Origin of the sequence: Pseudomonas sp. 1912-s, assembly GCF_029269205.1 — a bacterium.
In the GTDB taxonomy this organism is placed as follows: Bacteria; Pseudomonadota; Gammaproteobacteria; order Pseudomonadales; family Pseudomonadaceae; genus Aquipseudomonas.
Window position 1 is genome coordinate 57,672 of sequence record NZ_JARIXR010000008.1, and the last position, 55,118, is coordinate 112,789.

At 60.9% G+C, this 55,118-nt stretch carries 58 protein-coding genes and 1 riboswitch (2 of these 59 cut by a window edge); of the genes, 21 read left to right on the top strand and 37 right to left on the bottom strand.

What is annotated here, in order from left to right; genetic code table 11:
* Positions 1-440: the 3' portion of an outer membrane protein transport protein gene (locus tag P3C29_RS12360; RefSeq protein ID WP_201122148.1), read on the top strand. 850 nt of this gene lie to the left of the window's left edge; 440 of the gene's 1,290 nt are visible here — the last part of the coding sequence; its start codon lies off the left edge, out of view; its stop codon occupies positions 438-440.
* 65 nt (positions 441-505) lie between these two features.
* On the opposite strand, the gene P3C29_RS12365 is transcribed toward P3C29_RS12360, so the two are convergent.
* The 13 genes from P3C29_RS12365 to cobO form a co-directional block, all read right to left on the bottom strand.
* The gene (locus P3C29_RS12365) at positions 506-1,057 is read right to left on the bottom strand and encodes a redoxin domain-containing protein (protein ID WP_010176452.1); all 552 of its coding nucleotides are present in this window, start codon (positions 1,055-1,057) and stop codon (positions 506-508) included.
* 150 nt (positions 1,058-1,207) lie between these two features.
* Complete coding sequence (locus P3C29_RS12370) at positions 1,208-2,407, bottom strand: MFS transporter (RefSeq protein ID WP_169389300.1); 1,200 nt, start codon at positions 2,405-2,407, stop codon at positions 1,208-1,210.
* Between the two features lie 62 nt (positions 2,408-2,469).
* Positions 2,470-2,874 carry a MarR family winged helix-turn-helix transcriptional regulator gene (locus P3C29_RS12375; RefSeq protein ID WP_010176454.1) on the bottom strand — a complete coding sequence of 135 codons (405 nt, stop codon included), beginning with the start codon at positions 2,872-2,874 and terminating at the stop codon, positions 2,470-2,472.
* A 42-nt stretch (positions 2,875-2,916) separates the two neighbouring features.
* The gene (locus P3C29_RS12380) at positions 2,917-3,645 is read right to left on the bottom strand and encodes an adenosylcobinamide-GDP ribazoletransferase (protein WP_275964620.1); all 729 of its coding nucleotides are present in this window, start codon (positions 3,643-3,645) and stop codon (positions 2,917-2,919) included.
* Positions 3,646-3,647: 2 nt separating this feature from the next.
* On the bottom strand, positions 3,648-4,223 hold the full coding sequence (gene cobC, locus P3C29_RS12385; protein ID WP_275964621.1) for an alpha-ribazole phosphatase family protein: 576 nt from the start codon (positions 4,221-4,223) through the stop codon (positions 3,648-3,650).
* Positions 4,220-5,275 carry a nicotinate-nucleotide--dimethylbenzimidazole phosphoribosyltransferase gene (gene cobT / locus P3C29_RS12390; protein WP_275964622.1) on the bottom strand — a complete coding sequence of 352 codons (1,056 nt, stop codon included), beginning with the start codon at positions 5,273-5,275 and terminating at the stop codon, positions 4,220-4,222. Before cobT ends, cobC begins: the two co-directional genes overlap by 4 nt.
* Entirely contained in the window at positions 5,272-5,793 is a 522-nt protein-coding gene (cobU, locus tag P3C29_RS12395; protein WP_010176458.1) for a bifunctional adenosylcobinamide kinase/adenosylcobinamide-phosphate guanylyltransferase, read from the bottom strand. The genes cobT and cobU overlap by 4 nt, the downstream gene beginning before the upstream one ends.
* 413 nt (positions 5,794-6,206) lie before the next feature.
* Positions 6,207-7,658 (bottom strand): cobyric acid synthase, encoded by a 1,452-nt coding sequence (locus tag P3C29_RS12400; RefSeq protein WP_201122139.1) that lies wholly within the window; start codon positions 7,656-7,658, stop codon positions 6,207-6,209.
* Positions 7,655-8,644 carry a threonine-phosphate decarboxylase CobD gene (gene cobD / locus P3C29_RS12405; protein ID WP_169387380.1) on the bottom strand — a complete coding sequence of 330 codons (990 nt, stop codon included), beginning with the start codon at positions 8,642-8,644 and terminating at the stop codon, positions 7,655-7,657. Before cobD ends, P3C29_RS12400 begins: the two co-directional genes overlap by 4 nt.
* On the bottom strand, positions 8,637-9,545 hold the full coding sequence (gene cbiB / locus P3C29_RS12410) for an adenosylcobinamide-phosphate synthase CbiB (protein ID WP_275964623.1): 909 nt from the start codon (positions 9,543-9,545) through the stop codon (positions 8,637-8,639). Before cbiB ends, cobD begins: the two co-directional genes overlap by 8 nt.
* Positions 9,542-10,192, bottom strand: coding sequence for a 5,6-dimethylbenzimidazole synthase (bluB, locus tag P3C29_RS12415; RefSeq protein WP_275964624.1), 651 nt, complete (start codon positions 10,190-10,192; stop codon positions 9,542-9,544). Before bluB ends, cbiB begins: the two co-directional genes overlap by 4 nt.
* Positions 10,189-11,580, bottom strand: a complete 1,392-nt coding sequence (locus tag P3C29_RS12420; RefSeq protein ID WP_169387377.1) for a cobyrinate a,c-diamide synthase — start codon at positions 11,578-11,580, stop codon at positions 10,189-10,191. Before P3C29_RS12420 ends, bluB begins: the two co-directional genes overlap by 4 nt.
* The gene (gene cobO / locus P3C29_RS12425; protein WP_003210751.1) at positions 11,577-12,188 is read right to left on the bottom strand and encodes a cob(I)yrinic acid a,c-diamide adenosyltransferase; all 612 of its coding nucleotides are present in this window, start codon (positions 12,186-12,188) and stop codon (positions 11,577-11,579) included. Before cobO ends, P3C29_RS12420 begins: the two co-directional genes overlap by 4 nt.
* A gap of 79 nt (positions 12,189-12,267) precedes the next feature.
* Positions 12,268-12,505: riboswitch (cobalamin riboswitch) on the bottom strand.
* A gap of 99 nt (positions 12,506-12,604) precedes the next feature.
* Between cobO and P3C29_RS12430 the strand changes: the two genes are divergently transcribed.
* Complete coding sequence (locus P3C29_RS12430) at positions 12,605-13,918, top strand: sorbosone dehydrogenase family protein (RefSeq protein ID WP_275964625.1); 1,314 nt, start codon at positions 12,605-12,607, stop codon at positions 13,916-13,918.
* A 50-nt stretch (positions 13,919-13,968) separates the two neighbouring features.
* Here the strand turns inward: P3C29_RS12430 and P3C29_RS12435 are convergent, their stop codons facing one another.
* The 5 genes from P3C29_RS12435 to P3C29_RS12455 all read right to left on the bottom strand — a co-directional run bounded on the left by P3C29_RS12435 (position 13,969) and on the right by P3C29_RS12455 (position 18,603).
* The gene (locus P3C29_RS12435) at positions 13,969-14,511 is read right to left on the bottom strand and encodes a C40 family peptidase (protein ID WP_003210749.1); all 543 of its coding nucleotides are present in this window, start codon (positions 14,509-14,511) and stop codon (positions 13,969-13,971) included.
* A 144-nt stretch (positions 14,512-14,655) separates the two neighbouring features.
* Entirely contained in the window at positions 14,656-15,300 is a 645-nt protein-coding gene (locus P3C29_RS12440) for an NlpC/P60 family protein (protein WP_275964626.1), read from the bottom strand.
* A gap of 213 nt (positions 15,301-15,513) precedes the next feature.
* Positions 15,514-16,218 (bottom strand): DnaA regulatory inactivator Hda, encoded by a 705-nt coding sequence (gene hda, locus P3C29_RS12445; RefSeq protein ID WP_010176467.1) that lies wholly within the window; start codon positions 16,216-16,218, stop codon positions 15,514-15,516.
* 217 nt (positions 16,219-16,435) lie between these two features.
* Entirely contained in the window at positions 16,436-17,509 is a 1,074-nt protein-coding gene (locus P3C29_RS12450; protein ID WP_010176468.1) for an AI-2E family transporter, read from the bottom strand.
* Between the two features lie 53 nt (positions 17,510-17,562).
* Complete coding sequence (locus tag P3C29_RS12455) at positions 17,563-18,603, bottom strand: DUF2066 domain-containing protein (protein ID WP_010176469.1); 1,041 nt, start codon at positions 18,601-18,603, stop codon at positions 17,563-17,565.
* Between the two features lie 360 nt (positions 18,604-18,963).
* Between P3C29_RS12455 and purM the strand changes: the two genes are divergently transcribed.
* The 4 genes from purM to P3C29_RS12475 all read left to right on the top strand — a co-directional run bounded on the left by purM (position 18,964) and on the right by P3C29_RS12475 (position 21,836).
* On the top strand, positions 18,964-20,022 hold the full coding sequence (gene purM / locus P3C29_RS12460; protein ID WP_063032448.1) for a phosphoribosylformylglycinamidine cyclo-ligase: 1,059 nt from the start codon (positions 18,964-18,966) through the stop codon (positions 20,020-20,022).
* Positions 20,022-20,672 (top strand): phosphoribosylglycinamide formyltransferase, encoded by a 651-nt coding sequence (gene purN / locus P3C29_RS12465; protein ID WP_275964627.1) that lies wholly within the window; start codon positions 20,022-20,024, stop codon positions 20,670-20,672. Before purM ends, purN begins: the two co-directional genes overlap by 1 nt.
* 8 nt (positions 20,673-20,680) lie before the next feature.
* Positions 20,681-21,394, top strand: a complete 714-nt coding sequence (locus tag P3C29_RS12470; protein WP_010176472.1) for a DUF3108 domain-containing protein — start codon at positions 20,681-20,683, stop codon at positions 21,392-21,394.
* Positions 21,395-21,647: 253 nt separating this feature from the next.
* Positions 21,648-21,836 carry a hypothetical protein gene (locus tag P3C29_RS12475; RefSeq protein ID WP_003210741.1) on the top strand — a complete coding sequence of 63 codons (189 nt, stop codon included), beginning with the start codon at positions 21,648-21,650 and terminating at the stop codon, positions 21,834-21,836.
* Between the two features lie 170 nt (positions 21,837-22,006).
* Here the strand turns inward: P3C29_RS12475 and P3C29_RS12480 are convergent, their stop codons facing one another.
* The 7 genes from P3C29_RS12480 to P3C29_RS12510 all read right to left on the bottom strand — a co-directional run bounded on the left by P3C29_RS12480 (position 22,007) and on the right by P3C29_RS12510 (position 29,651).
* Complete coding sequence (locus tag P3C29_RS12480; protein ID WP_010176473.1) at positions 22,007-22,552, bottom strand: DUF2058 domain-containing protein; 546 nt, start codon at positions 22,550-22,552, stop codon at positions 22,007-22,009.
* A 25-nt stretch (positions 22,553-22,577) separates the two neighbouring features.
* Positions 22,578-23,411, bottom strand: coding sequence for a nucleoside triphosphate pyrophosphohydrolase (gene mazG / locus P3C29_RS12485; protein WP_201122124.1), 834 nt, complete (start codon positions 23,409-23,411; stop codon positions 22,578-22,580).
* An 8-nt stretch (positions 23,412-23,419) separates the two neighbouring features.
* A complete protein-coding gene (gene relA, locus P3C29_RS12490; protein WP_010176475.1) occupies positions 23,420-25,663 on the bottom strand; it encodes a GTP diphosphokinase in 2,244 nt (747 codons plus the stop codon).
* A 136-nt stretch (positions 25,664-25,799) separates the two neighbouring features.
* Entirely contained in the window at positions 25,800-27,152 is a 1,353-nt protein-coding gene (rlmD, locus tag P3C29_RS12495) for a 23S rRNA (uracil(1939)-C(5))-methyltransferase RlmD (RefSeq protein WP_275964628.1), read from the bottom strand.
* Positions 27,152-28,054, bottom strand: a complete 903-nt coding sequence (cysM, locus tag P3C29_RS12500; protein ID WP_029616143.1) for a cysteine synthase CysM — start codon at positions 28,052-28,054, stop codon at positions 27,152-27,154. The genes rlmD and cysM overlap by 1 nt, the downstream gene beginning before the upstream one ends.
* A 100-nt stretch (positions 28,055-28,154) precedes the next feature.
* Complete coding sequence (locus P3C29_RS12505; protein WP_010176478.1) at positions 28,155-28,751, bottom strand: DTW domain-containing protein; 597 nt, start codon at positions 28,749-28,751, stop codon at positions 28,155-28,157.
* Between the two features lie 6 nt (positions 28,752-28,757).
* Positions 28,758-29,651 (bottom strand): LysR family transcriptional regulator, encoded by an 894-nt coding sequence (locus P3C29_RS12510; RefSeq protein ID WP_003210734.1) that lies wholly within the window; start codon positions 29,649-29,651, stop codon positions 28,758-28,760.
* Between the two features lie 240 nt (positions 29,652-29,891).
* Between P3C29_RS12510 and speB the strand changes: the two genes are divergently transcribed.
* The 4 genes from speB to P3C29_RS12530 are packed head-to-tail and all read left to right on the top strand — an operon-like array spanning position 29,892 to position 34,218.
* On the top strand, positions 29,892-30,842 hold the full coding sequence (speB, locus tag P3C29_RS12515) for an agmatinase (protein ID WP_003210733.1): 951 nt from the start codon (positions 29,892-29,894) through the stop codon (positions 30,840-30,842).
* Positions 30,842-31,267: a nuclear transport factor 2 family protein gene (locus tag P3C29_RS12520; RefSeq protein ID WP_201122117.1), complete on the top strand. Its 426-nt coding sequence runs from the start codon at positions 30,842-30,844 to the stop codon at positions 31,265-31,267. Before speB ends, P3C29_RS12520 begins: the two co-directional genes overlap by 1 nt.
* Positions 31,268-31,288: 21 nt before the next feature.
* Entirely contained in the window at positions 31,289-32,800 is a 1,512-nt protein-coding gene (locus P3C29_RS12525; RefSeq protein WP_201122115.1) for a cytosine permease, read from the top strand.
* 35 nt (positions 32,801-32,835) lie between these two features.
* A complete protein-coding gene (locus P3C29_RS12530; protein WP_169387369.1) occupies positions 32,836-34,218 on the top strand; it encodes a sodium:solute symporter in 1,383 nt (460 codons plus the stop codon).
* 62 nt (positions 34,219-34,280) lie between these two features.
* Here P3C29_RS12530 and P3C29_RS12535 read toward each other — a convergent pair whose 3' ends face one another.
* From P3C29_RS12535 to P3C29_RS12545, 3 genes are all read right to left on the bottom strand, one after another.
* On the bottom strand, positions 34,281-36,380 hold the full coding sequence (locus tag P3C29_RS12535) for an FAD-dependent oxidoreductase (protein WP_275964629.1): 2,100 nt from the start codon (positions 36,378-36,380) through the stop codon (positions 34,281-34,283).
* 439 nt (positions 36,381-36,819) lie between these two features.
* Positions 36,820-36,942 carry a PA1414 family protein gene (locus P3C29_RS12540; RefSeq protein ID WP_003210728.1) on the bottom strand — a complete coding sequence of 41 codons (123 nt, stop codon included), beginning with the start codon at positions 36,940-36,942 and terminating at the stop codon, positions 36,820-36,822.
* Positions 36,943-37,079: 137 nt separating this feature from the next.
* On the bottom strand, positions 37,080-37,973 hold the full coding sequence (locus tag P3C29_RS12545; protein ID WP_010176483.1) for a LysR family transcriptional regulator: 894 nt from the start codon (positions 37,971-37,973) through the stop codon (positions 37,080-37,082).
* A 104-nt stretch (positions 37,974-38,077) separates the two neighbouring features.
* On the opposite strand from P3C29_RS12545, the gene P3C29_RS12550 reads away from it, so the two are divergent.
* A complete protein-coding gene (locus P3C29_RS12550) occupies positions 38,078-39,286 on the top strand; it encodes an MFS transporter (protein ID WP_275964630.1) in 1,209 nt (402 codons plus the stop codon).
* On the opposite strand, the gene P3C29_RS12555 is transcribed toward P3C29_RS12550, so the two are convergent.
* The 3 genes from P3C29_RS12555 to P3C29_RS12565 form a co-directional block, all read right to left on the bottom strand.
* Positions 39,198-40,640 carry an NCS1 family nucleobase:cation symporter-1 gene (locus P3C29_RS12555; protein WP_201122110.1) on the bottom strand — a complete coding sequence of 481 codons (1,443 nt, stop codon included), beginning with the start codon at positions 40,638-40,640 and terminating at the stop codon, positions 39,198-39,200. The genes P3C29_RS12550 and P3C29_RS12555 overlap by 89 nt on opposite strands.
* 221 nt (positions 40,641-40,861) lie before the next feature.
* Positions 40,862-41,269 (bottom strand): DUF2177 family protein, encoded by a 408-nt coding sequence (locus tag P3C29_RS12560; protein WP_201122108.1) that lies wholly within the window; start codon positions 41,267-41,269, stop codon positions 40,862-40,864.
* 112 nt (positions 41,270-41,381) lie between these two features.
* Positions 41,382-42,218, bottom strand: a complete 837-nt coding sequence (locus P3C29_RS12565) for a S1-like domain-containing RNA-binding protein (protein ID WP_201122106.1) — start codon at positions 42,216-42,218, stop codon at positions 41,382-41,384.
* Positions 42,219-42,541: 323 nt separating this feature from the next.
* On the opposite strand from P3C29_RS12565, the gene P3C29_RS12570 reads away from it, so the two are divergent.
* The 3 genes from P3C29_RS12570 (at position 42,542) to P3C29_RS12580 (ending at position 44,587) form a co-directional block, all read left to right on the top strand.
* A complete protein-coding gene (locus tag P3C29_RS12570) occupies positions 42,542-42,721 on the top strand; it encodes a hypothetical protein (protein ID WP_003210722.1) in 180 nt (59 codons plus the stop codon).
* 207 nt (positions 42,722-42,928) lie between these two features.
* The gene (locus tag P3C29_RS12575) at positions 42,929-43,654 is read left to right on the top strand and encodes a TorF family putative porin (RefSeq protein ID WP_010176488.1); all 726 of its coding nucleotides are present in this window, start codon (positions 42,929-42,931) and stop codon (positions 43,652-43,654) included.
* 66 nt (positions 43,655-43,720) lie between these two features.
* The gene (locus tag P3C29_RS12580) at positions 43,721-44,587 is read left to right on the top strand and encodes a DUF6279 family lipoprotein (RefSeq protein ID WP_201122104.1); all 867 of its coding nucleotides are present in this window, start codon (positions 43,721-43,723) and stop codon (positions 44,585-44,587) included.
* Between the two features lie 3 nt (positions 44,588-44,590).
* Here P3C29_RS12580 and P3C29_RS12585 read toward each other — a convergent pair whose 3' ends face one another.
* The gene (locus tag P3C29_RS12585; protein WP_010176490.1) at positions 44,591-44,980 is read right to left on the bottom strand and encodes a hypothetical protein; all 390 of its coding nucleotides are present in this window, start codon (positions 44,978-44,980) and stop codon (positions 44,591-44,593) included.
* Between the two features lie 154 nt (positions 44,981-45,134).
* On the opposite strand from P3C29_RS12585, the gene P3C29_RS12590 reads away from it, so the two are divergent.
* The gene (locus P3C29_RS12590; protein ID WP_275964631.1) at positions 45,135-45,410 is read left to right on the top strand and encodes a hypothetical protein; all 276 of its coding nucleotides are present in this window, start codon (positions 45,135-45,137) and stop codon (positions 45,408-45,410) included.
* Between the two features lie 46 nt (positions 45,411-45,456).
* Here P3C29_RS12590 and P3C29_RS12595 read toward each other — a convergent pair whose 3' ends face one another.
* Positions 45,457-46,803: a DEAD/DEAH box helicase gene (locus tag P3C29_RS12595; RefSeq protein WP_088422789.1), complete on the bottom strand. Its 1,347-nt coding sequence runs from the start codon at positions 46,801-46,803 to the stop codon at positions 45,457-45,459.
* 193 nt (positions 46,804-46,996) lie between these two features.
* On the opposite strand from P3C29_RS12595, the gene P3C29_RS12600 reads away from it, so the two are divergent.
* Positions 46,997-48,295, top strand: a complete 1,299-nt coding sequence (locus tag P3C29_RS12600) for a mechanosensitive ion channel family protein (protein WP_169387363.1) — start codon at positions 46,997-46,999, stop codon at positions 48,293-48,295.
* A gap of 51 nt (positions 48,296-48,346) precedes the next feature.
* Here P3C29_RS12600 and P3C29_RS12605 read toward each other — a convergent pair whose 3' ends face one another.
* Positions 48,347-48,991 (bottom strand): hydrolase, encoded by a 645-nt coding sequence (locus P3C29_RS12605; RefSeq protein ID WP_010176494.1) that lies wholly within the window; start codon positions 48,989-48,991, stop codon positions 48,347-48,349.
* Between the two features lie 153 nt (positions 48,992-49,144).
* Between P3C29_RS12605 and P3C29_RS12610 the strand changes: the two genes are divergently transcribed.
* Positions 49,145-50,050 carry a LysR family transcriptional regulator gene (locus P3C29_RS12610; protein ID WP_275964632.1) on the top strand — a complete coding sequence of 302 codons (906 nt, stop codon included), beginning with the start codon at positions 49,145-49,147 and terminating at the stop codon, positions 50,048-50,050.
* Here P3C29_RS12610 and P3C29_RS12615 read toward each other — a convergent pair.
* The 3 genes from P3C29_RS12615 to P3C29_RS12625 all read right to left on the bottom strand — a co-directional run bounded on the left by P3C29_RS12615 (position 49,995) and on the right by P3C29_RS12625 (position 52,146).
* Positions 49,995-50,876 (bottom strand): carboxylate/amino acid/amine transporter, encoded by an 882-nt coding sequence (locus P3C29_RS12615; RefSeq protein ID WP_010176496.1) that lies wholly within the window; start codon positions 50,874-50,876, stop codon positions 49,995-49,997. The genes P3C29_RS12610 and P3C29_RS12615 overlap by 56 nt on opposite strands.
* 203 nt (positions 50,877-51,079) lie before the next feature.
* Positions 51,080-51,679, bottom strand: a complete 600-nt coding sequence (locus P3C29_RS12620) for an FMN-dependent NADH-azoreductase (RefSeq protein WP_169387360.1) — start codon at positions 51,677-51,679, stop codon at positions 51,080-51,082.
* A 152-nt stretch (positions 51,680-51,831) separates the two neighbouring features.
* Positions 51,832-52,146 (bottom strand): hypothetical protein, encoded by a 315-nt coding sequence (locus P3C29_RS12625; protein WP_029616145.1) that lies wholly within the window; start codon positions 52,144-52,146, stop codon positions 51,832-51,834.
* Between the two features lie 49 nt (positions 52,147-52,195).
* On the opposite strand from P3C29_RS12625, the gene P3C29_RS12630 reads away from it, so the two are divergent.
* The 4 genes from P3C29_RS12630 to P3C29_RS12645 form a co-directional block, all read left to right on the top strand.
* Entirely contained in the window at positions 52,196-53,119 is a 924-nt protein-coding gene (locus tag P3C29_RS12630) for a LysR family transcriptional regulator (protein WP_201122101.1), read from the top strand.
* A 13-nt stretch (positions 53,120-53,132) separates the two neighbouring features.
* Positions 53,133-53,936, top strand: coding sequence for an alpha/beta hydrolase (locus P3C29_RS12635; RefSeq protein ID WP_201122100.1), 804 nt, complete (start codon positions 53,133-53,135; stop codon positions 53,934-53,936).
* Positions 53,937-53,939: 3 nt separating this feature from the next.
* Positions 53,940-54,503 (top strand): peptidylprolyl isomerase A, encoded by a 564-nt coding sequence (locus P3C29_RS12640; RefSeq protein ID WP_003210708.1) that lies wholly within the window; start codon positions 53,940-53,942, stop codon positions 54,501-54,503.
* 83 nt (positions 54,504-54,586) lie between these two features.
* A protein-coding gene (locus P3C29_RS12645; RefSeq protein ID WP_275964633.1) for an ABC transporter ATP-binding protein crosses the window boundary here: on the top strand, positions 54,587-55,118 show its 5' end (the start). The gene runs 1,301 nt beyond the window's last position; the window shows 532 of its 1,833 coding nt (coding positions 1-532); it begins with the start codon at positions 54,587-54,589; the stop codon falls past the right edge of the window.

The window sequence follows — 55,118 nt, forward strand, 5'->3', positions numbered from 1 at the left end:
CCTGGACGCGCTGGAGCCGACTGAAAGACATCACCGTCAATAACGAAGGCGTCTCGGCCGCCGCGGGCAGCGGTGCCTTGGCTCCGCAAATTGTCGGCAGCATCAAGGAAGAGCAGAACTGGCACGATACCTGGGCCTACGCCCTGGGTACTTCGTACCGTGTGACCAAGCAGGTGGTACTGCGTACCGGCCTGACGTTCGACCAGTCGCCGACCAACAACACTGATCGCTCGCCGCGCATCCCTACCGGTGACCGGACGATCTTCAGCCTCGGCCTGGGCTACGACGTAATGCCGAACATGACCATCGACCTGGCTTACTCCTACCTCAAGGAAGAACCGGTCAAAGTTGCACGCTCTAACGCACTGGGCCAGTCCTACAACGCCAAGTACGAAAACAGCGCCAACGGTTTTGGCCTGGGTGTGACGTACAAGTTCTGATGTAAAGCGACATGAAAAAGCCCCGCTCTCTTGCAAAAGAGGCGGGGCTTTTTAGTGGGCGCTGATCAGGGCTTCGAAGCCAGCGCCTCTTCCACCGCCTTGATCAAATCGGGGCTATCCGGCTTGGTCAGGCTGGAGAAGTTGGCAATTACCTTGCCCTGGCGGTCCACCACGTACTTGTAGAAATTCCACTTCGGCGCGCTGCTCTGCTGCGCCAGGATCTTGAACAGATGCACCGCGTCCGGGCCCTTGACCTTCTGTGGCTCGGTCATGGTGAAGGTCACGCCGTAGTTCACGTAGCAAACCTTGGCGGTTTCCTCGCCGGTCTTGGCTTCCTGCTTGAAGTCGTCGGACGGCACGCCAATCACTTCCAGGCCCTGGCCCTTGTAGCGCTGATACAAGGCTTCGAGCCCTTTGAACTGTGGCGCAAACCCGCAGAAGCTGGCGGTGTTGACGATCACCAGCGGCTTGCCGGCGAAGCGTTGGCACAGGTCGATGGATTCCTTGGCGCGCAGCTTGGGCAACTGGCCTTCAAGCAACGGCGGGCAATCGGCGGCCATGGCGACGCCGCCAAAAGCCACCATCAGAGCGGGTACTGCAAGCCAGCGCATGTGCATGTCACCTGTCCTTGAAAAATCTCAGACACAGAACTTAACAGATCGCCATGCCCAACTGCATCAATGCCAGGCCGCCCTGTTGCCAGCCCCACCACGCCAACAGCAGCAAGACTCCTGCTCCTGCTGCGCCGAGCCAATGCCAGGTCGAATTCATGCCACCCCCATTTGCGCCTGCAAACGTGCCACCGGGCGCTCGCGCACCGGCCAGTTCAAGGCCGCTGCCACCAGGCTCAGGACGATTGCCACTTGCCAGATCAAATCGTAACTACCGGTTCGATCATAGACCACTCCGCCCAGCCAGCCGCCGAGGAACGAGCCGAGTTGGTGGAACAGGAACACGATCCCACCGAGCATGGAAAGATTTCTGACCCCGAACAAGGTCGCGACCGTACCGTTGGTCAGCGGTACCGTGGACAGCCACAAGAAGCCCATCGCCATGCCAAACAGGTAGGCGCTGGTTTGCGTCACGGGCGCCCACAGGAAGATCACAATCACCACCGCCCGCAGCAGGTACAAACCGGTCAGCAAGCGCGGCTTGGACATGCGCCCGCCGAGCCAGCCGGCGGTATAGGTGCCGAAGATATTAAACAGCCCGATCAATGCCAGCACCGTGGTGCCCACGGAAGCCGGCAAGTGCTGGTCCACCAGGTACGACGGCAAGTGCACACCGATAAACACCACTTGGAAACCGCAGACAAAAAAACCGAACGCCAACAACCAGAACCCTGAATGGGAACAGGCCTCACGCAAGGCCTCGCGCAAAGTTTGTTGACCGGCCACCGCTGGCAGCGGGCGGTCCTTGAGCATGGTCACCAACGGCACGATCAACGCCACCATCACTCCCAGCACCAGCAATGCGGCGGACCAGCCAAGCCAGCCGATCAAACCGAGGGTGCCCGGCAACATGGCGAACTGGCCGAACGAACCAGCGGCGCTGGCGATACCCATGGCCATGCTGCGTTTTTCCGGCGCCACGGCACGCCCCACCACCCCGAGGATCACCGAGAACGAGGTGCCCGACAGGCCAATGCCAATCAGCAAGCCGGCGCTCAGGGACAACGACCACGCCGAATCCGACAAGCCCATGAACACTAGGCCCAGCGCGTAAAGCACGCCACCGATCATCACCACCTTGGCGGCGCCGAAGCGGTCGGCCAGGGCGCCGGTAAACGGCTGCGCCAGGCCCCAGATGAGGTTTTGCAGGGCAATGGCAAAGGCAAAGGTTTCTCGGCCCCAGCCGAACTCGGCACTCATGGGCGCCAGGAACAGGCCAAAGCCATGCCGTACGCCGAGGGACAACGCCAGGATCAGCGCACTCCCCACAAGAATCCAGCCGCTGGTGCGCCACATCGAGGTCATTTCTTATTCTCCGTTCGCGGGTATATACCCGCTTGTCATCGAACAAACCCGCGTCAAGCGAGTTCATCCAGCAAGGCCAACAGGGTTTCGCGCTTTTCGGCGCCCAACTGATCAATCAATTTCTGCTGCGCCGCTTCCCAGGCCGGCAATGCCGCGGCAAGCCGTTCGTTGCCCGCCTCGGTCAGCAACACCAGGCGGTTACGCAAGTCATCGCCCTCCACCAACTGCACCAGGCCTTCGCCCTCCAGCACCCGCAGGTTGCGCCCCAGCGTGCTGCGATCCAGGCCCATGGCATCGGCCAGGCTGGAAATGCTCGGTTGATCGAGGCGCTGCAGATTACACAGCAGAGAATACTGGGCAACGTTGATCCCGAAGCCGTCGAGAGCGCCGTCGTAATGCCTGCTGACGCCACGAGCGGCGCGACGCAGGTTGGTGCATAAACATTGGGAGGCAAGCATGGAGCGTGTATATACCCGGGATTAATGAAATGCAAGAAACTGTTACAGCGCCAGACCGATCAACACCGCGACTTCCAGCAGCTCCAGCAACGCGCCAGCGGTGTCGCCGGTGGTGCCGCCGAGGCGATTGACCATCAGTTGGCGCAAGCCGATAAAGCACAGGGCCGCCAGCAACACGGCAATCCCGCCACTGAAGCCGCCGATCAGGATACACGCCAGACCGCTGAGGATCAGCACCTGTTGGCCGACGATGCGTGGCAGATGATCCGCCAACGCCTGCCCCAACCCGCCGGCACGTACGTACCGCGTGGTGAGAAACAGCGCCAGCATCGAAGCGCGGCCAATCAAGGGGGCGAGGATCAGCGCGGCGCCGTTGTGCTGTTCGATCAATGCCACCAATGCGGTGAACTTGAGCAGCAGCACCACGCCCAGGGTGACCACCGCGATCGGCCCGCTGCGCGGGTCTTTCATGATGGTCAGGGTGCGCTCGCGGTCGCCGAAGCCACCGAGCCAGGCGTCAGCGCTGTCGGCCAGGCCGTCCAGGTGCAGGCCGCCGCTGAGCAACACCCACGCGGTCAACAGCAACGCGGCATGCAGCAGCAAGGGTGCGCCCGTCAACACGGCGTTCAAGCCCCACAGCAGTAGCCCGAACAACAGCCCCACCACGGGATAAAACAACAACGAGCGCCCCAACTCCTGCGGTTGCGGCATGCCCGGCAAGCGAATCGGCAGGCTGCTGAGGAACTGCAAGGCGATCCAGAACGGCAGCATGTTTAGATTCCTTCCTTTAATACGCCATCCGCCTCGACCTGCAGGCTGAACAGGCCACCGTGGCCGACTTCGACATTCAACAACTGCTCACGCGGCAAACCGCGCGCCTGGGCGAGCAATAAACGCATGACCCCGCCGTGGCTGATCAGCAGCACGCGCTGGCCGTCATACGCTTGATACAAGCGGGCGACAGCGCCCAGTACTCGCGCGGAAAACTGCGACACCGGCTCGCCCTCGGGCGGTGTGAAGCGGTAGGGATCGGCCCAGAATAGCCCCAACGCGTCAGCGTCAGTCTCCATCAACGCCGCAGCGCTCTGCCCTTCCCAGGCGCCGAAATGCAGCTCCTGCAAATCCTTTTCCAGCGTGACCGGCAGGTTAAGGCGCGCGCCCAGCTCCTCGGCAAATCGCGCACAACGTTGCAACGGCGAACTGACCAGACGGTCCCACGGGCCCTGCTCCACCACCGCCGCACGCATCTGTTCCCAGCCCCTGGCGGTGAGCGCGTCGTCCAGGCTGCCGCGCAAGCCGCCGCCCAGTTCGGTTTCGCCGTGGCGCAGCAGGTCCAGGTGCAGGGTCATGCCGGGCGGTCCGCCACGGCTGCTTCGGCGAAGGTTGCCATCTGCCCGTGCAGCGCACAGGCCAGGCGCAGCAACGGCACGGCCAGCGCAGCGCCACTGCCTTCGCCCAGGCGCAGGCCGAGTTCCAGCAGCGGTTCAGCATTGAGGCTTTGCAGCACATGACGATGGCCAGGCTCGGCACCGCGATGGCCGAACAGCAGCCATGCGCGACAGGCCGGGTTAAGGCGCGTGGCGACCAGTGCGGCAACCGTGCAGATAAAGCCGTCCACCAGCACCACCACGCCCTCTTGGGCACAGGCCAGGTAGGCGCCCACCAGCGCGGCAATTTCGAAGCCGCCGAGGTTGAACAGGGTTTTCAGTGCGTCATCACGGTCGCCAGCGTGCTGGGCCAGGGCGCGTTCGATGACGGCGACTTTGTGGCTGACACCCTGAGCGTTCAGGCCGGTGCCGGGGCCAGTGAGGTCACTGACCTGGCAGTCCAGCAGCGCGCAGGCCAGGGCGCTGGCGGCGGTGGTGTTGCCGATGCCCATTTCGCCGCCAATAAACAGCTGCGCGCCGCTCGCAATAGCGCGGTGCACGCTGTCGCGGCCGGCTTGCAGGGCCAGTCGGCCCTGGGCTTCAGTCATTGCCGGGCCATTGGCGAAGTTGGCGGTGCCGGCACCGATGTTGAGGTGGCGCACGCCGGGCAGGTTCAATGTGGGGGTGATGGTGCCGAGGTCGACCACTTCCAGTTTCGCGTCGAGTTGGCGCGCCAGCACGCTGATGGCGGCGCCGCCGGTGACGAAGTTGTGGAGCATCTGGCCGGTGACTTCCTGGGGGAAGGCGGAGACCCCTTCCGCGACGACGCCGTGGTCGCCGGCGAAGATAGCGATCCACAAGTGGTCGACGCTGGGTTTCACCTGGCCCTGAAGGCCGGCCAGTTGTACCGCGACGGCTTCCAGTTGGCCGAGGGAACCGGCGGGTTTGGTCAGTTGCTGCTGGCGGGCCAGGGCTTGCTCGTGAGCCAGCGGATCGATTGCTTTGCAGGGTTTGAGCCACCAGGTGTCGGTCATAACGCAGTACCTTTTAAAGTCAGGGGCAGGCCGGCGACGGTCAGGACAACGCGCTGACAACGCTCGGCCAAGGCTTGATGCAGCCAACCGGCTTCATCGACATAGCGGCGAGTCAATTCGCCCAGCGGCACGACACCCATTCCGGTCTCGTTGCTGACAAAAATGATTTCTCCTGGCAGGGAGGCCAGGGCTTGCAGCAGGGCTTCGCGCTCTTCCTTCAGACGGTCGGGGTCTTCGAGCATCAGCAGGTTGGTGAGCCATAGGGTCAGGCAGTCGACCAGCAAGCAATGGTTCGGGCTGGCGTTTTCCTTGAGCACGCGGGCCAGTTCGATGGGCTCCTCGATCAGGCCCCATTCGGCTGGGCGACGCTCGCGATGGTGGGCGACACGCGCACTCATTTCGCCATCCAGGGGTTGGCTGGTAGCGATGTAGGTGACGCTCAGGCCGCTGTCGGTGGCGAGTTTTTCAGCCAGGCGGCTTTTGCCGGAGCGGGCGCCGCCGAGAATCATTTGGAGCATGGCTGGAGCCTCTGTTTTTGACGGTGTGTGTATCCGTTATTTTCGTAATGGCGGCTATGGGTTCCGCCCTTACGGCGGGTCACTTTTGAAAAGAGCCGGAATGCCGGCAAAGGTCGTTAACGATGACGTGGGCATCCTGATTCAACGCGGCGTTCTCAGGTTTTTCGCCGGCAAGCCGGCTCCTACAGAAGAGCGGCGTTTGATCTTGATCTGCGGGCCCCGTCAACCACGATGGCCGCAAGCAGGCACGGTGGAGCCTAGGCGAGGCACCGAGTGGTGGGGCAAAGACCTTTTGGTTACTTTTGGCTGGGCCGGCATTCCGGGCGTTTGCCAAAAGTGACCCGCTGTAAGAGCGGAACCATAGGTCGCCGTTACCTAAACAACGGATATGTACACGGTCCAATACCAACAACTCAAACCCCACACAACGAACGCAGCAACCCAGTATCCAAATGCCGCTCTACCAGATCCGCCAACCGCTCAATATCCCGCTCCCGCAACCCGTGATAATCCACCTCTTGCACATCCTCCAACCCAGCCCACCGCAACAATGCACTGCATGCCGCCGGCGTCTCAAACAACCCATGCAAATAGGTCCCGAGAATCTGCCCATCCTCACTCTGCGCACCATCAGTGCGCCCATCGTCCAACTGCACCGCAGGTCTCAATAAACCGGCGCCACTGGTAACGCCCGCGTGGATCTCATACCCACTCACCTCGGCCTCCTCCAGCAACAACCGCCCCCGCACATTGCGCAGCTGCTTCTCTTCTTCCAGCGTCGTACTGAACCCCAACAACCCAAGACCGGCGCTCGAACCGCAAGGCCCTTCCAACCCAAGCGGGTCATGCACCTGCTCGCCGAGCATCTGCAACCCACCACAAATCCCCAACACCTTCCCGCCATAACGCAGGTGCCGCGCCACGGCGGTGTCCCACCCATTGGCCCGCAAATACGCCAGATCACTGCGCACACTCTTCGAGCCCGGCAAAATAATCAGGTCCGCCGCCGGAATCGCCTGCCCCGGCCCGACAAACTGCAAATCCACCTGCGGGTGCAACCGCAGCGGATCAAAGTCCGTGTGATTGCTGATACGCGGCAACACCGGCACCACCACCTTGAGCACCTGCGCCGCCTTGTCGATCTGGCGCTGGTCGATACCGTCCTCCGCCTCCAGGTGCAAGTCCATCACGTACGGCAACACCCCCACCACCGGCTTGCCGGTACGCGCCTCCAGCCAATCCAGCCCCGGCTGCAACAGCGCAATGTCCCCGCGAAACCGGTTGATGATGAAGCCTTTGACCCGCGCCTGTTCGGTCGGCGACAGCAATTCCAGCGTGCCCACCAAATGCGCAAACACCCCGCCTCGATTGATGTCGGCGATCAGCAGCACCGGGCAGTCCACCGCTTCGGCAAAGCCCATATTGGCGATGTCATTCGCCCGCAGATTGATCTCTGCCGGCGAGCCCGCGCCCTCGACCATCACCACCGGATACGCCGCACTCAAACGCGCATGGGAGGCCAGCACGGCCTGCATCGCGATGGCTTTGTAATCGTGATAAGCCACGGCATTCATGGTGGTCACGGCGCGCCCATGGATAATCACCTGGGAGCCTGTGTCGCTGTTGGGCTTGAGCAGCACCGGGTTCATGTCGGTGTGGGGCGCCAGGTTGGCCGCCTGGGCCTGCACCGCCTGGGCGCGGCCGATCTCGCCACCTTCGGCAGTCACGGCACTGTTGAGGGCCATGTTCTGGGGTTTGAAGGGCACCACCGGGATGCCCTGGCGCACCAGCCAGCGGCAGAGTGCGGTCACCAGCGTGCTTTTGCCCGCGTCGGATGTGGTGCCCTGCACCATCAAAGTACTCATGAGGCGTCCTTGTAGGCGCTGAGCGCCTGTTCCAGCCGCAGCCAGTCGGCCTCGGTGTCCGGCAGGCCAAACCGCAGGCTGCTGTTGTCGACAAACAGGCGCAGCAGGATGCCGCGCTGAGCCATGAATTCATGCAGCTGCTCAGCCCGGTCGGTGATCATCCACTGGAACAGCGCGCAGCCGCCCTGAGGCCGCAAGTCGTGGCGCTCAAGCACGTCAAACAGACGCTGGCTGGCCGACTCGCAACGCAGCCGCTGTTGCACATGGCCGGCGGTATCGCGCAGGCACACTTGCCCCAGCACCCGCGTCGGCCCGCTGACGGCCCACGGCCCCACCTGCTCGGCGAGCAGTTTGAGCAGCTTGCGCTCGGCCAATACAAACCCCAGCCGTACCCCGGCCAGACCGAAGAATTTGCCGAACGAGCGCAGCACGATCAGCCCGACTTGATGAGCCTGGCTCGCCAGACTCAACTGCGGAGTGATGTCCATGAAGGCTTCATCCACCACCAGCCAGCCACCGCGCTGGGCCAGGCGTGCATGCCAGTCCAGCAAGCGTTGGGGCGACAGGCTCAGGCCGGTGGGGTTGTTGGGGTTGACCACCACCAGCACGTCGAGGCTGTCGAGGAAGAAGTCGACTTCCTGCTCCAGCACTTCGCGCACGATATAGCCGGCACGACGCCAGGCCTCCGCGTGCTCGGCGTAGCACGGCGACAACACGCCGACCTTGCCCGCCCGGCGCAGGCGCGGCAGTAACTGGATCGCGGCCTGGGAGCCAGCGACCGGCAGCACATGGGGCGCCCCATAATATTCGCAGGCCGCCTGTTCCAGGCCGTCATCGGTTTCTGGCAGGCGCGCCCAGGCCCGCAGCGGGATTTCCGGGATCGGGAACGGCCACGGCGCCAGGCCGCTGGACAGGTCCAGCCATTCGGCCTCGGGAATGCCGTATTGCATCGCCGCCTTGCGCAAGCGGCCACCGTGCTCAAGCATAAAATTCCGCCCCCACACACAGGATCAGCAGCCACAGCCACACGCCGCGTTGCACCAGTTGCCAGCCGCGCTCGATGGAGTCTGCATCGGCGGGCGGGCCTTCGCCCAGTTGCGGGCGCTGGTGCAGTTCGCCGTGATAAATCGCCGCACCGCCCAGCTCTACGCCGAGGGCGCCGGCACCCGCCGCCATCACCGGGCCGGCGTTGGGGCTGTCCCAGGTCGGGCCCTGGGTGCGCCAGCATTTGAGCGCCAGGCGGGTTTTCCCCAGCAGCGCGTAGGTCAACGCCACCAGGCGTGCCGGAATGTAGTTGAGCACGTCGTCGATCTTTGCTGCAGCCCAGCCGAAACGTTCAAAGCGTTCATTGCGATAGCCCCACATGGCATCCAGGGTGTTGCTCAGACGATAGAGCACCACGCCGGGCACGCCTGCAACCACAAACCAGAACAGTGCAGCGAATACCGCGTCGCTGCCGTTTTCCAGCACCGACTCGGTGGCCGCGCGGGCGACTTCGGTGGGGTCCAGTTCGCTGGTCTGGCGGCTGACCAGGTAGCTGACGCGTTGGCGCGCCTCGTCCAGGTCATCACTGCGCAGTGCCTGCGCCACTGGCAGCACGTGTTCGCCGAGACTGCGCATGCCGAGGGCGCAATACAGCGCGAGGATTTCCAATACCCAACCGATGTAGGGCGCCCACGACAGGGCCGTGGCCAGCAGCGTCAGGGGCACCACCGCGATCACCCACGCCGTCACGCCATGGCTGCGCCAGCCACGGCCGCCGGAGTTGAAACGCTGCTCGATGCGCCCGGCAAAATTGCCGAACGCCACCAGCGGATGCCAGCGCCTGGGTTCGCCCAGCAACGCATCCAGCGCCACGGCAGCGACACTCAGCAAGGCCACACTCATTGACTCACTCCCCAAACATTCTCATACAACATGTCACTCAGTGGCCGTGGTTCGGTCCAGCCTTCGAGCTGCAACATCGGTGCCGGGTAGAACTCGGTCACCGGGCCCAGGCACAACACGGCCAGCGGTTTGGCGCCGGGCGGCAGGCCCAGCAGGTCGGCCAGGGCCTGGGGTTCGAACAACGAGACCCAGCCCATGCCCAAGCCTTCGACGCGGGCCGCCAGCCATAGATTCTGGATCGCACAGGACAACGACGCCATGTCCATTTCCGGTAGGGTGCGGCGCCCGAAGATATGCCGCTCGCGGTCGTCCATCAGGGCAGCCACCAGCACTTCGGCGCAGTCGTTGATGCCTTCGACCTTGAGCTTCATGAACTGGTCGGAGCGCTCGCCGAGGGCTTCGGCGGTGCGTATGCGCTCCTCTTCCACCAGTTGCTGGATCTGCCCGCGCAGGTTGCGGTCACTGATGCGGATAAACCGCCAGGGCTGCATCAAGCCGACGCTCGGCGCCTGGTGCGCGGCTTGCAGCAGGCGATGGAGCAATTGCGGCGCAACGCTGCCGCCGCTGAAGTGACGCATGTCGCGGCGTTCGGCGATGGCGCGGTAAACGGCTTCGCGGTCGGCTTCGGGAAAGGCGTTGTCCGTCATGGCCTCTTCGCGAGCAAGCCCGCTCCCACATTGGATTGCGTTTCAACTCGGTCAAGTGTGGGAGCCGGCTTGCCTGCGATGGCGGTCTGATGGTCCGGCGCAAACAAGGCAGCCACCGCCACCGGGTTGGACGGGAAATAAAAGTGTACGTAGGACGCCGTCATCCGGCCCTGACGGTAAACCGCCTCGGCGCCGCGCCCGCCATTCGGGCTAAGGCCCCGGGCAATCGGCTGCCACTCGGTGCTGGTCAGCGAATGATGGTAGGTGTGGCCGCGCAACAGGCCTTCGGGCAGTTCGACGTTTTGCAGTGCCAACGCTGCCAGGCGTTTTTGCATGACGGCATCGCCCTGGAGCAAGCCGACCAGTTCAGCACGGGTACCGTCGACATCGGTGAGCGAGTCCAGCAGATAGAGCATGCCGCCGCATTCGGCCAGCAGTGGCTTGCCGGCGGCGTGGTGGGCACGGATGGCGTCGAGCATCGCGGTATTTTCCGACAACGCCTGGTGATGCAATTCCGGGTAACCGCCGGGCAGGTACAGGCTGTCAGCTTCAGGCAATGCGCGGTCACGAATCGGCGAAAAGAAACGCAGCTCGGCGCCCATCGCCCGCAGCAGGTCGAGGCTGGCGCCGTAGGTAAAGGCAAACGCTTCGTCGCGCGCCACGGCGATACGCACGCCGGCCAGCAACGGTTGGGCCTCGATCACCTCGGGCGCGGCGAATTCCACCGGCGGTGGCAGCGCTACCTCGCAGCTGCTGCCCAGGGCCTGGGCGGCGGCATCGAGGCGCAGATCGAGGTCGTTCAATTCGCTGGCCTGCACCAGGCCAAGGTGGCGGCTGGGCAACTCGATGCCGGTTTCCCGGGACAGCGCGCCGTACCAGCGCAGGCCTTCGGTGAGGCTGCCTTCAAGCAATTGCGCATGACGCAGGGTGCCGACTCGGTTGGCCAGCACGCCGGCAAACGGCAAGTCCGGCTGGTAGCGCGCCAGGCCCAACGCCAGGGCGCCGAAAGTCTGGGCCATGGCCGTACCGTCGATCACCGCCAGCACCGGCACGCCAAAGTGGCGCGCCAGGTCGGCACTGGACGGCGTGCCGTCGAACAGGCCCATCACGCCTTCGATCAGGATCAGGTCGGCTTCCCCCGCCGCTTCCCACAGCAACCGGCGACTTTCCTGCTCGCCCACCATCCACATGTCCAATTGGTAGACCGGCGCACCACTGGCGCGCTCGTGGATCATCGGATCGAGAAAGTCCGGGCCGCATTTGAACACCCGCACCTTGCGCCCCAGGTTGCGGTGCAAGCGGGCGAGCGCGGCGGTGACGGTGGTTTTGCCCTGGCCAGACGCCGGTGCGGCGATCAGGACAGCAGGACAGTGACGGGGCTGATTCAAAGTTCGATGCCTTTCTGTGCCTTGATACCGGCCTGGAAGGCGTGCTTGAGCATGCCCATTTCCGTCACGGTGTCGGCCATTTCGATCAATTCGGGTTTGGCGCCACGGCCGGTTACCAGCACGTGTTGCATGGGCGGGCGGGCCTGCAGGTCGCTGAGCACCTGGTCCAGGTCGAGGTAGCCGTGCTTGAGGGCAATGTTCAGCTCATCCAGCACCACCAGGCCGATGGCCGGGTTCTGCAGCATTTCCCGGGAGACCGCCCAGGCGGCTTCGGCGGCAACGATGTCCCGCGCGCGGTCCTGGGTTTCCCAGGTAAAGCCTTCGCCCATCACGTGGAAGCGCACCTGCTCGGGGAAACGGCGGAAGAACAGTTCTTCGCCGGTGCTGTTGCGGCCCTTGATGAACTGCACCACGCCGCACTGCATGCCGTGGCCCATGGCCCGGGCCAGCATGCCAAAGGCCGAGCTGCTCTTGCCTTTGCCGTTGCCGGTGAGCACCAGCAGCAGCCCGCACTCGTTCGGTGAATTGGCAATGCGCTCGTCAATCACGGCTTTTTTGCGCAGCATGCGCGCCAGGTGGCGTTCGTCACGATCGGGGGATTCAGTCATGGCAGCTCTCCGTTGGGGCTGGACAAAAACGGCGGGCAGGAAAAAGACAGATACAGACAGCCAAGCATCGCCCACCGTGATGCTGTTGGATGGATCAGGCCGGTCTCCGGGCTCATGAGTGACATGCAATGCCGAGGGTGCGCCTTCCCATATCGCGGGCGATACAGTGGCTTAAGGCACCGTCTTGACTCATTTACCGTTGCGGGGGCAGCGCCGGGATCGTGGCTGCACTGTAGAAAAGTACGCTCACTCACCGGCTTCCCTGTTTCACTCAGTCGGCGCGTACGCCACAGAGCACCTGAAACAAGCCGCGAAGGTTAGTGGGTTGGGGGTGGAGCGTCAATTAAAGCCGGACACGCGCGTGAACCATCGGGCCGGCGTGCACCTCTACCACTACAGGTATTAAGGAGAAAACCATGCACAAGACCCGACTTGCCCTACTGATCATGGTCGCCGGCACCCTCGCCGCCTGTGGTGAAAGCTCTACCCTGCAAGTGTCCGACGGCACCGGATCGTCGCCCAAGCTGCCGGAACCGAATAAAACCCTGATTCCCACGGTGAACATCGCGCCGGCGATCGGCTGGCCCGATGGCACCAAGCCGACCCCGGCGGCGGGCACCCAGGTGGCAGCGTTTGCCGAAGGCCTGGATCATCCGCGCTGGCTGTATGTGCTGCCCAATGGCGACGTGCTGGTGGCTGAAACCAATGCGCCACCCAAGCCGGATGATTCCAAGGGCATTCGTGGCTGGGTGATGGAGAAAGTCATGGGCCGCGCCGGCGCCGCCGTCCCCAGCCCGAACCGCATCACCCTGCTGCGGGACGCCGACCACGATGGCGTGGCCGAAACCCGCACGGTGTTCCTGGAGAACCTGAACTCGCCGTTCGGCATGACCCTGGTGGGCAACGACCTGTATGTCGCCGACTCGGACAAATTGCTGCGCTTCCCTTACCAGCCAGGCGAAACCTCGATCAAGGCAGCCGGCACCCCGGTGGTCGACTTGCCGGGTGGCAGCATTAACCACCACTGGACCAAGAACGTGGTCGCCAGCAAGGACGGCAGCAAGCTGTACTTGAGCGTGGGCTCCAACAGCAACGTCGGCGAAAACGGCCTGGAAGCGGAACAGGGGCGCGCCGCGATCTGGGAAGTGGACCGGGCCACCGGCCAGCACCGCATCTTCGCCTCAGGCCTGCGCAACCCCAACGGCATGGCCTGGGAACCACAAAGCGGCAAGCTGTGGACGGCCGTCAACGAGCGCGATGAAATTGGCAGCGACCTGGTGCCGGACTACATCACCTCGGTCAAGGACGGGGCTTTTTACGGGTGGCCGTTCAGTTACTACGGGCAGCACGTGGATGTGCGGGTGACACCACAGAACCCGGACCTGGTGGCCAAGGCGATCGCACCGGACTACGCGGTAGGCCCGCACACGGCGTCCCTGGGGCTGACCTTTGCCGACGGCAACACGTTACCGGCGCAGTTCAGCAATGGCGCATTTATCGGCCAGCATGGTTCGTGGAACCGCAAGCCCCACAGTGGCTACAAGGTGATCTTCGTGCCGTTTGAGGCAGGCAAGCCCAAAGGCCAGCCGGTGGATGTGCTGACCGGGTTCCTCAACAGCGATGAGAAAGCCATGGGCCGTCCAGTCGGTGTGGTGATCGACAAACAAGGGGATTTGCTGGTGGCGGATGATGTGGGGAACAAGGTATGGCGGGTGTCGGCGGCTAAATAGCCCGCCCTGAAAAGCACTGTGGGAGCCTAGGCTCCCACAGTTGTTTTTGCTTATGGATTACGCGCGAGGTGCTCGGCCGGCAACACGCGCTTGGCACTCAGGTAGGCATTCTGCCAATAGGCCTTGGAGAGCGTGTCCAGCTTCACCGTACCGCCGGTTTGCGGCGCATGCACAAAGCGCCCTTCCCCCACGTAGATCCCGGCATGGCTGACCTGCGAACCGCCACCGGTGGCGAAGAAGATCAGGTCACCGGTTTGCAGGTTGTTTTCGCTCACGTCCTGGGCACGCATCACGATCAGCTCGCGGGTGGTGCGTGGCAGGGAGATGCCGGCCGCATCGCGGTAGACGAAACCGATCAGGCCACTGCAGTCAAACCCAGAGTCAGGCGTGTTGCCGCCCCAGCGATAAGGCGTGCCCACCAGGCCCAGCGCACGAAAGAGCACGTCTTCGGCTGCCGGCGAGAAACTTTGGGTGGCGTAGGTGTTGAACACCGGCTTGGGCTTGACGGCCACGGGAGCAGGCGGAGGACGACTTGCGCAGGCGCTGAGCAGCGCGGCGCAAACGAGAAGAATTAGGCGGGCCGAGGTCGACATGGGCAGAACAATCCTGATCTGGATGCGGCTTTCGCTGCCGAACGTTGAAAAACAGAACGCGCAAGCAAAGCTCGCGCGATCGATTTACAACAATGTCCAGGGATTCTAGCGCTTACACGTCAAACTTCAAGTATCACTTTAACTTTACTTGCTGGCGGTAACGGTAGTCGGGGCCATCGCGAGGGCGCGCTTGGCTTCGATGAAGGTTTTGCTCCAGTAGCTGTCACCCAGGTTGTCGACTCGCACACCACCGCTGCGGCGGCTGCTGGAGTGGATAAACTGGTTGTCGCCCAAGTAGATACCGGCGTGACTGACACGACCACGGCCAGCCGTACTGAAGAAAAGCAGATCGCCGGGCTTGAGGTTGTTTCGTGCGACCAACGGTGCATCCACGTTGATCATTTCGCGGGTGGAGCGCGGCAGGTTCATGCCGGCTTCCTCGCGGAACAGGTAGCCGATGAAACCGCTGCAGTCGAAACCGGCTTCAGAGGTACCGCCGAAACGGTAACGGGTACCGATCAGGGACATGCCGCGTTCGAGAATGCTGTCGGCCAGAACGGGAAGCTGGTAAGGCTTGGCGCCGGCGAAGTCGGCGAATTCTTTTTCAGTAGCCTGCTCTTCTTTATAGAAAGCTTCCTGGTAAACCGTGGAAGACTGAGCTGCTACGAACTTTGCCTGGGACTGCTGTGCTGGTTTTTGCTGCTCAGCCACGTTTTGAGTGTGGGTGGCGCAACCAAACAACAGGGTAACGAGTGCGAGAGGCACGAGGGGTGCGAAGCGATTTAGCATGGGCACGACCGTGGCTGATGTGTAAAGAAGACGAGACTATGCCCTCTATCACATCGATTTGCAAATTCAATCGTGATCTATGTGACTTCTTGTTTGGACTATGACATCTAAGCCCTTAACACCCTATGGAACCCATTTGCGTGGCCAAAACGGCCCAAACGCAGCTTTTCTGGCGCCTGGAATTTGCCGAAAGCCCCGACTTTGAAGGGTTGGCTACCAGCCGAGGGTTTCTTTAAGGAAGGGAATGGTGAGCTTGCGCTGAGCCTGTAATGAGGCTTGGTCGAGCTGTTCAAGCAAGTCGAACAGCGCGCTCATGCTGCGGGTGCCACGGGTGAGGATAAAATGCCCGACTTCGTCGGTCAGGTGCAACCCGCGACGGGAAGCACGCAGTTGCAGGGCACGCAATTTGTCTTCGTCGGACAACGGACGCATCTGGAAGATCAGCGCCAGGGTCAGCCGTGACTTCAAGTCCGCCAGCTTCACCGGCAACTCACGGGGCGAGGTCGATGCGGCAATCAACAGGCGTCGGCCGCTGTCACGCAAACGGTTGAACAGATGGAACAGCGCCTCTTCCCAATCCGCCCGCCCCGCGACCGCCTGCAAATCGTCCAGGCAGACCAGTTCGTATTGTTCAAGGTTGTCGAGGATCTCGATACCGCGGTCCAGCAGCTCCGCCAACGGCAGGTACACCGCCGGTTCACCCATCTGCTCGAAGCGCAGGCAAGCGGCCTGCAACAAGTGGGTACGCCCCACGCCGTCCTTGCCCCAGAGGTAGATCAGGCTTTCGGTCCACCCGGCGTCGGCTTCGCAGAGCCGCTCGACATAGCCGAGTGCAGCGGCATTGGCGCCTGGGTAGTAATTGATAAAGGTGGCGTCGTCACGCAGACGCACACCTAGGGGCAGCTGAATCGGTTTCATGCTGACTGAACGGTTCCAATCGAACCGTTAGTGGCCTCTGTGTAAAGTTTGCAAAGTTTATACCCGTGACGCCGGGCGCACAATGCAGCAGACCACAAGCAAAATCAAAGGTTTGCGTTAACTTGTTGGATTTGGTGAAGATTGTTTGACGCACTGGCGAAACGCCAGAGCCGATAAACGACAAACCCGGCCTTGAGCCGGGTTTGTGATGCTGCGGTTATAACTCCGGTTCGTCTGTTCCGGCGTACATGTCCGAGTCCTTGTACAAGTCGTGCACATGGCGCACCAGCACCATGATCACCGCCGCCACCGGCAGCGCCAGCAGAATGCCGGTAAAGCCGAACAACTCGCCGCCCGCCAGGATCGCAAAGATCACTGCCACCGGGTGCAGGCCGATCCGGTCGCCCACCAGCAACGGCGTCAGCACCATGCCTTCCAGGGCCTGACCCACCATGAACACCGCGACAATCCCGAGCATCGGGTACAGGTCGCCGTGAAACTGGAACAGCCCGGCCACCAGCGCCGCACCAATCCCGATCACAAAGCCCATGTACGGCACGATGGCCGCCAAGCCGGCGATCAGGCCGATCAACAGGCCCAATTCCAGGCCGATAGCCATCAGGCCCGCCGCATAGATGACCCCCAACGCCAGCATCACCAACAACTGGCCACGGACAAAGGCGCCGAGCACCTCATGACATTCCTCGGCCAGGGAGACCACGCGCTCTTCGCGGTCGCGCGGCAGCAGGCTGCGGATCTTGGCCATCATGATGTCCCAGTCCCGCAGCAGGTAGAACGCTACCACCGGGATCAGCACCAGGTTGGTCAGCCAGCCGATCAGCGCCAGGCTCGACGCCGTCGCCTGGCTCAGCACCACGCCGACGATGTCGGTGGTCTGGCCCATGTGCTCGCTGATGGCCGCCTTGACCTTGTCGAACTTCCAGAAGCCGTCTGCCAGCCCCAGCTTGGCCTGCGCCCACGGCATGGCCGTGTGTTGCAGCCAGTCGAGCATCTGCGGCGCCAGCTCATAGAGCTTGAACAATTGCTTGGCCAGCATCGGCACCAGCACCAGCACCAACGCCGTGATGATCAACGTAAACAAGGCAAACACCGCCACCACGCCCCAGGTACGCGAGAGGCCGATCTTTTCCAGACGATCCACCACAGGATCGAACAGGTAGGCCAACAGCAACGCGACCAGGAACGGTGTCAGGATCGAATGCAGCAGGAACACAAAAACGCACAGCAGGACAATCCCGCCAAGCCACACCCAACGACGCGTATCCGCCATATACCACTCCGTCTGTTATTTGCTTCCTGCTTCTATATAAGGAGGAAGAACGCTTACCAATGAAAACGTAACTGCGGCGTCGGCTCGACCGGCGCCGGTTGTGCACCTTCCACCACCGGCTGCGGAGCCGGAGCTTCGCCTGCCGGGACTTCCTGCAACTTGGCCAGGCTCAACTGGCTGCGCAACTGCTCCGCACTGCCGTTCACCCGATACACGATGCGAGTGCCGTCCACACGCACCGGCTGGGCACCAAACGGCTCCAGCAGATGACCGAGGGCCGCGTAATGCTCCAGGTTCATGCCCTGCACTTCCAGCAACTGATCGCTGGTGGCAGCGCCGGCCTTGACCGCAAAACGTGGCGCCAGGCGTTCGCTGACGGCCAGCAGCACGGCATCGGCCAACGCGGCGGTGTCAGCGCCGGTGGCAGTGCCCTGCTCGCTTTTATCGCCGAGCCACAGGCGCCATTTGGCCGACCATTGGCCGCCGTCTTCACGGGCATGCACCGCCAGCAAGGCGTCGGCCCCGTAACGTTCGGAGGCGGCCCGCAATGGCGTGGCGTCAGGGCTTTCAAGATTTGGCGCGGTGGCGACGATTTGCTCGTCCAGGTCACCCAACGGCAGGCGCAACGGCAAACCACGGTGCTGGGCCGCACGGCGCAGTGGCTGGGCGACGGTCTGGCCATCGCCGACCAAACTGCTGCCTTCAACGGAATCGTTCAACCACCAACCGAGGATCGACGGCCGATTGCTGCCCCACAGCGCCAGGCCCGCGCCACGCAAGGCGCGATCGGTGCTGACCGGGTCGAAATCCACTTGCAGGCTTTCCGGAGGGCCGGCGTCGTAGCCGTATTGGCTGATGATCTGTTGCGGGTCCTTGCGAATCGCTGCCAGGGCCGGGCCATCGGCTGCCTTCGCGTCGCCGGTCAGGCGGATCACCAGGGTTTGCACGGCGCGCTGGGTAGCCTGGTCACGCTCCTGAGGAGACTGACTGCTGACCGGCTCAAGTACTTGATAGAGGCCATTGAGGGTTTCGGCATGACTCGCCAGGCTGACCAACGACAAACAGCCCACAAAAAAATATTTACTCAGACCCATGAAAGAAGATTCCCGAACGGCAAAATAAGCGGTTGGAACAGACCGCGTGAACAGTGTTGAGCAAGGCTGTGACCACAGCGACCGGCAAAACATTCACAAGGCCTCGGCAAGTTTTTGTACTGTCATAACGATAGCGAGTTAAAGGCTATACCTTAATACGGCCCGTGACCGACTCGATTAGCGATTTTTTTAACAGCTATTGCCCCTGCCCGTCGGCCCGAGGATGGCCGCTGCCCCTCAAGCCTGATAAAATCGCGCGCCTTCGCAGACCGTCAATGGCAGGCCATGCTGAAACTTCAGGTTTCGGTATACCCGCCGCATTCGGTCGTTACCCCTGAATCCCCCCTAAAGGCCTGGATCATGAGCAAGCAACCCTCCCTGAGCTACAAGGACGCCGGTGTAGACATCGACGCCGGTGAAGCATTGGTCGAACGCATCAAGAGCGTCGCCAAGCGCACTGCGCGCCCCGAAGTCATGGGCGGCCTGGGCGGTTTTGGCGCCCTCTGCGAAATCCCGGCCGGCTACAAGCAGCCTGTATTGGTCTCCGGCACCGACGGTGTGGGCACCAAGCTGCGCCTGGCACTGAACCTGAACAAGCACGACAGCATCGGCATCGACCTGGTTGCCATGTGCGTGAACGACCTGGTGGTGTGCGGCGCCGAGCCGCTGTTCTTCCTTGACTACTACGCCACCGGCAAGCTCAACGTCGAGACCGCGACCCAAGTGGTTACCGGCATCGGCGCGGGCTGCGAACTGTCCGGCTGCTCTCTGGTCGGCGGCGAAACCGCTGAAATGCCAGGCATGTACGAAGGCGAAGACTACGACCTGGCCGGCTTCTGCGTCGGCGTTGTAGAAAAATCCGAAATCATCGACGGCTCCAAAGTCGCAGCCGGTGACGCCCTGCTGGCTCTGCCATCCTCCGGCCCGCACTCCAACGGCTACTCGCTGATCCGCAAGATCATCGAAGTGTCCGGTGCCGACATCGAAACCATCCAGCTCGACGGCAAGCCTCTGACCGACCTGCTGATGGCCCCGACCCGCATCTACGTGAAGCCGTTGCTCAAGCTGATCAAGGACACCGGCGCCGTCAAGGCCATGGCCCACATCACCGGTGGCGGCCTGCTGGACAACATCCCGCGCGTGCTGCCTAAAGGCGCCCAGGCGATTGTCGACGTGGCCAGCTGGCAGCGCCCGGCAGTCTTCGACTGGCTGCAAGAGAAAGGCAACGTCAACGAAACCGAAATGCACCGCGTGCTGAACTGCGGCGTGGGCATGGTGATCTGCGTGGCTCAAGAGCACGTTGAAACCGCACTGAACGTACTGCGTGAAGCCGGCGAGCAGCCTTGGGTCATCGGCCAGATCGCCACCGCCCCTGAAGGCGCTGCCCAGGTTGAACTGAAGAACCTCAAGGCTCATTGATGTCCCAGACCTGTGATGTCGTGGTGCTGCTCTCCGGCACCGGCAGTAACTTGCAGGCCCTGATCGACAGCACGCGCACCGGCGACAGCCCGGTGCGCATCGCTGCGGTGATCTCCAACCGCAGCGACGCCTACGGCCTGCAACGCGCCAGGGACGCAGGTATCGACACCCGCTCCCTGGATCACAAGGCTTTCGAAGGCCGCGAGGCCTTCGACCGCGCCTTGATCGAACTGATCGACGCCTTCAATCCCAAACTCGTGGTACTGGCCGGCTTCATGCGCATTCTCAGCGCTGACTTCGTACGCCACTACAACGGGCGCCTGCTGAATATCCACCCGTCCCTGCTGCCAAAATACAAAGGGTTACACACTCACCAGCGCGCCCTTGAGGCTGGCGACACCGAGCACGGCTGCAGCGTGCACTTTGTTACCGAGGAACTCGATGGCGGGCCTCTGGTCGTACAGGCAGTAGTTCCGGTAGAGTCTGCGGACTCTGCGCAGACGCTTGCGCAACGGGTTCACACCCAGGAACACAGGATTTACCCGCTGGCTGTTCGCTGGTTCGCTGAGGGGCGGTTGATTCTTGGCGACCACGGTGCATTATTGAACGGTCAGTTACTTGCGGCCAGCGGCCACTTGATTCGAACCTAGGAGACTTTATGCGTCGCGCCCTGCTCTTCGCTTTTGCGCTGTTCGCCTTGCCTGCCGTGCAAGCGGCAGACCTTCACCCTTTCTCCGCCAGCTACACCGCCGACTGGAAACAGTTGCCCATGAGTGGTTCGGCAGAACGCAGCCTGACCAAGAATGACAACGGCACCTGGACCTTGAATTTCAAGGCCTCCATGATGATCGCCAGCCTGACTGAAACCAGTGTGATCCGCTTCGACAAAGATGCCCTGCAGCCGGTGAGCTACACCTTCGAACGCGGCGGCCTGGGCAAGACGAAGAAGATCAACCTCGACTTCGATCAAACGGCCAAGAAAGTCACCGGCTTTGAAAACAAGGACGCGGTCAACGTTGCCCTTCAAAGCGGCATGCTCGACAAGTCGACCTACCAGTTGGCACTGCAGCGCGATGTTGCAGCCGGCAAGAAAAGCATGAGCTACAACGTCGTCGAAGGTACTGATGTCGATACCTACGACTTCCGCGTGATCGGCCCGGAAAAGGTCCAGACCAAAGCCGGCTCGATCGATGCGATCAAGGTCGAACGCGTACGTGACCCGACTCAAAGCAAGCGCATTACCCAAATGTGGTTTGCCAAGGACTGGGGCGGCATCCTGGTTGCCCTGCGCCAGGTCGAGACCGACGGCAAGGAATACAACATCATGCTGCAAGACGGCACCGTTGACGGCAAGGCTGTCAAAGGCAGCTGATCTGCCATGCAGTGAAAGAGCCTCGCGTATGCGGGGCTTTTTTTCGCCTGTCGCCTGACGCCAACATGAAACTTTTGTCATATAACTCAGCGCCCTGCGACGCAATGTCGCGGTTTCCGTGGGCTCGCGGGATTACGCCAGTTTCTGTAAAGGTGTGTTGCAATTCCTGGTTATTTACTTAGCAAGCTAACAAATCATATAACAAAGGCCTGCGACGCCTTGCCGCAGATCAACCAGAGATTGGAGCAAGCAGATGACTGTAAAAGTAACTGAACGCGACGATGAACATATGTCCCACGAAGCAGTAGCCCACGGGATTCACATCTGGGATGTACACCAGCAAGACCTGCTGGTCGGCATGTTTCACGACGAGGCCGAAGCTCATAATTATAAAAACGAGCTCGAGACCCTTGAGATGAAACGCCAGGCGCAAAGCTCCTGAAACTCTGAAATCCGATAGACACCCAGCCCCACGCAGCTGGAGTGTCTATAAACACAAACCCCGCCTTTTGAGCGGGGTTTGTGTTTATAGGGAGTGGGGTTTGGGATTTTGGGGGCGCTTCGCGCCCCAGCGGGAGCAAGCTCCCTCGCCACAGTGTTGTTTCTAAAGCCTTACCACATCAGGTCATCAGGGATCTGGTAGGCGGCGTACGGATCATCCTCGTCCGGCACCTGGCTTTCGGTCAGCACGTTCATCTGCACGATACGCTCCGGCGCCCGCTCCTGGATCTTCAGAGCGGCTTCGCGCGGGATCACCTCGTAACCGCCACCGTGATGGACGATCGCCAGGGAGCCGTTGCTCAGCTTGTTACGCATCAGCGTGTTGACCGACAGGCGCTTGACCTTCTTGTCATCCACGAAGTTGTAGTAGTCCTCGGTGGTCAGCTTGGGCAGGCGCGAGGTTTCGATCAGTTGCTTGACCTGGGCAACACGGGCCTTGGCCTCGGCTTTTTCCTGCTGCTGGCGGTTCAATTCCTGGTCACGCTTGACCTTCTCGGCGTGGGCTTCAATGGCCAGGCGCGCCTGGCTGTCGTCGGCCTCGGCCTGGCCTTTATGCACCAGACGCTGCTGTTTCTGTTTCTCTTTGCCGACCTGCTTGGCCTGCTTTTGGTTGACCAGGCCTGCTTTGAGCAACTGGTCGCGAAGGGAAATGCTCATGGTGCTTACTCACTTGGGCAACGGCTCAGCCGCAGCTGGACAGGTTCTTTTCCTGGCGTTTGGCTTCGCCCCACAGGGCGTCCAACTCTTCGAGGGTGCAATCTTCTATGGGACGGTGGGTCTCGCGCAATGCCTGTTCGATAAATCGGAAACGTCGTTCGAATTTTGCGTTGGCTAAACGCAAGGCGGCTTCCGGGTCGACTTCCAGATGACGGGCCAGGTTGACCGCCGCAAACAGCAGGTCACCCACCTCATCGGCGATGGCGGCCGGGTCGTTGTCAGCCATGGCTTCGAGCACTTCATCCAGCTCTTCGCGCACGTTGTCCACCACCGGCAACGCATCGGGCCAGTCGAAACCCACCTGCCCGGCGCGCTTTTGCAACTTCGCAGCACGGGAAAGCGCCGGCAAGGCCGTGGGCACGTCATCCAGCAGGGATAATTGCTGTGGCGCGTCGGACTTTTCCGCACGCTCCTCGGCTTTGATCTCTTCCCAGCGCAGCTTGACCTGCTCCTCGCTCAATGGCGGGATATCCAGCGGCGCATACAAGTCGCCGGTAGGAAAAACGTGGGGATGACGACGAATCAGCTTGCGGGTGATGCTGTCGATCACCCCGGCAAATTCGAAACGCCCTTCTTCCCGCGCCAGCTGGCTGTAATACACCACCTGGAACAACAGGTCGCCCAACTCACCCTGCAGGTGATCGAAATCCCCGCGCTCGATGGCGTCGGCGACTTCGTAGGCTTCTTCCAGGGTGTGGGGAACGATGGTGGCGTAGGTTTGCTTGATGTCCCACGGGCACCCGTATTGCGGGTCCCGCAGGCGGTTCATCAAATACAGCAGATCTTCAAGCGAATACATCGGGCTACTCATGGTGTCCGGTTGCGCCGGGTCTCAATGATGTTCGGCAACTGGGAAATACGCCCCAGCAACCGACCCAACGCGTCCAGCCCCGGAATCTCGATGGTCAGGGACATCAACGCCGTGTTGTCCTCTTTATTCGAGCGGGTGTTGACCGCCAGTACGTTGATCCGCTCGTTGAGCAGCACTTGCGATACGTCACGCAACAGCCCCGAACGGTCGTAGGCACGGATGACGATGTCCACCGGGTAGGTCAACACCGGCACCGGGCCCCAGCTGACCTGGATGATCCGCTCCGGCTCGCGCCCGCCCAGCTGCAACACCGAGGCACAGTCCTGGCGGTGAATGCTCACCCCGCGGCCCTGGGTGATGTAGCCGACGATGGCGTCGCCCGGCAATGGCTGGCAGCAGCCGGCCATTTGCGTCATCAGGTTGCCGACGCCCTGGATCTGGATATCGCCACGCTTGCCCGGCTTGTAGCCCGTGGCCTTGCGCGGGATCAGTTCCAGCTGCTCGCTGCCGCGCTCCGGCTCAACCAGTTGCTGGGCCAGATTAACCAACTGCGCCAGGCGCAGATCGCCGGCACCGAGGGCGGCAAACATGTCTTCGGCGATCTTCATGTTGGCCTTTTCGGCCAGCTTGTCGAAGTCCACCTGCGGCAGGCCAAGGCGCGCCAATTCGCGTTCGAGCAAGGTCTTGCCGGCGGCGACGTTCTGGTCGCGCGCCTGCAACTTGAACCAGTGGACGATCTTCGCCCGGGCCCGGGACGTGGTGATGTAGCCCAGGTTCGGGTTCAACCAGTCGCGGCTCGGCGTACCGTGCTTGCTGGTGATGATCTCGACCTGCTCACCGGTCTGCAGGCTGTAGTTGAGCGGTACGATGCGCCCGTTGATCTTCGCGCCACGGCAGTTGTGGCCGATCTCGGTGTGCACGCGGTAGGCAAAATCCAGCGGCGTGGCGCCCTTGGGCAAGTCGATCGCGTGGCCGTCAGGGGTGAAGATGTAGACCCGGTCGGGTTCGATATCCACCCGCAACTGATCGGCCAAACCGCCGATATCGCCCAGCTCTTCGTGCCATTCCAGCACCTGGCGCAACCAGGAGATTTTCTCCTCGTACTGGTTGGACCCGGCCTTGACGTCGGTGCCCTTGTAGCGCCAGTGGGCGCATACGCCCAGCTCCGCTTCCTCGTGCATCGCGTGGGTGCGGATCTGTACTTCCAGCACCTTGCCCTCGGGGCCGATCACCGCCGTGTGCAACGAGCGGTAACCGTTTTCCTTGGGGTTGGCGATGTAGTCGTCGAATTCCTTGGGGATGTGCCGCCACAGCGTGTGGACAATACCCAGCGCGGTGTAGCAGTCGCGCATTTCCGGCACCAGCACGCGCACGGCGCGCACGTCGTAGATCTGGCTGAAGGCCAGGCCCTTGCGCTGCATTTTGCGCCAGATGGAATAGATGTGCTTGGCCCGGCCACTGATGTCGGCTTCGACCCCGGTGGCCTGCAATTCCGTGCGCAATTGGCTCATCACGTCAGCGATGAAGCGCTCACGGTCCAGCCGCCGCTCATGGAGCAGCGTGGCAATCTGTTTGTACTGATCGGGTTCGAGGTAACGGAAGGACAAGTCCTCCAGCTCCCACTTGATATGGCCGATGCCCAGGCGGTGGGCCAGCGGCGCGTAGATGTCGAACACCTCGCGGGCGACGCGGTTGCGCTTTTCGTCGTCGGCGGTTTTCACCGCACGAATCGCGCAGGTGCGCTCGGCCAGCTTGATCAGCGCGACGCGAACGTCGTCGACCATCGCCACCAGCATCTTGCGCAGGTTTTCCACCTGGCCCTGGGTGCCCAGCACCATGGACTGGCGCGGGCTGAGGCTGGCGCTGATGGCCGCCATGCGCAGCACGCCGTCGATCAGCTTGGCCACCACGGTGCCGAAACGCTGGCTGACGGTGGGCAGCTGAATATGCCCTTCGCGCACGCCGCGATACAGTACCGCCGCGATCAGTGAATCCTGATCGAGCTTGAGATCGGCGAGGATCTCGGCGATTTCCAACCCGGTGCGAAAGCTTGAAGTGCCTTCGGCCCACAGGTTCTTGGCCGCATTGTCTTGCTGCTCAGACTCACGAGCGAACTCGCAGGCTGCTTTCAAGGCTTCACGGTCCAGTGCCGGGTCGACACTGATGGCATGATCCAGCCATGCCTCGAGATTGATACTGCCGTCGGTGTTGATCGGCTGGTGTGCTCTCACCTGTACCATCTTGCTTACCTTCCCTACGACGCACCTTTTAGTGCGTCAAAATCATCGCTGACCTGCTTTACAAAAAAAGCTTATGCACGCTCCCTGGCAGGTCACAGGCCCAGGAGATGCAGGCCAGTCGGATTAAACGGGCATCCTAGCCCGCTTCAAATAACGCCATGGCCTCGACATGGGCCGTCTGGGGAAACATGTCGAGGATCCCGGCACGTTTTAGCCGGTAGCCTTGCTTGACCAACTCGACCGTGTCCCGCGCCAGCGTTGCCGGATTGCAGGACACATACACCAGGCGATCAGCCCCCAGAGTGGCGAGCTTGCGCACAACCTCCAGGGCACCATCGCGGGGTGGGTCCAAGAGTACCGCAGAAAAGCCCTCTTTGGCCCATTCCGCGTCGGTCAAAGGCTGGGACAAATCGGCCTGAAAAAACTGCGCATTATGCAAATTATTGCTGACGGCATTCTGTGCCGCCCGGTCCACCATGGCTTGCACACCTTCCACCGCGATCACTTCCCGTACCTGACGGGCCAGCGGCAAGGCAAAGTTGCCCAAGCCACAAAACAAATCCAGCACCCGCTCGTCGGGCTTTGGCGCCAGCCATTCCAGGGCCTGGGCAACCATCGCCTCGTTGACCCCGGCGTTGACCTGCACGAAGTCTCCCGGGCGGTACGCCAACTGCAAATCCCACTGTTCCAGACGATAGCCCAGGGCCTGGTCCGGTTCGAAGGGTTGCGGCTGGCCCTCGCCATGCAGCCACAGCTGGGCTTCATGGAAGGTACAAAATTCCTGCAGGATCGTCAGGTCCGCTTCGGACAAGGGCGCCATGTGTCGCAACAACACGGCAATCGACGAGCCGCTGAACAATTCCACATGCCCCAACGCCTGAGGCTTGCTCAGACGCCGCAACATGTTCGGCAAACGCTGCATGATCGGTTGCAAGGCCTGTACCAGCACCGGGCAATCATCGATCCCGACGATGTCCTGGCTGGCCACGGCGCGAAAACCCACCTCGAGTTTCTTCGCCTTGGCATCCCAGCGCACAGCCACGCGGGCGCGACGGCGATAGCCGAATTCCGGCCCGCTCAACGGCGCGGCCCACTCCTGGGGTTCGACACCTGCCACACGGGATAATTGCTCGGCGAGCATGCGCTGTTTCAGGGCGAGCTGTTCGTCATGGGGCAAGTGTTGCAGGCTGCAACCGCCACAGCGGCCGGCGTGCACACAGGGTGCCGGGCGGCGCAGTTCACTGGCGGTAAATACGCGCTCGGTGCGTGCCTCGACCACTTTGCCATGGGCGCCCAGCACCCGCGCTTCAACCTCTTCGCCGGCCAGGGCACCCACTACAAACCAGGTGCGGCCTTCAAAGAACACAATGCCGCGGCCGTCGTTGGCCAGGCGCTCGATGGTCAGGCGTTGCTTCTTGCCTACAGGAATCTGTGGGGCCCGGCTGCCGCCCGTGGGTTGGAAGCGCAGGCCTCTCTCGTGCTTGGCCATCAGTTGGGCGCGTCGAAAATGCCGGTCGACAAGTAACGGTCGCCACGGTCACAGATGATCGCGACGATCACTGCGTTTTCCAACTCCTGGGACAAGCGCAACATCCCGGCAACGGCGCCACCGGACGACACGCCGCAGAAGATGCCTTCTTCACGGGCCAACCGGCGGGTGGTGTCTTCGGCTTCACGCTGGGCCATGTCGATGATGCGATCGACGCGGGCCGAGTTATAAATTTTCGGCAAGTACTCTTCGGGCCAACGACGGATCCCCGGGATCGCCGCGCCTTCCATCGGTTGCAGGCCGACGATCTGGATCTCGGGGTTCTGCTCCTTGAGGTAACGCGAGTTGCCCATGATGGTGCCGGTGGTGCCCATCGAACTCACGAAGTGGGTGATGGTGCCCTGGGTCTGGCGCCAGATTTCCGGGCCGGTGGTGGTGTAGTGCGCCTCGGGGTTGTCGCCGTTGGCGAACTGGTCCAGCACCAGGCCACGGCCTTCGGCGGCCATACGCTCGGCGAGATCGCGGGCGCCTTCCATGCCTTCTTCCTGGGTGACCAGGATCAACTCGGCGCCATAGGCCGTCATCGCCGCCTTGCGCTCGGCGCTGCCGTTGTCGGGCATGATCAGAATCATCCTGTAGCCCTTGATGGCGGCGGCCATGGCCAGGGCAATCCCGGTGTTACCGGAGGTGGCTTCGATCAGGGTGTCGCCGGGCTTGATCTGCCCACGCAGCTCGGCGCGGGTGATCATCGACAGCGCCGGGCGGTCCTTGACCGAGCCGGCCGGGTTGTTCCCTTCGAGCTTGAGCAACAAGGTATTGCTGGTGTTGCCCGGCAGGCGCTGCAAGCGGACCAGCGGGGTGTTGCCGACGCAATCGGCGATGGTGGGGTACTGCAAGGTCATGGCGTATTCGCAATCCAGACTGCGGGGGCGACTATCATACCGGGAAAGACTGGCGGGCCATATCACGCAAAGTGTGGTGCTTATCGCTTAATAGAATAAGTCAGGCCGGGCCGTGGTTTCTCTGGAACACTTCGTCGCCCATCGCGGCAATTTGCCCTTCGATCAACGCCTCGAATGGTTTCAACAGCGGCTCAAATGAAGTGGGCGCTTCGAGCACCTGCAATGCCTGCACGATGGCTTCCACCGTCGACAAAGCCCCGGGCCCCGGCGCCTTGCGCAGTCGATACCGGGACACGGCACCTTCTGCCAGCGTCACCCGAGGCAACGCCGCCAACAAGGGATTGAGGTGCAGCAGCTTGCGCGCCTTGCGCCAGGTCCCGTCCGGCACTACCAGCAGCAACGGTTCGTCGGATGGCGTGTAGGCCTGCAGCGGTTGCGCATCCTCGGCGGGGAATAACAGCCGCGCCTGATAACCCGGTGGATTCAACAGCACCTGCAAATCCTCAAATACCTCTCCCACTATTAACTGCGCATTCACCAGTCCCAGCGCCGCCAAGCGCGCGGTGTTCAATGCATGATTGACCTCACTCGGATGCTGCAACAGCAACACGCGGGTGCGGCTCTCCAGGCTCGGGATCAGCGCGCACAGGCAATGGGTGGTGGGCCGCAGGCAGCGGGAACATTGGGGTCTGGACATGGGTTTTCAGGCCTGGTTGAGCTGGGCTTTGAGTAAATCGCGGAACGTCTGGATCAACGGCTCGCGGCTGCGGCCCCGACGCATGATCATCGAGAACGGCGCCTGGTAACCAAAGGTCGCCGGCAGAAGCACCCGCAAATCGCCTTTGTCGGCCCAGGCCTGGGCGTAGTGTTCCGGCAAGTAGCCGATGTAGGCGCCGGACAGCACCAGGATCAACTGCGCTTCCATACTTTCTACCGTGGCGGCGCTGTGCTTGAAGCCGTGGCGCGCCAGTTCGGCCTGGCTCCAGTAGCCGCGGCCGACCATGCGCTGCTGGGTGATGACTTGTTCAGGGATACGCCGCTCGTTGAACAACGGGTGGCGGGTGCTGCAATACAGCCAGTGCTGTTCGCGGTAGAGCGGCATATAGATCAGCCCGCTCATTCGGTTGGAGAAGGCGCCGATGGCCAGGTCCAGGCGATTGTCCTGTACCCCGAGCTGCAATTCGTACGGGCTCATCACCGACAGATGCAAATGCACCGCCGGGTGCTCCTGGCTATAGGCGCCGATGACTTCGGCAAACGGCAGGGCCTTGTCGCTGACGGTGGAGTCGAGCACACCGAGCTTCAGGGTGCCGCGCAACTCACCTTTGAGTGCGGCGGCATATTGCTCGAAGCCTTCCAGCTCGCCCAATAGACGCAGGGTTTCCTGATGGAACAGCTCGCCCTTGCTGGTCAGGCTGAACCCGCCCCGGCCGCGATGGCACAGCACCAGGCCCAACGCGGCTTCCAGCTGGCTCATATAGGTGCTGATGGCCGAGGTCGACAGGTTGAGTTCGTGCTGGGCGTTGGCGAACCCCTGGTGCCGCACGACGCTGACGAAGATGCGCAGGAGTTTCAGGTCGGGCAAGGCGTTGGCCATAAGATCTCCAAGTAACACAAAACCTGTAGGAGCTGGCTTGCCAGCGATGGAATCCACTCGGTGCGCCTGTTACACCGAGGCGCCTGCATCGCTGGCAAGCCAGCTCCTACAGTTGCAGCCGAGTTTACCTCAGCCATTAGTTTAGAAAAATCTGAACTAAGTATTTGCCCCTGCCGATTCCTCCCCTCCCGTGCATTTCGCAGAATCGGCTTCTAATAAACAAAACGATGAGGCAATCCCGTGGACAAGATTTTCCACCAACCACTGGGCGGCAACGAAATGCCGCGCTTCGCCGGCATCGCCACCATGATGCGTCTTCCCCATTTGCAATCGGCCAAGGGCCTGGATGCCGCCTTCGTCGGCGTGCCCCTGGACATCGGCACCTCCCTGCGTGCCGGCACCCGTTTCGGGCCTCGGGAAATCCGCGCCGAATCGGTGATGATCCGCCCTTACAACATGGCCACCGGTGCTGCACCGTTTGACTCGCTGTCGGTTGCCGACATCGGCGACGTGGCGATCAACACCTTCAACCTGCTGGACGCCGTGCGCATCATCGAAGAAGCCTACGACGAGATCCTCGAACACAACGTAATCCCGATGACCCTGGGCGGTGACCACACCATCACCCTGCCGATCCTGCGGGCGATCCACAAGAAACACGGCAAGGTCGGGCTGGTGCACATCGATGCCCACGCTGACGTCAACGACCATATGTTCGGTGAGAAAATCGCCCACGGCACCACCTTCCGCCGCGCGGTGGAAGAAGGCCTGCTGGATTGCGACCGCGTTGTTCAAATCGGCCTGCGCGCCCAGGGCTATACCGCCGAAGACTTCAACTGGAGCCGCAAGCAGGGTTTCCGTGTGGTCCAGGCCGAAGAATGCTGGCACCACTCGCTGGCACCCTTGATGGCCGAAGTGCGCGAGAAAGTCGGCGGCGGCCCGGTGTACCTGAGCTTCGACATCGACGGCATCGACCCGGCCTGGGCACCTGGCACCGGCACCCCGGAAATCGGTGGCTTGACCACGATCCAGGCGATTGAAATCATCCGCGGCTGCCAAGGCCTGGATCTGATTGGTTGCGATCTGGTAGAAGTTTCGCCGCCGTACGACACCACCGGCAACACCTCGCTGCTGGGCGCCAACCTGCTGTACGAAATGCTCTGCGTACTGCCGGGCGTGGCGCACCGCTGATGAGCGACCAGGCCGAGGTATTAAAAGCCGCGGCCGACCTGGTGTCGGCCTTCGCCCGCAATGACCGCGAGGCTTACTTCGGTGCGTTCAGCGCCGACGCCAGCTTCGTGTTCTACACCCTCCCCCAGCCGCTGCTGAGTCGCGACGCCTACCAGGTGTTGTGGGATAGCTGGCGCCGGGACGAGGGATTTGAGGTGCTGTCCTGCACTTCAAGCAACGCATTCGTCAGCCTGCAAGGTGACGTCGCGGTATTTGTGCATGACGTGGCCACCGAGCTGCGCATGAACGGGGAGCAATTCTTTAGCCAGGAACGCGAGACCATTGTCTTCAAACGGCAAGGTGATCGCACACAACAAAAAGAAGGCCTGTGGCTGGCCTGTCACGAACATTTGTCCGCTATGCCGGAAGGGCTGCCGCCCCCTTAGCCAATGTGATCGGAGCTGATCATGAATAATAAAAACAACGAAAATAGTATTCGCAACATAGAAACCAACGGCGTCGAACAGATCCCGGACCACGAACGTACCGCCGGGCCGAAGGATTTGTTTCGCCTGATTTTCGGCGGTGCCAACACCTTCGCCACCGCCGTGCTGGGGAGCTTTCCGGTGCTGTTTGGCTTGTCGTTCCAGGCCGGCGTCTGGGCGATTGTGCTGGGCGTGCTGGTGGGTGCAGTAATCCTCGCGCCCATGGGCCTGTTCGGGCCGCTCAATGGCACCAATAACGCGGTGTCTTCCGGTGCGCATTTTGGTGTGCACGGGCGGATTGTCGGCTCGTTCCTGTCGCTGCTGACCGCGATCGCGTTCTTCTCACTCTCGGTGTGGAGTTCAGGCGATGCGCTGGTGGGCGGTGCGAAACGGCTGGTGGGCCTGCCGGAAACCGACCTGACCCTGGGCCTGGCCTACGGCGTGTTCGCCATTCTCGTGCTGACGGTATGCATTTACGGCTTTCGCTTCATGCTGTGGGTCAACCGTATCGCGGTGTGGGCGGCCAGCCTGCTGTTCCTGCTGGGCATCTTCGCCTTCGCCCCGGCTTTCGACAGCCACTTCGCCGGCACCGTCGCCCTCGGCCAGACCGGCTTCTGGGCCGCGTTTATCGGTGCGGCACTGGTGGCCATGAGCAACCCGATTTCCTTCGGCGCGTTCCTCGGCGACTGGTCGCGCTACATCCCGCGGGAAACCTCGAAGATACGGATCATGCTGGCGGTGGTGTTCGCGCAGATCGCAACCTTGATTCCGTTCCTGTTCGGCCTGGCCACCGCGACCATTGTGGCGATCAAGGCACCGGACTACATCGCCTCCAACAACTATGTTGGCGGCCTGCTGGCCGTGGCGCCGAGCTGGTTCTTCCTGCCGGTGTGCCTGATCGCGGTGATCGGCGGCATGTCCACTGGCACCACCTCGCTGTATGGCACCGGGCTGGACATGTCCAGCGTGTTCCCACGGCTGCTGTCGCGGGTCAAGGCGACGCTGCTGATCGGGGTGATGTCGATTGCCTTCATCTTTATCGGACGTTTCGCCGCCAACCTGGTGCAGAGCGTGTCGACCTTCGCCGTGCTGATCATCACCTGCACCACGCCGTGGATGGTGATGATGATCATCGGCCTGATCGTGCGCCGGGGTTACTACTGCCCGGACGACCTGCAAGTGTTCACGCGTGGTGAAACCGGCGGGCGCTACTGGTTCAGCCACGGCTGGAACTGGCGCGGCCTTGGGGCCTGGATCCCGAGTGCGCTGGTGGGCCTGTGCTTCGTCAACCTGCCGGGGCAGTTTGTCGGGCCGCTGGGCAACCTCGCCGATGGCATCGACATCAGTTTGCCGGTCACCCTGGGCCTGGCCTCGCTGGTGTACCTGACGCTGCTTCGGGTGTTCCCTGAACCGGCTGCCGTCTACGGGCCGAACGATCCTCGCAGCAAGAGCATGGATTCGCTCGCTAAATCAGCGCTGCAAACCGCCGCCTGATCGCCCATAAAAAAGATAATCGGAGACTCGCCGTCATGGCTTTAGATCTATTCGTCGTCCTCATCTACGCCGCCGGCATGCTGGTGCTCGGCTACTACGGCATGCGCCGGGCCAAGACTCATGAAGACTACCTGGTGGCCGGCCGCAACCTGGGCCCGACGCTGTACATGGGCACCATGGCGGCCACCGTGCTGGGCGGTGCGTCCACCGTCGGCACCGTGCGCCTGGGTTATGTGCATGGCATTTCCGGTTTCTGGCTGTGCGCCGCCCTGGGTGCGGGGATCATTGCGCTGAACCTGTTCCTGGCCAAGCCGCTGCTGAAACTGAAAATCTTCACCGTGACCCAGGTCCTGGAAAAGCGCTACAACCCCATGGCCCGCCAGGCCAGTGCGGTGATCATGCTGGCTTACGCGCTGATGATCGGCGTGACCTCGATCCTCGCCATCGGCACCGTACTGCAAGTGCTGTTCGGCCTGCCGTTCTGGATCTCGGTGCTGCTGGGCGGTGGCGTGGTGGTGGTGTACTCGACCATCGGCGGCATGTGGTCGCTGACCCTGACCGACATCGTGCAGTTCGTGATCAAGACCGTCGGCCTGATGTTTATCCTGCTGCCGATCTGCCTGTACCGCGTCGGCGGCTGGGATGAATTGGTGGCCAAGCTGCCCGCGTCGAATTTCAGCTTCACCGAAATTGGCTGGGACACCATCATCACCTACTTCATGATCTACTTCTTCGGCATCCTGATCGGCCAGGACATCTGGCAACGGGTGTTCACCGCCCGTGACGAAAAGGTCGCCAAGTACGCAGGCACTTTCGCCGGTTTCTACTGCATCCTCTACGGCCTGGCCTGTGCGCTGATCGGCATGGCCGCCCACGTACTGATCCCGGACCTGGACAACGTCAACAACGCGTTTGCTGCCATCGTCAAAGTCTCGCTGCCGGACGGTATCCGTGGCCTGGTGATTGCTGCTGCACTGGCCGCGATGATGTCCACCGCCAGCGCCGGCTTGCTTGCCGCGTCCACCGTATTGACCGAAGACCTGCTGCCGCGCCTGCGGGGCGGCAAACAGTCGAGCCTGAAGATCAACCGTCTGTTTACCCTGCTGACGGGGATTGCCGTACTGGGTATCGCGCTGGTGGTGAACGATGTTATCAGCGCACTGACCCTCGCTTACAACCTGCTGGTGGGCGGCATGCTGATCCCGCTGATCGGGGCGATTTTCTGGAAGCGCGCGACGACTTCCGGGGCGATTACCTCCATGACCCTGGGCTTTGTGACGGCGCTGGTGTTCATGATCAAGGACGGTTTGGACGCCAATACCCCGATCTATTACAGCCTGGGCGTGGGCCTGGTGAGTTTTGTGGTGGTGAGCTTGCTGTCCCGTCGTCCGGAGGCTGTTGCGGCTCGGGCGATCTGAACGAATAGTTGAAAGCAGCTTTCTTCAGCGGGTGCGACGTCGGATGTCGCACCCGTTTTTTTTCATTCCCACATTACCGAAACCGCCGGCGCCCTTGCCTGAATGACTTCCTGAACCAAAGAAGCCCATACCAATCCCTGGGTTGTACCCCCGGCATAAGTTGCCCCCGCGACAATTCGGTTGTATGCGGACCAGTAAACGATTGAAAGTCCATCTGCGGTGCCAGGCCTGGCACATTCAATAACCTGCAAGTTGCCACTTTCGATCGCGCTGCGGTAGGACGCTGGAAAGTGCCGAGCCACAGCCGTCAGGCACGCCGCCAGTACCTCTTCCTTATGTTCCTGCACCGAATCGGGCGGAACCCGACCACCGGAGACAAGAATAAAGTCTCCGTCCAAGCGGCAATTCATGACGCCGATGGGCAGGTCGTACTGCAGCTTGAGTCCGCGCATTTCGACACCCTCATTCCCCACCGCACGCAGTTTGAAAAACCAGCCAACGATCGCGAACACCTCGGGTTCCTCTACCCCCATGGCCGTGACGACGAAGTGTTCTCTGCTCAGGTCAGCAATCTGGACCGGACTCAAATTCCGGGGCAGGAACTGCACCCCGGAGCGCTGCAAAAGCGCCACTAATTCATCCATTAGATGAGCAAACTCCAGATCGTAGCCCGATACCTCAATAGCCCGGCTGATCCCTGGAATTCCATAACTTGCCTGGAATTGCGGCTGGCTGGTCTCTGCAAGCTCATTGCCCGGCTTGCCACTGGGCCACGGCCTGTTTTCGATATCGCACTGTTCGCGGATCGCGGCCTCTACGCCACTGGCGTCGTCCGCGTAGGCTCGTACAATCCGCGACCGCGCGAATGGTGCGAGGGACGGGTTGTCGGCGAGGAGCTTTTCAAACAACTCAATGCCTGCACGATTGCACTCAACGGCCAAATACTGATTTCCGGGCGTCAGATAACCATTGCGTAGCGGCTTTGCCGTCGTCTCCGTTGCTGACAGATGGCGCATGTTCACCCTGTTATGGCTGGCGCCGTCGCGCGCCTGCGTTCCTCCGTAAACGATGACTTGATAATTCGCCAGGCGGAACATCACGGCCTGGAGCAGGCCGTTGATACCCCTGCCGATGATCGACACGCGCGGTGCACCGGCATGTGCCTGCTGAGTGGGGATCATCAATGAATGTGCAAGTTTGCGCCTGACAAGGCTGCGCAAGGCCACCAGGCTCAGTTGAACAGAGACGGCATAGTCAAGGTCGCCATGGCAGGCTTCGGTGGTTGCCGCCTGTGTCGTAAGCGTTGCCGGTTTGCACCAGGCGTAGACACTACAGCCGAGTGCTTCTGTACGCCTGCGAAACGCGTCCAGTGTCCTGGGACCGTAGTCCAATACCAGCTGGATACCTTCTGCCGTAGCCAGGGCCTGCAAAGCATCATCGCTGAAGACATCCGGCTTGGCGACACAGACCAGGCGAGCTTGCCTGTGCATACATTGAATAAGGGCCCGATCAATACGATGAGTAGATTCATCGTTCAGGGACAAGCATAAGGCGACTGCATCGGCACCCTTCAACGCTTCGAACCAGTCCACGACAAATGACACTTTAGTGTCGGAAAAGACTTTGCCGATAGCGTCCGATACTTGACCGGGCCGAACCAACACCTTAATCCGAACAGTCGGATTTCGATCAAGTAATAACTTGACGAGTTCTTTTCCAACATTGCCGTATCCCAGCACACAAATATCATCGGGGAGAGAGCCATCGGCCAGGGTCAGCCAATGTGCAATATAAGCGGCAACATGCGGCGAGTTGACCCCCGGCGTATTGATCACTTGAATGTTGTTAGAGGCGCACAGATCCAATCGAATCTTATCCAGGCTCGTCCCTCTGCGGACCAGACAGAGGTTTCCAAATGGGTGGGATACACGCCATTGGTCAATGACATCTGCATCAATAGGCTGGTCACCGACTATGATCGTTGATGGACGCAACAGTCCGATCTGCATAAGCAGCGCTTGCTTGGTTAATGTCGGCGGGAAAAACACTACATTGCTGGGCGCGTCAGCCTTCCAGCCTCTGGACGCAGGGGCGATATGTAAAATATTTTCGGTGATGGCGATGAGTGACGCAGCGACTGGCGGGACGGAAGAAAGCATCATAGCTTTATCTCCAACAATTCTGACGCGCTCAAGGGGAGTTCAATAAAGTTGGGGTTCTGGAAATGCAAACGATACAAATCTTTTCCTAACGGAACTCAACCTACGCTTATCTTCAGAATTGAATAAGCCAGATACTTCTGACAAACAAGTAGTCTACTTCCGACACTAGAACGCCAAAGCATGACTGACGTGCACAGATTCGGACTACTCAGGTATTTCCGCGAAATGATCAAATAGCTTTTTCGAAAACTTTCCTGACCTCAGCCTTTTTTTGCAAGTGCACAAAACAAATATGGGAGCGGGCTTGCTCGCGAATACGCTGCGTCAGTCAGTGCAAAGTTCACTGATACACCGTATTCGCGAGCAAGCCCGCTCCCACATAAATTTATGCAGCTTCAGACCACGCCCAAACACCGGGGGTTTGGGCGCTTTCCAGGACTTACCTGCGACGCGGCCGACGCTGCTCGTCATCGGTGCGAATTGGCACCGGTTGCAGCGGTGGCTCGATCAAGCCGAGTGCGACGCCGAGGTCGTGCAGCCAGTTTTGCAGTTTCTCTTTCATGGTGCCCCCTTGGGGTAATGCCGAGCGGCTGGAATTCTGTGGCCGCTTCCTACAGATAGTAGTCTTAAGTCCTACGGATTGCTTGAACGAAACCACAACGAACTATTACTGAATTGATCAAAATCCTGACGGATCGTTCAAGCAATCGCTCGGGTTAAGGGTTCCAGTGCCACCTTGCCCTCTTGCTGCAGGTCAATCCACGCATTGAGGTTAGCGCCGAGCATGCCCTTGCGCCACATCAACCAGGTGGTGGCGCTGGCAAAAGGCTCGGCCAGCGGATGAATGGACACACTGTCCTTGCCCGGCAGGCTGTCGAGCATCGATTCAGACATCAACGCCACCCCGGAACCGGCGATCACACAAGCCAGCATGCCCTGGTAGGACTCAATCTCGATGGCTCGGCCCATCGCCACACGGTCGTGGGAAAACCACGCTTCCAGCCGCGCCCGGTAGGAACAACTGCGTCGGAACGTGAACACCGAGCGGCCGGCAACATCCTGCGGACCACGCACGGGCGGGTGGTCCGCTTCGCAAATCAGCAGCAGGCGCTCTTCGCACAGCGGCACGCCATCCAGGGTGGCCAGGGTCAACGGCCCGTCCACCAGCGCGGCGTCGAGGCGCCCGGTAATCAAGCCTTCCAGCAGCTCACCGCTGGGGGCCGATTGCACCTGCAGGTTCACCATCGGATACGCCTTGTGGTAGCGCGCCAACAGCTTGGGCAAGTGAATCGCCGCCGTGCTGTACATGCTGCCCAGCACAAAGTCACCGGCCGGTTGCCCGCCTTGCACCGCGCCATGGGCTTCGTCATGCAGGGCCAGCAGGCGTGCGCTGTAGTCCAACAACACTTTGCCTGCGGGAGAAAGCTGCAAGCGCTGGCGCTCGCGCACGAACAGTTCGACGCCCAGCTGTTCTTCCATCTGTTTAAGCCGGGTCGACAAGTTGGACGGCACCCGGTGCAAACGCTCGGCAGCACGGGTGATGGAGCCCTCCTCGGCCACCGCCTGGAAAATACGCAATTGACTAAACTCCATCACCATTCTCCAAAACTGAACAAGTTACTCACTATTATTCATTTTTAAAGAAAGTCAATCCACTTTAGCCTGAGGGTCACTTGCTGCCCCCAGGAAAAACCACCATGTCACCGCTGATCCGCTTACTCGCCAGTTTTATCGCCTTGATGATGGCCATGGGCATTGGCCGCTTCGCGCTTACCCCGCAAATGCCGCATTTGCTCAGTGAGGGCCAGATCGACTTGACCGGCGCCGGCCTGATTGCGGCAGCCAACTACCTGGGTTACTTCGTCGGCGCGGTGGACTCGATATTTGCCCGTAGCCATCACCATGTACGCGGGCGCCTGTACGGCGGGCTGTGGTTATGTGTGCTGCTGACCCTGGCGTCGTACTGGGCCCATGGGTTCTGGCCGCATTTGTTGTTGCGCTTTGGTACCGGTGTGGCAAGCGCCTGGGCCTTGGTGATGATCACCAGCCTGAGCCAGCCACTGGCCATTGCGGCCGGGCGCCCACGCCTGGGTGCACTGGTATTTGCCGGGCCGGGGCTGGGAATTCTGTTGACCGGGTTACTGGCGCTGGGCTCCAACCTGCTGGGGCAAGACTCTGCAACCTTGTGGCTGGTGTATGGCGCAGTCGCGCTGGTGATGCTGCTGGCCATCCTGCCGTTCCTGCCCAAGCCTTCCGCCGCCAGCTCGCCCGTTGCCAGCCACACCGACGTGGTGAGCAACGGCAGCATCACCCACCTGTGCTGGATCTACGTGTTGTACGGTCTCGGCTACATCATCCCGGCGACATTCCTGTCACAGATGGCCAGCGCGCAATTCAACGGCGCATGGCAAGCGGACCTGTTCTGGCCCTGCTTTGGCCTGGCCGCCGCGATTGGCGTGGTGGTCGCGAGCCTGCGCCGCAAGGACCCGGACACCACCCGCCGCTGGCTGATGACAACCCTGTGGCTGCAAGCGGCCGGGGTGTTCGCCTGCCTGCTGGGCAACGGTTGGGGCCTGGCGCTGGGAGTGTTGCTGTGCGGCGGGCCATTCCTGGCGTGCATGCAGTTGGTGATGGCGCGCTTGCGTGAGGTCGCCCCCCATGGTTACCAGCGCAGCACCGGGTTGCTGACCGCCAGCTTTGCGATCGGCCAATTGAGCGGGCCGTTGCTGGCGTCGGTCAGCAGCCACCTCAGTGGCGGCCTGCAACCGGCGTTGGTGGTCGCTGGCGCCGGTTTGGTAGTGGCAGGATCGGTGCTCGTCAGCCGGCAACCATCGGCGCAGGTGCGCGAACCTGTTCACGCCGCGCCAGCACCAGGAAAAACAGCCCACCCAGGAAGCAGCCGGTAAACCAGGCGAAGTTGGCCATGCCCTGCAAGGCCGGAGTGAAGGTGATCGCGACGCCCACCAGCGTCGCGGGCACCAGCGCCTTGACCGCCGTCCAGTTCACGCCGCCATCAAAGTAGTAGCGCCCGCTCGGGCTGTCGTCGAACAGCGCGTCGACGTCGATCTTCTGCTTCTTCACCAGGTAGTAATCCACCAACAGAATCCCGAACAACGGCCCGATAAACGCCGCGAGGATGTCGAGGGTGTAGTGGATCATCAACGGGTTGTTGAACAGGTTCCACGGGGTGATAAAGATCGAGGCCACCGCCGCAATCATCCCGCCGGCGCGCCAACTGATTTTGCTCGGAGCCACGTTGGCAAAGTCAAAGGCCGGCGAGACAAAGTTGGCGACGATGTTGATGCCGATGGTCGCGGTGACAAAGGCGAACGCCCCCAGCAGTACGGCCATATCGTTGTCGATGCGCGAGACCGTGGCGATCGGGTCGTGGAGCATTTCGCCGAACACCGGCAAGGTGCCCGAAACAATCACCACGGTGACCAGGGAGAACGCCAGGAAATTTACCGGCAAGCCCCAGAAATTTCCGCGACGCACGTCCTTCATCGTCCGGCAGTAACGACTGAAATCACCGAAGTTCAGGGTCGGACCGGAAAAGTACGACACCACCAATGCCGTCGCCACGATGATTTGGCCAAAGGCTTGCCAGCCAGACAGGGACTTTTCCGCCAGGGTGAAGCTGATATTGGCCCAGCCCGCCTTCCACACGATCCAGCCTGCCAGCGCAAACATCACCGCATAGACAATGGGCCCCGCCCAGTCGATAAAACGACGGATGGACTCCATGCCGGCCCAGAAGACCAGCGCCTGGAGCGTCCACAGACTGAGGAAACCAAACCAGCCCAGGTACGACAGGCCGGCAAAATGTGGCTCTGCGTATACCGCCATCTGTGGGAAAAACCGCAGCACCACGATGATCAAGGCGCTGGATGCCAGGTAGGTCTGAATCCCGTACCAGGCCACCGCGATCAAACCGCGAATCACCGCAGGAATATTCGCTCCGAACACCCCAAAGGCCAACCGGCAGATCACCGGGTACGGCACTGCCGCCTGCTGGCTCGGCTTGGCCACCAGATTGGCGATCAATTGCACAATGCAAATCCCGGCGAGCAAGGCGATCAACACCTGCCAACTGGCCAGCCCCAGCGCAAACAGGCTGGCGGCGAACACGTAACCGCCAACGCTGTGCACGTCGCTCATCCAGAAGGCGAAGATGTTGTACCAGTTCCATTTTTGCGGCAGCGGCCCCAGGTCCTGGTTGTACAGGCGCGGGCTGTAGCCTTTGGGCAATTGTTCGGTCATCGCAGGGCTCCTCGTAAATACCGGCCTGCCACCCGCGACGGGAGTGCGTACGGGAGGCGGCATGGTTTGTATACGAGTTGATGAGCAGAATGCGTGCCAAAGAAATAAAACTCGGCACAATCCCTCTGCGGCGTGGGTCTTCAGAGAATTATGCACAGGCACAAAGATGACTAAACGGTGCAGGTTCGCTCAGGGATGGTGCAGATCAATCCTGTACACAATCAATTGTGCACCCTGCGTGCACATTGGTAGCCCACGGTGCAGCAAACCGCGCTGAGGAAAGTGCCCCACGCAATATCCATCACGGCCAACCCGGCGGACCAACCCTGCAAGGTTGCCCAATTGCTCAGGTCATAGGTGCCGTAGGCCACCAGGCCCAGCAATGCGCCAAGCCGAACGGCACGTTGCCAGCCGCCGCTCGTTACAGCGGGAAGGACGACAAACACCACACAACCGAATACATAGAGGAGATAGAACGCCACCGCGGGGAACAGGCGCGGCTGATCGAGCATCAGCGGGCCCAGCAGGGCTTTGTAGGTCGGCCCCATGAAAACGCCAAGCCACAGGCCGTCGAGGACCAGGAAGGCGAGCAAGGTGCCGAGGTAGGCGAAGAGGGTTTTTCTGGACATTCATAGGATCCTTGCAGGAGCTGGCTTGCCGGCGATGGCGTCAGAAGAATCACCGTAAGGCTCACGGGCCTTATCGCCGGCAAGCCGGCTCCTACAGGAGAGCAAACCGCGATCAGCTTAGTTCAATACGATCCGCGTGGATCACGATGTGACCCTGCTTGTAGAGGGCACCGATGGCCTTCTTGAAGTTGCCTTTGCTGACACCGAACAAACTGCTGATCACCGCCGGGTCGCTTTTATCGCTGACGGGCAAGGTGCCGTTGTTCTCGCGCAACTTGGCGAGGATCTTCGAGTTCAGGCTGGACGCAGCTTCTTCACCTACCGGCTGCAGGCTCAGGCTGATATTGCCGTCGGCGCGGATTTCCTTGATGAAGCCTTTCTCTTCCTTGCCCGGGCGCAGGAACTTGAACACTTCGTTCTTGTGGATCAGGCCCCAGTGCTTGTTGTTGATGATGGCCTTGAAGCCCATGTCGGTGGCTTCAGCCACCAGCAAGTCAACTTCCTGGCCTACCTTGTAGTTGGCCGGGGTCTTGTCCAGGTAACGGTCAAGGCGCGCGGTGGCGGTGATGCGCTTGGTGTGCTTGTCGAGGTAGACGTGCACCACGCAATATTCACCGGCGGTCAGTTGGCGCTTTTCTTCGGAGTAAGGCAGCAGCAAATCCTTGGGCAGGCCCCAATCCAGGAAGACACCAATGCTGTTGACTTCAACCACTTTCAGACTGGCAAATTCACCCACCTGTACTTTTGGTTTTTCGGTGGTCGCGATAAGTTTGTCATCGCTGTCCAGATAAATAAAAACGTTGAGCCAGTCTTCATCTTCACTGGGAATATCTTTGGGAATATAACGATTGGGCAAGAGGATTTCGCCCTCTTGATCACCATCCAGGTACAAACCAAAGTTAGTGTGTTTAACCACTTGCAAGCTGTTGTAGCGCCCGACTAAAGCCATTTCCAATACCCTCATTGCGTGGGCGGCATTCTACCCGAGTTGACGGCGGCGGTCCCGTGTACCGGCGCACAGGCCTGAAAAATCATGGATTTGCCGCGGACCGCCCCGCTCGTCAGATGATCAGCCTGATTTATGCAAGCACCCAAGCCATATTTCTCCCATGGGTTTCTAATTAAAACAGCGAGTTAGGTGAGTATTTCACTGATTAATTTCAGGCCATTCATAAAGCCGCCGTATATTCCAGGGGATATTTGCCAAGCAATTGTCAAGCATTTCATGTACGATGCATGGCCAAGTTAATTTTCTACAGGTTAGTGGCCGCCATGCGCGTAAAAGCATCCAACAGCAAAGCAAAGCCAGCTCCCGCCGTTGAAACCAGCGAATCGATCAACAGCCAAATTGCTGCATTCCTCAAGCAGGGCGGCGAAATCCAGCAGATTGCCAAAGGCGTAAGCGGCCAGACTTTCGGCCCGTCCAAGCAGATCACCCTGGGTAAAAAGTAATACGTGCGCATTACACCTGGTCCCTATGCGCTTTGCCTTTCAAGGCGCTAGGACTAGAGCCCGCAACACCCTCTGATACTCCCCCTTTTGCACCAATCGACGAACGGGCTTCATCCGTGAACCATCGCCGGTATGCTTGCACACGTCTAGATCGGGCATTTGCCTGATATTTCCCGTTACTGCTCCTCGCTTTTCACGGAGTGAAGCATGCTCAAATCCTGCATTTTCCTGGCCGGTGCCCTGTTGGCCAGCCCCCTTGCCGAAGCGCAGGTTTTCCAGCGTGAACTGGGTGACTTCGACCTGAAATTGGGCACCACGCCCAGTCGCAGCATGGCCCAAGGCCTGGTCAAACCCACTTCGCCCGGCAGCGACTCGTTCCACGGCGGCCTCGACCTGAGTCACGGCAGCGGCCTGTACCTCGGCCAATTCTCACCGAGCATGGGCATCTCCCCTACCAGCAACCTGGAAGTTGACTCCTACCTGGGCTTCAAGCGTCCCTTTGACCAGACCCTGGGTTATGAACTGGGGATGATTCACTACAGCTACCCCAAGCTGAGCCCACTCGACAGCCAGGAGTTCTACGGCGGCCTGACCTTGCTGGGCAATCGCTTCGGCGCCTCCTTCAGCAACGACCCGGACCGGCAAGACAGCACCCTGTTCGCCGACCTGGGCGGCACCAAGCCCTTCGGCATTGGCGTCAGCATGAAGTACACCACCCACCAGTTGGGCACCCCGGTCTCGGTCGCCGATGGCAGCTCCATCCGCAGCTTCAGCGATTGGTCGGTGCAATTCTCACGACCGTGGATGGGCGTCGACCTGAACCTGATCTACAGCGACTCGAGCCTCAGCGGCGGCGATTGCTCGGCTTACTCCGGACACAACTCGCAATGCGACGGCCTATTGACCTTAAAAGCCGAGCGGGCGTTTTATTGATGGGCTGAACTGTCGCGGCACTGGCGGGTTCAGATGCAATAACCTCGTCTGCGCAAGGACTCGCTCATGCTGCGTCGCTTAAAACTTCTGGTGATGTTGCTGACCCTCAGCCTGGTGCTTGCCGGCTGCAACCGGGTGGGCCTGGCCTATCGCAACCTGGATGTGATCATCCCCTGGACCCTCAGCGACTACCTGGACATGAACGCCGGGCAAAAGAGCTGGTTCAACGACAAACTCAAGGAACACCTGGCCTGGCATTGCACCACACAACTGCCGGGCTACCTGGATTGGCTCGACCGCCTGCAACAGATGGTCGACAACGACCAGGTGACTGACGCCGCCCTGCAAACCCGTACGGCCGAGGCCAAGCAAGCGATTGCCGAGAGCGCCCGTACAATCACGCCGTCCGCGGTCGAATTATTGCAGGGGCTCGATGACCAGCAAGTACAAGACATGGAGCAAGCATTCGCCAAAGACCTGCGCAAGCGTCAGGACGAGTACCTGAAACCGTCCCTCGAACAGCAGATCAAGGAACGCGCGGAGCGCATGAACAAGCGACTGGATGCATGGCTGGGGCCGTTAAGCGCCAGCCAGCAGAATCGCGTCACCGCCTGGTCGATCGCCCTCGGCGAGCAGAACCGGCAATGGATTGGTAACCGTGCCCACTGGCAGGCGCTGTTTATCGCAGCGGTCAAGGACCGCCACAGCAGCGACTTCCCGAGCAAGATCGAGCAACTACTGGTGGACCGTGAAAGCCTGTGGACGCCGGAGTATCGCCAGGCCTACGCCCAGACCGAAACCGCCGCCCGCAGCCTGATCGTCGACCTGATGGCGGAAAGCACCGTGCAGCAGCGCCAGAAGCTGACGCAGAAGATCGACAAGGTGCGCAGCGACTTCAAGGCCCTTAAATGCCTGAAGGCTGGCACCCCATAGTCATCAGGCAATCTGTGCTTTCGACGCCACTTCATCGAACGTCGCCGGATCCAGCGCATCCGCCTGCTCGTCCAGCACCTCACGCGGGTGATTATTGCCAGGGATGCAGCTGTCGATCAGGCTCAGCAGCTGTGAGCCGCGCAGGGTCAATTTGAAATTTTCACCATTGCCGCACTCTTCCTCTGACCGCGACTCAATAAAGCCGCGCGTGAACAACAATCCCTCGTAATCCGCTGCGGTCTTTTTAAACTCATCGAGATTACCGATGGGCTCACCAGCGGCAGCTCTTTTGGCGGCTTCTTCCTCGGCATATTTGCGCGGGGCGAAGCTGGCTCCACCGTTCTGTACCTCATGCAGCAGTCGTTCGATCAAATCCCAATCGTAAGTCGTCATCCTGATTCCTCCTGAAGGCACACGAATATAGGCCCTTCCAAGGTGTGACATGCCGGACCCGTTGCCGTTCAGCCTAGCGGACAGGCGCGATTTCGCTGAACTTTTAAGCCTTCGGGGCCCTCAACCGAACATCATCGCCAAGGAGGTCCGAACCATGAAAACCCTGCTGAATATCGCCATTGCGGCCACGCTGCTCGCCGCCCTGCCCGCCTGGGCCTGCACGCTTGAAGAAGCCACCGCAAAACGTGAGCAACTGGCCAAGGAGGTGACCAAGCTCACCCAACAGAACCCGGAGAAGGCCAAGGAGATCAACGAGGAATTGCAGAACATGAAGCTGGAAACCGCCAGCGCAGACCTGCCCGACAAGTGCCAACTGATCGACCAGCGCCTCAAGGAAATGGACGAGGCGGCCGCCAAAGCCAAAAACTGAGGCGAAAAAAAACCGGACACTGTCCGGTTTTTTTGTGGCGCAAACCTTACTCGGCAGCAGGCGCTTCCGGCTTGCGGCGCTTGAGCGGGGCCATGCCATCCTTGCTGACCAACGACAGGTTGTCGGTCTTTGGACGGTTGGCAATCTTGCGCTTGGTCGGCGACTTGGCGCCGGCTTTCTTCTTCTCGCCCTTGGCGTCGACCTTTTTCTTCTTCACGCCAACAGCTTTACCCGAGGCCTTGACCTTCTTCGGCCCGCCGTAGGTACCTTTGACTTCCTTGATGGTGCGGCGCTCGAACGACTGCTTCAAGTAGCGCTCGATGCTCGACATCAGGTTCCAGTCGCCATGGCAGATCAGCGAGATCGCCAGGCCATCGTTGCCGGCACGCCCGGTACGACCGATACGGTGCACGTATTCGTCGCCGCTGCGAGGCATGTCGAAGTTGATCACCATGTCCAGGCCATCCACGTCCAGGCCGCGGGCAGCAACGTCGGTGGCGACCAGGATCTTCACGCCACCTTGCTTGAGGCGGTCAATGGCCAGCTTGCGGTCCTTCTGGTCTTTCTCACCGTGCAGGACGAACGCCTTGTACTCCTGAGCCACCAGGCGACCGTAGATGCGGTCGGCCATGGCGCGGGTGTTGGTGAACACGATGGCCTTCTGATAGGTCTCGTTGGCCAGCAACCAGTTGAGGATCTGCTCTTTGTGCACGTTATGGTCAGCGGTGATGATCTGCTGACGGGTGGTCGAGTTCAGGTCGCTGACGTTGTTGACCTGCAGGTGCTCAGGGTTGTTCAGGACCTTGGCGACCATGTCGCGCAGGGTCGAACCGCCGGTGGTGGCCGAGAACAGCATGGTCTGCTGGCGGTTTACACACTCTTGCACCAGGCGCTGCACGTCGTCGGCAAAGCCCATGTCGAGCATGCGGTCGGCTTCGTCGAGCACCAGCACTTCAACTTCCTTGAGGTCCAGGTTACCGGCGTTCAGTTGCTCGATCATCCGGCCCGGGGTACCGATCAGGATGTCCGGCACCTTGCGCAGCATGGCGGCCTGGACCTTGAAGTCTTCGCCGCCGGTGATCAGGCCGGACTTGATGAAGGTGAACTGCGAGAAGCGCTCCACTTCCTTCAAGGTCTGCTGGGCCAGCTCGCGGGTCGGCAGCAGGATCAGGGTCTTGATGCTGACACGGACTTTCGCCGGGCCGATCAGACGGTTGAGAATCGGCAGGACGAAAGCGGCGGTTTTGCCACTCCCGGTTTGAGCCGTCACCCGCAGGTCACGCCCTTCGAGCGCGAGCGGGATGGCCGCTGCTTGCACAGGCGTTGGCTCGACAAATTTAAGCTCGGCCACGGCTTTGAGCAGGCGTTCGTGCAGGGCGAATTGGGAAAACACGGGTGCTACCTCGAAGAAATACAAAAAAACAGCTGCATAGGGTAACGGTTTCGGGCGCCAAGGCCGAGTTTCTTTACGCGAACTGCGTTAATCAGGCGCTTTTTTGTCAGGGGATTTGTCTACAAGGACAACTTTGACGCACTTAAATGCTCTAATCGCCCCGTCACGTCTTACAGAAGAATCGCGTTTACCCATGGATATCAAACAGCTCTGGCTCAACGTCCAAGACCTCTGGGGCACCCTCGACGAGCACCCGTTGCTGCATTCCAGCCTGGCGCTGATGGTGCTGCTGGTGGTCGCCCTGCTGCTCGGACGAGTGGCTCGGTACCTCATCCTGCACGCCGTCAAGCTGCTGGGCCGGCAACCCGCACTGCACTGGCTCAACGACCTGCGGCACAACAAAGTCTTCCACCGCCTGGCGCAGATGACGCCCTCGCTGGTGATCCAGTTCGGCCTGTACCTGGTGCCAGACCTGAGCAAGACCGCCACGCTGTTCATCGGCAACGTCGCCCTGGCATTCACCATCCTGTTCATGGTGCTGGCGATAAGCGCGCTGCTCAACGCCTTGCTGGATATATACGCCCGCACCGAACACGCCCGCACCCGCTCGATCAAGGGTTACGTGCAGTTGGCGAAAATGGTGTTGTTCGTGTTTGGCGCAATCATCATCGTCGCCACGCTGATCGACCGCTCGCCGCTGCTGCTGCTTTCCGGTTTGGGTGCGATGTCGGCGGTGATCCTGTTGGTCTACAAGGACACCTTGCTGTCGTTCGTCGCCAGCGTGCAGTTGACCAGCAACGACATGCTGCGGGTCGGCGACTGGATCGAAATGCCCCAGGTGGGCGCCGACGGTGACGTGGTGGACATCACCCTGCACACCGTGAAGGTGCAGAATTTCGACAAGACCATCGTCTCCATCCCGACTTGGCGCCTGATGTCGGAGTCGTTCAAGAACTGGCGCGGCATGCAGGCCTCCGGCGGACGGCGGATCAAGCGCAGCCTGTACATCGACGCCAGCGGCGTACGTTTCATCCGCGACGACGAAGAGCTGAAACTCTCCCAGGTGCACCTGCTGACCGACTACATGAGCCGCAAGAAAGCCGAACTCAAGGCCTGGAACGAAGCCCAGGGCAATGTCGCCGCGATGTCCGCCAACCGCCGGCGCATGACCAATATCGGCACCTTCCGCGCATATGCGCTGGCCTATCTGAAAAGCCACCCGGAGATCCAGCCGAACATGACCTGCATGGTGCGGCAGATGCAGACCACGGCCCAGGGCATTCCGCTGGAGATCTACTGCTTCACCCGCACCACTGCGTGGGCCGATTACGAGCGCATCCAGGGCGATATCTTCGATTACCTGCTGGCAGTGCTGCCGGAATTTGGCTTGAGCCTGTACCAACAGCCGAGCGGCGGTGACTTGCGGGCGGGGATGTTGCCGGCGGTGTTGGGGGCCAGTCACCTGCCGCCGGCAGAAAAGGCAGTGATGTAACAACAAAAAACGGCACAACCTGAGTTGTGCCGTTTTTTGTTGAGGTCAGCTTTATTTGAGCTGACGCTGCGGAGCACCGTGCACCATGGTGTAGGCGTAATCCACGCCCATGCCGTAAGCACCGCTGTGTTCCAGCACCAGGCCCATCACCGCGTCGTAGGTTTCCTTGTGAGCCCAGTCACGCTGGTACTCCAGCAGCACTTGCTGCCAGGTGACCGGTACCGCGCCGGCCTGGATCATTCGCTGCACTGACATGTCGTGCGCTTCTTTGCTGGTGCCGCCCGACGCGTCGGTGACGATGTACACCTCATACCCTTCAGCCAGGGCTTCCAGGGCCGGGAAGTTCAGGCAAACCTCGGTCCACAGGGCCGCCATGATCAGCTTCTTGCGCCCAGTGGCTTTCACCGCTGCCACCAGCGCCTTGTCTTCCCAGGAATTCATCGAGGTGCGCTCGATCGGCTGCTGGTCCGGGAATACGTTCAGCAGTTCCGGCCAGATATAGCCGCTGAAGCTCTTGGTCTCAACCGAGGTCAGGATGGTCGGCACGTTGAAGATCCTGGCCGCCTTGGCCAGTGCCACGGTGTTGTTCTTCAGGGTCTGGCGATCGATCGACTGCACACCAAATGCCATTTGCGGCTGGTGGTCGATCAGGATCAGGGTGGAGTTGGTTGGGTTGAGCAATTCGCGAATAGACATGGTGACTTCCTTTTAATGTTTTCGATTCGGTAAGGGGTGCGTTCAGCGCCGCTGAGAAGCTTGGCTGGCGGCTTGGAAGTAACTTTACGGGCTGGATAAAATCGAGACAATTACCTAAAATCGAGAATCATTGATTCCAAAAAAGGGACAGTCATGGATCGTATCGAATGCATGCGGGCGTTTGTCGTCACGGTCGGCGAGAACGGCTTTGCGGCCGCCGCGCGAGCCATGGACGTACCGCGCTCAAAAGTCAGTAAGCAGATTCAGGCACTGGAAGAGGCCATTGGCGTGCAATTGCTTCAGCGCACCACTCGCAGCCTGCATTTGACGGAGGCCGGGGCCGAGTATTTCGACGCGGCACGGGAAGTATTGGCTGCCCTGGACGAGGCTGAGCAGCGGGCCCGGGACGGCATCGGTGAGTTACGCGGAGTGTTGCGGGTCAATGCGCCGATGTCGTTCGGGCTGCATCGCCTGGGCCGGTTGATTCCGCTGTTCCATGAACAGCATCCCCATATCGAGTTGCAACTGGTGCTCAGCGACCAGCAGGTGGACCCGGTGCGCGGCGGTTTTGACGTGACCCTACGCATCGCCAGCATGCCCGACTCGACGATGATCGCCCGCCAGCTGGCGCCTGCGCCACGGATCATGGTGGCCGCGCCGGCCTACCTGGCACGCGCGGGCACACCGCAAACCCCGCAAGACCTGCGCCAGCACCAATGCCTCAACTATGGGTATCTGCAGAGCGGCGTCAGCCTGCAACTGAGCAAGGGCCAGGAAACCCAGCGGGTGAATGTCACCGGCCCGTTGCACGCCAACAATGGCGACCTGCTGGCCCAGGCGGCAGAAGCCGGAATGGGCATCGCCCTGTTACCAGACTTTATCGTCGAAGACGCCCTGAACGCCGGGCGCCTGGTGCCGGTGCTGTGCGACTGGCAGGCACCGGCAATCACCATCAATGCGGTTTATTCGTCAGCACGACGCGTGCCGCAAAAAACCCGGGCGTTCATTGATTTTTTGGTGACGCAATTGGCGCCGAAGACCGCAGGCCCAGCCGACTGATCCACACCGCCGCCAGAATCACCAACCCACCCAGCAGCAACCTGCCCAACGGCTCGTGTTGATTCCAGATCAGCAGGTTGAGCAATAACCCTACCGGAACATGCAGGTTGTTCATCACCGCCAACGTACCGCCGTTGACCAGGCACGCGCCCTTGTTCCACCAGTACATACCCAGTGCCGTGCTGACCAGCCCCAGGAATACCAGCACACCCCATTGCAACGGCGCTTCCGGCAGGAAGTTGGCCTTGCCGAACATCAGAAACGCCGGCAACGCCACCGCCAAGGCACCGAGGTAGAAGTACCCGAACCGCCGGTAATGCGGCAGATCGCTCGGATGGCGGGCCACCAGATGCTTATAAAGCACCTGCCCCGCGGCGTAGGTGAAGTTGGCCAGTTGCAGCAGCAGGAAGCCCATGAAGAAGTTCGGGGTGATCTGGTCAAAGCGAATCACCGCCGCTCCTGTCACCGCCACCAACGCAGCCACTAGCGCCCACGGATTGAATCGGCGGTTCAAGGCATCTTCGATCAAGGTCACGTGCAACGGCGTCAGGATGGTGAACAGCAGCACCTCCGGCACCGTCAGCACGCGGAAGCTCAGGTACAGGCACACGTAGGTCACGCCAAACTGCAACGCGCCGATCACCAGCATGCCGCGCATGAACGCCGGTTCCACCGAGCGCCAGCGGGTCAGCGGGATAAACACCAGCCCGGCCAGCAGCACACGCACCAGCACCGCGAAATAACTGTCGACGTGACCGGCCAGGTATTCGCCGATCAAGCTGAAGGAAAACGCCTGGATCAGCGTCACAACAAGTAGATAGCCCATGCTCGCCTCATTTTGAATGGGCGCGACATTAGCGGTTTTCGGCCCTTTACGAAACTCAAGGCAAAAAAAACCCGACCTCGCTAAAAGCGTCAGTCGGGCGGGAGCACTCAGGAGCAAAAAGTGCAAAGGGAGGTTCGATACGCGTACTTGAAGGGTTGCGTGGAGCCATCTAAACAGCGGGCGATTATCTGACGATTAACATCTCACGCCACTTGGGCCAGCAACGCCTTGGCCTGGTTCAAGCCCTTTTCCTGGAAATCACCGCCCAGGTTCACCCCTTCGGCATGAATGAACGTGACGTCATGAATGCCAATAAAGCCCATGACCTGACGCAGGTATGGTTCCTGGTGGTCGGTGCTGCCACCGGCGTGAATGCCACCGCGGGCAGTCAGCACAAAGGCGCGCTTGTCCGTCAGCAGGCCCTGTGGACCGGTGGCGGTGTACTTGAAGGTCACACCGGCACGCAGCACATGGTCAAGCCAGGCTTTCAGGGTGCTGGGAATCGCGAAGTTGTACATCGGCGCGGCCATGACCAGTACATCGGCGGCCAGCAGTTCGTCGGTCAATTCGTTGGAACGGTCCAGGGAAGCCTGTTCGATGGCGGTGCGCTGCTCGGCAGGTTTCATCCAGCCGCCCAGCAGGTTGGCGTCCAGGTGAGGCACCGGGTTGACGGCCAGGTCACGCACGGTGATCTGGTCAGCCGGGTGGGCGACCTTCCATTGGCTGATGAATTGTTGGGTCAGGTGGCGGGAGATTGAGTCCTGCTGACGGGCGCTGCTTTCGATGATCAGAACACGGGCCATGATTATGTTAGCTCCATCTGTAAATGCTGTAAGGCGATGGAGTGAAGGTTAATCAGGGCTCGTTCGATTAAAAAGCGTAAAAAACTGCTATAACCCATCTATAAATTTGTTTATAAGCGGAGTATTGCTGTACGCAAAGCTCCGCTTTTGCCTTATTTCGGTGCGCAGGTCAGCTGGATACGCATCTTGATAATGGCCCGGCTGAAATTGACCGTGGTGTTGGTGGTTTTCCCCGCTGCGACCGTGACCTTGCGAGTACGCGGGGCTTCCGGGCCGTTGGTAAAGCGGACCTTGCACTCCGCGTCGTTGGCGCCGTAGTTGGTGAGTTGGATCGAACTGATATTGCTGTCGACGTCCGACGCGCTGTAATCGATCTTCACACCCTGAATGTCTTTCGTCACATCGGTGCTGAATGCAAACGCACTCAACGGCAGCAGCGCCAGCAGCACACAACAGAATTTTCTCATTCGGCAGTCTCCAATTAGGACCGCCAGCTTAGGACAAGAGGAGCTCATCTTGAAAGCGCCCCGCGTTACCCTCGATCAATGGCGTACCTTGCAAGCCGTGGTCGACCATGGCGGCTTCGCCCAGGCCGCCGAAGCATTGCACCGTTCGCAGTCCTCGGTGAGTTACACCGTGGCCCGCATGCAGGATCAGCTCGGCGTGCCGCTGCTGCGCATCGACGGGCGCAAGGCGGTGCTCACCGAAGCCGGCGAAGTGCTGCTGCGCCGCTCCCGGCAACTGGTGAAAAACGCCAGCCAACTGGAAGACCTGGCCCACCATATGGAACAGGGCTGGGAAGCCGAGGTACGGCTGGTGGTCGATGCCGCTTACCCCAACGCCCGCCTGGTGCGCGCCCTCACCGCCTTCATGCCGCAAAGCCGTGGTTGCCGGGTGCGCCTGCGTGAAGAGGTGCTGTCCGGCGTGGAGGAGTTGCTGATGGACGGCATGGCCGACCTCGCCATCAGCGGCTTCATCATTCCGGGCTACCTGGGCACGGAAATGAGCGACGTCGAATTTGTCGCCGTGGCCCATCCCGATCATCCGTTGCATCGCCTGCACCGTGAACTGAGCTTCCAGGACCTGGAAAGCCATATGCAGGTGGTGATCCGCGACTCCGGCCGCCAGCAGCCACGGGACGTCGGCTGGCTCGGTGCCGAACAGCGCTGGACCGTCGGCAGCCTGCCCACCGCCGCCACCTTCGTCAGCAGCGGCCTGGGCTTTGCCTGGTTGCCCCGGCACCTGATCGAACGCGAACTCAAGGAAGGCCTGCTCAAGCTGCTCCCCCTGGAACGGGGGGGCAGCCGCAACCCGACCTTCTATCTTTACTCGAACAAGGACAAACCCCTCGGCCCGGCCACGCAGATTCTCGTCGAGTTGCTACGCACCTTCGACACTGCCCCACTGGACGCGCCTTTCGCCGCACCGCAACAAGCCTGAACAAGGAGTTTCCATGGCTTATTTCGAACATGAAGGTTGCTCCCTGCATTACGAGGAATATGGCCATGGCGCGCCGCTGATCCTGATCCACGGCCTGGGCTCCAGTTGTGTGGATTGGGAACTGCAAGTGCCGGTACTGTCGCAACACTACCGGCTGGTGGTGATCGACGTACGCGGCCACGGCCGCTCCGACAAGCCCCGGGAACGCTACAGCATCCCAGGCTTTACCGCCGACCTGGTGGCCTTGATCGAACACCTGCAACTGCCGCCGGCCCACGTGGTGGGCCTGTCCATGGGGGGCATGATTGCCTTCCAGTTGGCGGTGGATGAGCCGCAGATGCTCAAGAGCCTGTGCATCGTCAACAGCGCGCCCCAGGTCAAGGTCCGCACAGCCGGCGATTACTGGCAGTGGGCCAGGCGCTGGAGCCTGGCGCGTATCCTCAGCCTGAACACCATCGGCAAAGCCCTGGGCAGCCTGCTGTTTCCCAAGCCCGAACAGGCCGAACTGCGGCGCAAGATGACCGAACGCTGGGCAAAAAACGACAAACGTGCTTACCTCGCCAGCTTCGACGCCATTGTTGGCTGGGGCGTACAGGAACAACTGTCGAAAATTGCCTGTCCAACCCTGGTCATCAGCGCCGACCACGACTACACCCCCGTGGCGCAGAAAGAAATCTATGTAAAACTGCTGCCCGATGCGCGACTGGTGGTGATCGAGAATTCCCGCCATGCCACGCCGCTGGACCAACCCGAACACTTCAATAACACCCTGCTCGATTTTCTCAAGACAGTCGAAACCACAACCCAGGATCACTGACCCATGCTGAAAAAAATCGCCTTCTTTGCCGGTTCCGTACTGTTCGCTGCCAACCTGATGGCGGCCGAGCCCGCCAAGGCACCTCACGTATTGATCACCACCACCAATGGCGACATCGAAATCGAGCTGGACCCGGTCAAGGCCCCGATCAGCACCAAGAACTTCCTGGCCTATGTCGACAAGGGCTTCTACACCAACACCATTTTTCACCGGGTGATCCCGGGGTTCATGGTGCAGGGCGGAGGTTTTACCCAGCAAATGTCGCAAAAGCCGACCGAAGCACCGATCAAGAACGAAGCCAGCAACGGCCTGCATAACGTGCGCGGCACCCTGTCGATGGCGCGTACCAACGACCCGAACTCCGCCACCAGTCAATTCTTCATCAACGTTGCAGACAATGCCTTCCTCGACCCGGGCCGTGATGCCGGTTACGCGGTGTTCGCCAAAGTGGTCAAGGGCATGGATGTGGTCGACATCATCGTCAACTCGCAAACCACCACCAAACAAGGCATGCAGAACGTGCCAATCGATCCTGTCCTGATCAAGTCGGCCAAGCGCATCGACTGAAGGCTACAGGGAGTTTCGCGCGGTGCCCGCCAGGCACCGCGCGCATTTGAACAGGAGAGCCCGCCGCGCGGGCGTCAGACCTAATGCTCTATCGTCGTTTTGAACAACTGATCGACATCTTCCGCGACGCTCCCAGCGCGGCCCCTCCCGATAAAGTCCTGCCCTTCTACGTCTATTACCTGCGCCAGGTATGGCCGTGCTTTGCCGCCTTGCTGGTGGTGGGCCTGATCGGCGCGCTGATCGAAGTGGCGCTGTTCAGCTACCTGAGCCGCATCATCGATTTGGCCCAGGGCACGCCGCCCGCCAACTTCTTCCAGATTCACGCCAATGAGCTGATCTGGATGGCCGTGGTCGCCCTGCTGCTGCGCCCGATCTTCGGCGCCCTGCATGACCTGCTGGTGCACCAGACCATCAGCCCGGGCATGACCAGCCTGATCCGCTGGCAGAACCACAGCTATGTGCTCAAGCAGAGCCTGAACTTCTTCCAGAACGACTTCGCCGGGCGCATTGCCCAGCGCATCATGCAAACCGGCAACTCCCTGCGCGACTCCGCGGTGGCCGCCGTGGATGCGATCTGGCACGTGGCGATCTACGCCATCAGCGCCCTGGTGCTGT

What these genes read in the sequence shown, in the direction of transcription:
- P3C29_RS12540 (WP_003210728.1), bottom strand. Translation starts at nt 36,942, where the DNA reads ATGAAAGAGAAACTGCAAAACTGGCTGCACGACCTCGGCGTCGCACTC.
- P3C29_RS12475 (WP_003210741.1), top strand. Translation starts at nt 21,648, where the DNA reads ATGACTGTAAAAGTAACTGAACGCGACGATGAACATATGTCCCACGAA.
- cysM (WP_029616143.1), bottom strand. Translation starts at nt 28,054, where the DNA reads ATGACCTTGCAGTACCCCACCATCGCCGATTGCGTCGGCAACACCCCG.
- cobD (WP_169387380.1), bottom strand. Translation starts at nt 8,644, where the DNA reads ATGCTTGAGCACGGTGGCCGCTTGCGCAAGGCGGCGATGCAATACGGC.
- P3C29_RS12550 (WP_275964630.1), top strand. Translation starts at nt 38,078, where the DNA reads ATGTCACCGCTGATCCGCTTACTCGCCAGTTTTATCGCCTTGATGATG.
- cbiB (WP_275964623.1), bottom strand. Translation starts at nt 9,545, where the DNA reads ATGAGTGTGGCCTTGCTGAGTGTCGCTGCCGTGGCGCTGGATGCGTTG.
- P3C29_RS12640 (WP_003210708.1), top strand. Translation starts at nt 53,940, where the DNA reads ATGCTGAAAAAAATCGCCTTCTTTGCCGGTTCCGTACTGTTCGCTGCC.
- P3C29_RS12400 (WP_201122139.1), bottom strand. Translation starts at nt 7,658, where the DNA reads ATGAGTACTTTGATGGTGCAGGGCACCACATCCGACGCGGGCAAAAGC.
- cobC (WP_275964621.1), bottom strand. Translation starts at nt 4,223, where the DNA reads ATGACCCTGCACCTGGACCTGCTGCGCCACGGCGAAACCGAACTGGGC.
- P3C29_RS12530 (WP_169387369.1), top strand. Translation starts at nt 32,836, where the DNA reads ATGGCTTTAGATCTATTCGTCGTCCTCATCTACGCCGCCGGCATGCTG.
- bluB (WP_275964624.1), bottom strand. Translation starts at nt 10,192, where the DNA reads ATGACGGACAACGCCTTTCCCGAAGCCGACCGCGAAGCCGTTTACCGC.
- P3C29_RS12435 (WP_003210749.1), bottom strand. Translation starts at nt 14,511, where the DNA reads ATGTCGACCTCGGCCCGCCTAATTCTTCTCGTTTGCGCCGCGCTGCTC.
- P3C29_RS12635 (WP_201122100.1), top strand. Translation starts at nt 53,133, where the DNA reads ATGGCTTATTTCGAACATGAAGGTTGCTCCCTGCATTACGAGGAATAT.
- P3C29_RS12565 (WP_201122106.1), bottom strand. Translation starts at nt 42,218, where the DNA reads ATGGCTTTAGTCGGGCGCTACAACAGCTTGCAAGTGGTTAAACACACT.
- hda (WP_010176467.1), bottom strand. Translation starts at nt 16,218, where the DNA reads ATGAAACCGATTCAGCTGCCCCTAGGTGTGCGTCTGCGTGACGACGCC.
- P3C29_RS12585 (WP_010176490.1), bottom strand. Translation starts at nt 44,980, where the DNA reads ATGACGACTTACGATTGGGATTTGATCGAACGACTGCTGCATGAGGTA.
- P3C29_RS12560 (WP_201122108.1), bottom strand. Translation starts at nt 41,269, where the DNA reads ATGTCCAGAAAAACCCTCTTCGCCTACCTCGGCACCTTGCTCGCCTTC.
- P3C29_RS12525 (WP_201122115.1), top strand. Translation starts at nt 31,289, where the DNA reads ATGAATAATAAAAACAACGAAAATAGTATTCGCAACATAGAAACCAAC.
- P3C29_RS12505 (WP_010176478.1), bottom strand. Translation starts at nt 28,751, where the DNA reads ATGTCCAGACCCCAATGTTCCCGCTGCCTGCGGCCCACCACCCATTGC.
- P3C29_RS12470 (WP_010176472.1), top strand. Translation starts at nt 20,681, where the DNA reads ATGCGTCGCGCCCTGCTCTTCGCTTTTGCGCTGTTCGCCTTGCCTGCC.
- P3C29_RS12545 (WP_010176483.1), bottom strand. Translation starts at nt 37,973, where the DNA reads ATGGAGTTTAGTCAATTGCGTATTTTCCAGGCGGTGGCCGAGGAGGGC.
- P3C29_RS12610 (WP_275964632.1), top strand. Translation starts at nt 49,145, where the DNA reads ATGGATCGTATCGAATGCATGCGGGCGTTTGTCGTCACGGTCGGCGAG.
- P3C29_RS12600 (WP_169387363.1), top strand. Translation starts at nt 46,997, where the DNA reads ATGGATATCAAACAGCTCTGGCTCAACGTCCAAGACCTCTGGGGCACC.
- rlmD (WP_275964628.1), bottom strand. Translation starts at nt 27,152, where the DNA reads ATGGCCAAGCACGAGAGAGGCCTGCGCTTCCAACCCACGGGCGGCAGC.
- P3C29_RS12620 (WP_169387360.1), bottom strand. Translation starts at nt 51,679, where the DNA reads ATGGCCCGTGTTCTGATCATCGAAAGCAGCGCCCGTCAGCAGGACTCA.
- P3C29_RS12375 (WP_010176454.1), bottom strand. Translation starts at nt 2,874, where the DNA reads ATGCTTGCCTCCCAATGTTTATGCACCAACCTGCGTCGCGCCGCTCGT.
- cobT (WP_275964622.1), bottom strand. Translation starts at nt 5,275, where the DNA reads ATGACCGACACCTGGTGGCTCAAACCCTGCAAAGCAATCGATCCGCTG.
- P3C29_RS12535 (WP_275964629.1), bottom strand. Translation starts at nt 36,380, where the DNA reads ATGATGCTTTCTTCCGTCCCGCCAGTCGCTGCGTCACTCATCGCCATC.
- P3C29_RS12450 (WP_010176468.1), bottom strand. Translation starts at nt 17,509, where the DNA reads ATGGCGGATACGCGTCGTTGGGTGTGGCTTGGCGGGATTGTCCTGCTG.
- P3C29_RS12615 (WP_010176496.1), bottom strand. Translation starts at nt 50,876, where the DNA reads ATGGGCTATCTACTTGTTGTGACGCTGATCCAGGCGTTTTCCTTCAGC.
- purN (WP_275964627.1), top strand. Translation starts at nt 20,022, where the DNA reads ATGTCCCAGACCTGTGATGTCGTGGTGCTGCTCTCCGGCACCGGCAGT.
- P3C29_RS12365 (WP_010176452.1), bottom strand. Translation starts at nt 1,057, where the DNA reads ATGCACATGCGCTGGCTTGCAGTACCCGCTCTGATGGTGGCTTTTGGC.
- P3C29_RS12520 (WP_201122117.1), top strand. Translation starts at nt 30,842, where the DNA reads ATGAGCGACCAGGCCGAGGTATTAAAAGCCGCGGCCGACCTGGTGTCG.
- P3C29_RS12590 (WP_275964631.1), top strand. Translation starts at nt 45,135, where the DNA reads ATGAAAACCCTGCTGAATATCGCCATTGCGGCCACGCTGCTCGCCGCC.
- P3C29_RS12510 (WP_003210734.1), bottom strand. Translation starts at nt 29,651, where the DNA reads ATGGCCAACGCCTTGCCCGACCTGAAACTCCTGCGCATCTTCGTCAGC.
- P3C29_RS12455 (WP_010176469.1), bottom strand. Translation starts at nt 18,603, where the DNA reads ATGGGTCTGAGTAAATATTTTTTTGTGGGCTGTTTGTCGTTGGTCAGC.
- purM (WP_063032448.1), top strand. Translation starts at nt 18,964, where the DNA reads ATGAGCAAGCAACCCTCCCTGAGCTACAAGGACGCCGGTGTAGACATC.
- P3C29_RS12580 (WP_201122104.1), top strand. Translation starts at nt 43,721, where the DNA reads ATGCTGCGTCGCTTAAAACTTCTGGTGATGTTGCTGACCCTCAGCCTG.
- P3C29_RS12430 (WP_275964625.1), top strand. Translation starts at nt 12,605, where the DNA reads ATGCACAAGACCCGACTTGCCCTACTGATCATGGTCGCCGGCACCCTC.
- cobO (WP_003210751.1), bottom strand. Translation starts at nt 12,188, where the DNA reads ATGACTGAATCCCCCGATCGTGACGAACGCCACCTGGCGCGCATGCTG.
- P3C29_RS12575 (WP_010176488.1), top strand. Translation starts at nt 42,929, where the DNA reads ATGCTCAAATCCTGCATTTTCCTGGCCGGTGCCCTGTTGGCCAGCCCC.
- P3C29_RS12380 (WP_275964620.1), bottom strand. Translation starts at nt 3,645, where the DNA reads ATGCTGCCGTTCTGGATCGCCTTGCAGTTCCTCAGCAGCCTGCCGATT.
- P3C29_RS12555 (WP_201122110.1), bottom strand. Translation starts at nt 40,640, where the DNA reads ATGACCGAACAATTGCCCAAAGGCTACAGCCCGCGCCTGTACAACCAG.
- P3C29_RS12570 (WP_003210722.1), top strand. Translation starts at nt 42,542, where the DNA reads ATGCGCGTAAAAGCATCCAACAGCAAAGCAAAGCCAGCTCCCGCCGTT.
- P3C29_RS12625 (WP_029616145.1), bottom strand. Translation starts at nt 52,146, where the DNA reads ATGAGAAAATTCTGTTGTGTGCTGCTGGCGCTGCTGCCGTTGAGTGCG.
- cobU (WP_010176458.1), bottom strand. Translation starts at nt 5,793, where the DNA reads ATGCTCCAAATGATTCTCGGCGGCGCCCGCTCCGGCAAAAGCCGCCTG.
- mazG (WP_201122124.1), bottom strand. Translation starts at nt 23,411, where the DNA reads ATGTATTCGCTTGAAGATCTGCTGTATTTGATGAACCGCCTGCGGGAC.
- P3C29_RS12440 (WP_275964626.1), bottom strand. Translation starts at nt 15,300, where the DNA reads ATGCTAAATCGCTTCGCACCCCTCGTGCCTCTCGCACTCGTTACCCTG.
- P3C29_RS12370 (WP_169389300.1), bottom strand. Translation starts at nt 2,407, where the DNA reads ATGTGGCGCACCAGCGGCTGGATTCTTGTGGGGAGTGCGCTGATCCTG.
- relA (WP_010176475.1), bottom strand. Translation starts at nt 25,663, where the DNA reads ATGGTACAGGTGAGAGCACACCAGCCGATCAACACCGACGGCAGTATC.
- P3C29_RS12605 (WP_010176494.1), bottom strand. Translation starts at nt 48,991, where the DNA reads ATGTCTATTCGCGAATTGCTCAACCCAACCAACTCCACCCTGATCCTG.
- P3C29_RS12480 (WP_010176473.1), bottom strand. Translation starts at nt 22,552, where the DNA reads ATGAGCATTTCCCTTCGCGACCAGTTGCTCAAAGCAGGCCTGGTCAAC.